At 55.0% G+C, this 41,442-nt stretch carries 42 protein-coding genes and 1 riboswitch; of the genes, 20 read left to right on the plus strand and 22 right to left on the minus strand.

Features of this window, described 5'->3' with window-relative positions; genetic code table 11:
* From galT to modE, 4 genes are all read right to left on the minus strand, one after another.
* Nucleotides 1–835, minus strand: an 835-nt coding sequence (gene galT, locus ABU190_RS25495) for a galactose-1-phosphate uridylyltransferase (protein ID WP_354692739.1), incomplete at its 3' end; no start/stop codon positions are given.
* Nucleotides 836–845: 10 nt separating this feature from the next.
* The gene (gene galE / locus ABU190_RS25500; protein WP_354692740.1) at nt 846–1,862 is read right to left on the minus strand and encodes a UDP-glucose 4-epimerase GalE; all 1,017 of its coding nucleotides are present in this window, start codon (nt 1,860–1,862) and stop codon (nt 846–848) included.
* Nucleotides 1,863–2,082: 220 nt separating this feature from the next.
* Nucleotides 2,083–3,546: a molybdate ABC transporter ATP-binding protein ModF gene (gene modF, locus ABU190_RS25505; RefSeq protein ID WP_354692741.1), complete on the minus strand. Its 1,464-nt coding sequence runs from the start codon at nt 3,544–3,546 to the stop codon at nt 2,083–2,085.
* A 66-nt stretch (nt 3,547–3,612) separates the two neighbouring features.
* Nucleotides 3,613–4,401, minus strand: coding sequence for a molybdenum-dependent transcriptional regulator (modE, locus tag ABU190_RS25510; RefSeq protein ID WP_354692742.1), 789 nt, complete (start codon nt 4,399–4,401; stop codon nt 3,613–3,615).
* Between the two features lie 141 nt (nt 4,402–4,542).
* Here modE and ABU190_RS25515 point away from each other — a divergent pair, with 141 nt between their 5' ends.
* The 5 genes from ABU190_RS25515 (at nt 4,543) to modC (ending at nt 8,065) form a co-directional block, all read left to right on the plus strand.
* On the plus strand, nt 4,543–5,139 hold the full coding sequence (locus ABU190_RS25515) for a hypothetical protein (protein WP_354692743.1): 597 nt from the start codon (nt 4,543–4,545) through the stop codon (nt 5,137–5,139).
* Nucleotides 5,140–5,224: 85 nt separating this feature from the next.
* Nucleotides 5,225–5,374, plus strand: a complete 150-nt coding sequence (locus tag ABU190_RS25520; RefSeq protein WP_039077255.1) for an AcrZ family multidrug efflux pump-associated protein — start codon at nt 5,225–5,227, stop codon at nt 5,372–5,374.
* A 167-nt stretch (nt 5,375–5,541) separates the two neighbouring features.
* Nucleotides 5,542–6,318, plus strand: coding sequence for a molybdate ABC transporter substrate-binding protein (gene modA / locus ABU190_RS25525; RefSeq protein WP_296420723.1), 777 nt, complete (start codon nt 5,542–5,544; stop codon nt 6,316–6,318).
* Nucleotides 6,315–7,004 carry a molybdate ABC transporter permease subunit gene (gene modB, locus ABU190_RS25530; protein WP_039077253.1) on the plus strand — a complete coding sequence of 230 codons (690 nt, stop codon included), beginning with the start codon at nt 6,315–6,317 and terminating at the stop codon, nt 7,002–7,004. Before modA ends, modB begins: the two co-directional genes overlap by 4 nt.
* A 2-nt stretch (nt 7,005–7,006) precedes the next feature.
* On the plus strand, nt 7,007–8,065 hold the full coding sequence (gene modC / locus ABU190_RS25535) for a molybdenum ABC transporter ATP-binding protein ModC (RefSeq protein ID WP_354692744.1): 1,059 nt from the start codon (nt 7,007–7,009) through the stop codon (nt 8,063–8,065).
* Here the strand turns inward: modC and ABU190_RS25540 are convergent, their stop codons facing one another.
* Nucleotides 8,066–8,884 carry a pyridoxal phosphatase gene (locus ABU190_RS25540; RefSeq protein ID WP_071195583.1) on the minus strand — a complete coding sequence of 273 codons (819 nt, stop codon included), beginning with the start codon at nt 8,882–8,884 and terminating at the stop codon, nt 8,066–8,068. It abuts the gene before it with no gap.
* A 149-nt stretch (nt 8,885–9,033) separates the two neighbouring features.
* Between ABU190_RS25540 and pgl the strand changes: the two genes are divergently transcribed.
* On the plus strand, nt 9,034–10,029 hold the full coding sequence (gene pgl, locus ABU190_RS25545) for a 6-phosphogluconolactonase (protein WP_125125087.1): 996 nt from the start codon (nt 9,034–9,036) through the stop codon (nt 10,027–10,029).
* Nucleotides 10,030–10,083: 54 nt separating this feature from the next.
* Here the strand turns inward: pgl and ABU190_RS25550 are convergent, their stop codons facing one another.
* The 4 genes from ABU190_RS25550 to bioA form a co-directional block, all read right to left on the minus strand.
* Nucleotides 10,084–11,367 (minus strand): putative acyl-CoA thioester hydrolase, encoded by a 1,284-nt coding sequence (locus ABU190_RS25550; RefSeq protein ID WP_354692745.1) that lies wholly within the window; start codon nt 11,365–11,367, stop codon nt 10,084–10,086.
* 114 nt (nt 11,368–11,481) lie between these two features.
* A complete protein-coding gene (locus tag ABU190_RS25555; RefSeq protein ID WP_354692746.1) occupies nt 11,482–11,958 on the minus strand; it encodes a kinase inhibitor in 477 nt (158 codons plus the stop codon).
* A gap of 11 nt (nt 11,959–11,969) precedes the next feature.
* Entirely contained in the window at nt 11,970–12,650 is a 681-nt protein-coding gene (locus ABU190_RS25560; protein ID WP_354692747.1) for a type 1 glutamine amidotransferase domain-containing protein, read from the minus strand.
* A gap of 69 nt (nt 12,651–12,719) precedes the next feature.
* Nucleotides 12,720–14,009: an adenosylmethionine--8-amino-7-oxononanoate transaminase gene (gene bioA, locus ABU190_RS25565; RefSeq protein WP_354692748.1), complete on the minus strand. Its 1,290-nt coding sequence runs from the start codon at nt 14,007–14,009 to the stop codon at nt 12,720–12,722.
* 86 nt (nt 14,010–14,095) lie between these two features.
* Between bioA and bioB the strand changes: the two genes are divergently transcribed.
* From bioB to bioD, 4 genes are read left to right on the plus strand one after another with little or no spacing between them, the layout of a single operon-like run.
* Complete coding sequence (gene bioB, locus ABU190_RS25570; RefSeq protein WP_107222944.1) at nt 14,096–15,136, plus strand: biotin synthase BioB; 1,041 nt, start codon at nt 14,096–14,098, stop codon at nt 15,134–15,136.
* Complete coding sequence (gene bioF / locus ABU190_RS25575; protein ID WP_354692749.1) at nt 15,133–16,287, plus strand: 8-amino-7-oxononanoate synthase; 1,155 nt, start codon at nt 15,133–15,135, stop codon at nt 16,285–16,287. Before bioB ends, bioF begins: the two co-directional genes overlap by 4 nt.
* Complete coding sequence (gene bioC, locus ABU190_RS25580; RefSeq protein WP_354692750.1) at nt 16,274–17,026, plus strand: malonyl-ACP O-methyltransferase BioC; 753 nt, start codon at nt 16,274–16,276, stop codon at nt 17,024–17,026. Before bioF ends, bioC begins: the two co-directional genes overlap by 14 nt.
* A complete protein-coding gene (gene bioD / locus ABU190_RS25585; RefSeq protein WP_354692751.1) occupies nt 17,019–17,741 on the plus strand; it encodes a dethiobiotin synthase in 723 nt (240 codons plus the stop codon). The genes bioC and bioD overlap by 8 nt, the downstream gene beginning before the upstream one ends.
* Here bioD and ABU190_RS25590 read toward each other — a convergent pair.
* Nucleotides 17,683–18,405: an ATP-binding cassette domain-containing protein gene (locus ABU190_RS25590; RefSeq protein ID WP_039077241.1), complete on the minus strand. Its 723-nt coding sequence runs from the start codon at nt 18,403–18,405 to the stop codon at nt 17,683–17,685. The two genes, bioD and ABU190_RS25590, sit on opposite strands and share 59 nt — an antisense overlap.
* A 764-nt stretch (nt 18,406–19,169) precedes the next feature.
* On the opposite strand from ABU190_RS25590, the gene uvrB reads away from it, so the two are divergent.
* The gene (uvrB, locus tag ABU190_RS25595) at nt 19,170–21,191 is read left to right on the plus strand and encodes an excinuclease ABC subunit UvrB (protein ID WP_039077239.1); all 2,022 of its coding nucleotides are present in this window, start codon (nt 19,170–19,172) and stop codon (nt 21,189–21,191) included.
* A 190-nt stretch (nt 21,192–21,381) separates the two neighbouring features.
* Here uvrB and pmrB read toward each other — a convergent pair whose 3' ends face one another.
* The 4 genes from pmrB to yvcK all read right to left on the minus strand — a co-directional run bounded on the left by pmrB (nt 21,382) and on the right by yvcK (nt 25,796).
* Nucleotides 21,382–22,461 carry a two-component system sensor histidine kinase PmrB gene (gene pmrB, locus ABU190_RS25600; RefSeq protein ID WP_354692752.1) on the minus strand — a complete coding sequence of 360 codons (1,080 nt, stop codon included), beginning with the start codon at nt 22,459–22,461 and terminating at the stop codon, nt 21,382–21,384.
* Between the two features lie 2 nt (nt 22,462–22,463).
* Nucleotides 22,464–23,135 (minus strand): two-component system response regulator PmrA, encoded by a 672-nt coding sequence (pmrA, locus tag ABU190_RS25605; protein WP_354692753.1) that lies wholly within the window; start codon nt 23,133–23,135, stop codon nt 22,464–22,466.
* Nucleotides 23,132–24,775, minus strand: coding sequence for a phosphoethanolamine transferase EptA (gene eptA, locus ABU190_RS25610; protein ID WP_354692754.1), 1,644 nt, complete (start codon nt 24,773–24,775; stop codon nt 23,132–23,134). Before eptA ends, pmrA begins: the two co-directional genes overlap by 4 nt.
* A 112-nt stretch (nt 24,776–24,887) precedes the next feature.
* On the minus strand, nt 24,888–25,796 hold the full coding sequence (gene yvcK, locus ABU190_RS25615) for a uridine diphosphate-N-acetylglucosamine-binding protein YvcK (RefSeq protein ID WP_271849859.1): 909 nt from the start codon (nt 25,794–25,796) through the stop codon (nt 24,888–24,890).
* Between the two features lie 226 nt (nt 25,797–26,022).
* Nucleotides 26,023–26,167: riboswitch (molybdenum cofactor riboswitch) on the plus strand.
* Here yvcK and moaA point away from each other — a divergent pair.
* The 7 genes from moaA (at nt 26,155) to ABU190_RS25650 (ending at nt 30,422) form a co-directional block, all read left to right on the plus strand.
* A complete protein-coding gene (moaA, locus tag ABU190_RS25620; RefSeq protein ID WP_155525415.1) occupies nt 26,155–27,144 on the plus strand; it encodes a GTP 3',8-cyclase MoaA in 990 nt (329 codons plus the stop codon). Its footprint overlaps the riboswitch before it by 13 nt.
* Nucleotides 27,145–27,165: 21 nt before the next feature.
* Complete coding sequence (moaB, locus tag ABU190_RS25625; RefSeq protein WP_354692755.1) at nt 27,166–27,678, plus strand: molybdenum cofactor biosynthesis protein B; 513 nt, start codon at nt 27,166–27,168, stop codon at nt 27,676–27,678.
* Between the two features lie 3 nt (nt 27,679–27,681).
* Entirely contained in the window at nt 27,682–28,167 is a 486-nt protein-coding gene (gene moaC, locus ABU190_RS25630; protein WP_107222938.1) for a cyclic pyranopterin monophosphate synthase MoaC, read from the plus strand.
* A complete protein-coding gene (gene moaD / locus ABU190_RS25635; RefSeq protein WP_354692756.1) occupies nt 28,160–28,405 on the plus strand; it encodes a molybdopterin synthase sulfur carrier subunit in 246 nt (81 codons plus the stop codon). The genes moaC and moaD overlap by 8 nt, the downstream gene beginning before the upstream one ends.
* Nucleotide 28,406: 1 nt before the next feature.
* Nucleotides 28,407–28,859, plus strand: coding sequence for a molybdopterin synthase catalytic subunit MoaE (gene moaE / locus ABU190_RS25640; protein WP_039077230.1), 453 nt, complete (start codon nt 28,407–28,409; stop codon nt 28,857–28,859).
* 58 nt (nt 28,860–28,917) lie between these two features.
* Nucleotides 28,918–29,625: a Bax inhibitor-1/YccA family protein gene (locus ABU190_RS25645; RefSeq protein WP_039077229.1), complete on the plus strand. Its 708-nt coding sequence runs from the start codon at nt 28,918–28,920 to the stop codon at nt 29,623–29,625.
* 95 nt (nt 29,626–29,720) lie between these two features.
* Complete coding sequence (locus tag ABU190_RS25650) at nt 29,721–30,422, plus strand: Bax inhibitor-1 family protein (protein WP_354692757.1); 702 nt, start codon at nt 29,721–29,723, stop codon at nt 30,420–30,422.
* Here ABU190_RS25650 and ABU190_RS25655 read toward each other — a convergent pair whose 3' ends face one another.
* From ABU190_RS25655 to ABU190_RS25665, 3 genes are read right to left on the minus strand one after another with little or no spacing between them, the layout of a single operon-like run.
* Nucleotides 30,423–31,388 carry a YbhN family protein gene (locus tag ABU190_RS25655; protein ID WP_335258027.1) on the minus strand — a complete coding sequence of 322 codons (966 nt, stop codon included), beginning with the start codon at nt 31,386–31,388 and terminating at the stop codon, nt 30,423–30,425.
* Nucleotides 31,388–32,632: a cardiolipin synthase ClsB gene (clsB, locus tag ABU190_RS25660; protein ID WP_039077226.1), complete on the minus strand. Its 1,245-nt coding sequence runs from the start codon at nt 32,630–32,632 to the stop codon at nt 31,388–31,390. Before clsB ends, ABU190_RS25655 begins: the two co-directional genes overlap by 1 nt.
* Entirely contained in the window at nt 32,629–33,390 is a 762-nt protein-coding gene (locus tag ABU190_RS25665) for an endonuclease/exonuclease/phosphatase family protein (protein WP_354692758.1), read from the minus strand. Before ABU190_RS25665 ends, clsB begins: the two co-directional genes overlap by 4 nt.
* A gap of 132 nt (nt 33,391–33,522) precedes the next feature.
* On the opposite strand from ABU190_RS25665, the gene ABU190_RS25670 reads away from it, so the two are divergent.
* A complete protein-coding gene (locus ABU190_RS25670; RefSeq protein WP_039077224.1) occupies nt 33,523–33,921 on the plus strand; it encodes a YbhQ family protein in 399 nt (132 codons plus the stop codon).
* Between the two features lie 18 nt (nt 33,922–33,939).
* On the opposite strand, the gene ABU190_RS25675 is transcribed toward ABU190_RS25670, so the two are convergent.
* Genes ABU190_RS25675 through cecR form a run of 5 tightly spaced genes read right to left on the minus strand, consistent with a single transcriptional unit; the run spans nt 33,940 to nt 39,574 of the window.
* Nucleotides 33,940–35,046 carry an ABC transporter permease gene (locus ABU190_RS25675; RefSeq protein WP_271849854.1) on the minus strand — a complete coding sequence of 369 codons (1,107 nt, stop codon included), beginning with the start codon at nt 35,044–35,046 and terminating at the stop codon, nt 33,940–33,942.
* A gap of 9 nt (nt 35,047–35,055) precedes the next feature.
* Nucleotides 35,056–36,186: an ABC transporter permease gene (locus tag ABU190_RS25680; protein ID WP_354692759.1), complete on the minus strand. Its 1,131-nt coding sequence runs from the start codon at nt 36,184–36,186 to the stop codon at nt 35,056–35,058.
* A complete protein-coding gene (locus ABU190_RS25685) occupies nt 36,179–37,915 on the minus strand; it encodes an ATP-binding cassette domain-containing protein (protein ID WP_354692760.1) in 1,737 nt (578 codons plus the stop codon). The genes ABU190_RS25680 and ABU190_RS25685 overlap by 8 nt, the downstream gene beginning before the upstream one ends.
* Complete coding sequence (gene hlyD / locus ABU190_RS25690) at nt 37,908–38,903, minus strand: secretion protein HlyD (protein WP_193795542.1); 996 nt, start codon at nt 38,901–38,903, stop codon at nt 37,908–37,910. The genes ABU190_RS25685 and hlyD overlap by 8 nt, the downstream gene beginning before the upstream one ends.
* Nucleotides 38,900–39,574, minus strand: a complete 675-nt coding sequence (gene cecR / locus ABU190_RS25695) for a transcriptional regulator CecR (protein ID WP_039077219.1) — start codon at nt 39,572–39,574, stop codon at nt 38,900–38,902. The genes hlyD and cecR overlap by 4 nt, the downstream gene beginning before the upstream one ends.
* Nucleotides 39,575–39,875: 301 nt before the next feature.
* Between cecR and rhlE the strand changes: the two genes are divergently transcribed.
* The gene (rhlE, locus tag ABU190_RS25700; protein WP_354692761.1) at nt 39,876–41,228 is read left to right on the plus strand and encodes an ATP-dependent RNA helicase RhlE; all 1,353 of its coding nucleotides are present in this window, start codon (nt 39,876–39,878) and stop codon (nt 41,226–41,228) included.
* Nucleotides 41,229–41,442 lie beyond the last annotated feature (214 nt).

Here is a 41,442-nt window from a genome sequence, read left to right on the forward strand (position 1 = left end):
TAGAGTAGGGGAAGGAGCACTGAAACAGGTTATCGTAGCGGCTGGTCAGTTGCTTAAGGGCCAGCGCCAGGTCGCCACGCTGTGCGTCGGTTAAGTCGGTGATCCGCAGGATATGCGCTTTGGGTAACAGCAGCGTTTCAAACGGCCAGGCCGCCCAGTAGGGCACCACCGCCAGCCAGTGTTCGGTTTCAACGACGGTGCGGCTGCCGTCCTGGCGCTCGCGTTCAGCGTAATCCACCAGCATGGGGGAGCCGTACTGGCGGAAATAGGCGTTCTGCAGACGGTCTTCGCGTTCGGCTTCATTGGGCAGAAAGCTGTTGGCCCACACCTGACCATGCGGGTGCGGGTTCGAGCAGCCCATTGCCGCGCCTTTGTTCTCAAAAACCTGAACCCACGGGTAAGTCCGGCCCAGATCGGCGGTCTGTTCCTGCCAGGTTTTCACCACCGCTTCCAGCGCGCTCAGGCTCAGCTCCGGCAGCGTTTTGCTGTGATCCGGCGAGAAGCAGATAACGCGGCTGGTGCCGCGTGCGCTCTGGCTGCGCATCAGCGGATCGCTGCTTTGCGGCGCGTCCGGCGTGTCGGTCATCAGTGCCGCAAAGTCATTGGTGAAGACATAGGTGCCGGGGTAATCGGGGTTTTTATCGCCGGTGACGCGCGTGTTCCCCGGACACAAAAAGCAGTCGGGATCGTGGGCCGGCAGGGTCTGTTTCGCCGGGGTTTCCTGCGCCCCCTGCCAGGGGCGTTTGGCGCGGTGTGGCGACACCAGAACCCATTGATCGGTCAGCGGGTTGTAACGGCGATGCGGATGATCGACCGGATTAAATTGCTGCGTCATGACCCTTCCTTTAATCGCTGTAACCCTGCGGGTGGCGGGACTGCCAGCGCCAGGTATCTTGTGCCATTTCATCGAGCGTACGGGTCACATGCCAGCCCAGTTCATTATCCGCTTTGCTTGCATCTGCCCAGTAGGCAGGCAGATCGCCATCGCGACGGGGAGCAAAGTGGTACGCCACCGGCTTACCGCACGCTTTACTGAATGCGTTAACCACGTCCAGCACACTGCTGCCAACGCCTGCGCCGAGGTTATAAATATGGACGCCTTGCTTGCCCGCCAGTTTTTCCATCGCTGCGACGTGCCCGTCGGCCAAATCCATCACATGGATGTAATCGCGAACGCCGGTGCCATCAGGCGTCGGATAGTCATTACCAAATACCGCCAGAGAGTCGCGACGGCCCACGGCCACCTGGGCAATGTAAGGCATCAGGTTGTTCGGGATACCCTGCGGGTCTTCACCCATATCTCCTGAAGGATGGGCGCCCACCGGGTTGAAATAACGCAGCAGCGCAATGCTCCAGTCCGGCTGGGCTTTTTGCAGGTCGGTCAGGATCTGCTCAACCATCAGCTTGCTTTTGCCGTAGGGGCTTTGCGGGGTGCCAGTCGGGAAACTTTCGACATAAGGGATTTGCGGCTGATCGCCATACACTGTTGCGGAGGAGCTAAAAATGAGGTTTTTGACGTTGGCCGCACGCATGGCATTCACCAGGCGAAGCGTGCCATTGACGTTGTTGTCGTAGTACTCCAGCGGTTTGGCTACTGACTCGCCAACGGCCTTTAGCCCTGCAAAGTGGATAACCGCTTCGATTGCATGATCGTGCAGGATTTCAGCCAGCAGTGCTTCATCACGAATGTCACCCTGGATAAACAGGGCGGATTTGCCTCCCAGGCGTTCAAGCACCGGCACGACACTGCGTTTGCTGTTACACAGGTTGTCGAGGATGATGACGTCGTGGCCATTTTGCAGCAGTTGCACACAGGTATGGCTTCCAATGTAACCGCTACCACCTGTAACCAAAACTTTCATATATCACTCCATCAAGCGTATGTTATGAATTAACTTTAGCATAACAGAGATGGCAAAACTGTGATATGTGATAAATTAGTGGAATCGTTTACACTGCAATATGCCACGCATTACCTGCCCACCTAACTGATTATAAATCAGATAAATAATGACGTAATGATGCATAAATTCTGAAAATGCTCTGAAAACAGAGGCGGGGGATGCCCCGCCTGTGAAAAACTCACTCAAACTGGTAGCGCCAGTTGTCGCCGTCCGGGACAAACTGTAAACGATGCGTGATACACGACGGGGCATCACTGGCATGGTGGGAGACAAACAATAATTGCGTTTCGCCTTCACCAATTAGCACATCAACAAAGCGGCGAATCAACTGACGGTTCAGCGGATCCAGCCCTTGCAGCGGCTCATCCAGGATCAGTAAGGTCGGATGTTTGACCAGCGCACGGACAATCAGCGCCAGACGCTGTTGACCCCATGACAGGCTATGGAACGGCGCATCGGCGGTTTTCGCATTAAACCCGGCGATGTCCAGCCACTGTTGCGCCAGTTTACGCTGTTTGTCCGAAACAGCCTGATAAATGCCAATGGAGTCAAAATAGCCGGAAAGAATGACATTGCGCACGGTCGTGCTGACGCGATAGTCCAGATGCAGGCTGCTGCTGACGTAACCGATGTGCTTCTTAATATCCCAGATGGTTTCGCCGCTGCCGCGACGGCGGCCAAAAAGGGTTAAATCGTTGCTGTAGCCTTGCGCATGATCGCCCGTTACCAGGCTGAGCAGCGTCGATTTTCCCGCGCCGTTCGGCCCGCTAATTTGCCAGTGTTCCCCTGGTCGAACGGTCCAGTTAAGATGATTGATAATCGGACGATCGTTATAGGAGACGACACCCTCTTTCAGCACAATCAGCGGCTCTCCGGCGGTCAGTTGATCGCGCGCTGGCGGCGCATCTGGCTCCGGCAGCGCCATTCCCGCCAGGTTCTCGCTATGCGCCAGTTGTGCGATGAGCGCCTGCTGTAACAATGCCGATTTTTCGCCGATTTCCGTTAGCGCGCAGTCAGCCAGCACGCCCGCATTCTGCACAAAATCCGGGATCTCATCGAAGCGGTTCAGAACCAGCACCAGGGTGTAACCTTCTGCATTAAGCTCGGCGAGGAGGAGAGCGAGATTTTGCCGTGAATGAACGTCCAGGCCGTCAAAAGGCTCGTCCAGGATCAGTAAATCAGGTTGCGACATCAGCGCCTGGCAGAGAAGTGTTTTGCGCGTCTCTCCTGTGGAAAGGTATTTAAAGCGGCGTGAGAGCAGGGAAGTGATACCAAAACGTTCGGCCAACTGCTGGCAGCGCGCGACGTCTTTGACCTCATCCTGGATGATTTCTGCGGTGGTGCGTCCGGTGTCATCTTCACCGGGGCTTAGCATATCGGTGTTATTACGTTGCCACTCTTCACTGACCAGTTTTTGCAACTGTTCGAATGACAGACGGGTAATGCGTGAAAAGTTACTCTGGCGATCCCCTTTAAGGAGCGTCAATTCGCCAGCCAGTGCTTTAGCCAGCGCCGATTTCCCGCTACCGTTTGCACCGACAAACGCCCAGCTTTCACCCGACTGCAGCGTTAAGTGATCAATTGACAGCGTCCGGGTGTCGCCAAGACGAAACGTGCCTTGCGAAATTTGCAATGATGACATTATGTATCCCATTTTTTGCAGCGATACAGACAGGGATACGTGCTGGCAGGCAACTTGTCAATCTACTTAGCACAACGTGGCGAGAATGACCTTGTCAGCATTAAAATATGCCGTGACCTCAGCCGCTTCCTTTAGATCTTGCGCCTGCTGCGCGGGTACTGTCGCACATAACTGTTGGCCGTCGGGTAGCGCCATCAGAACTTCGCACTGCAGTTCGCCACGCTCAATATGGCTGATTCGCCCACGGAGCTGATTATCGGCCTGCTGCGCAGTGACATGGTCGGTTGTAATGTCTACCCACGGTGCTTTCAGCAGCACCAGCACCTCTTTGCCTTGCGTCAAATCCAGGCGCTGCGCGCTTTGCGCAGTAATGGCGACTTTGAGTGATGTCGTACCATCCGCCAGAAGCACATCGACATGTTGCTGTACCTGCTGGTGGTCGAGGGCGGTAATGGTACCAAACCACTGGTTACGGGCGCTGGTTTGTAGTGAAAAACGGGAAATGGCCGCCAGCAGGCTGTTCAGCGGCATGGCATCGTCGTCGCTCAACACATCAAACGCTTTTTGCTGAATCTGACCCAGTAAATCATAGAGTTGAATAAGACGCTGACCGTAGCGGGTGATAACCGCGCCGCCGCCGCCTTTTCCCCCGGTCGCGCGTTCCACCAGCGTCTGTTCGCTGAGCTGATTCATTTCATTAATGGCATCCCAGGCACTTTTATAGCTGATGTTCGCATTCTTTGCCCCCTGGCTTATGGAACCCGTCTGTTCTATCTGTTTGAGTAAATTAATCCGGCGCGGGTCAGCGAACAGCCGTTCCTGGAGCTTAAGGGTAAGAAGAATTTCAGCCTGCATAGCGTAGTGTCCTGATGTAAAAAGAATAGTGTGAAGGAAAATCGGCCTGGAGCCTAGTCTTCACCTGCACGCATTGTTTTTCTAAAGATAATGTCACAATTGTCGATAGGGGAAAGAGACACTCCACTGAAGGAACAGAATATGGCAGTTAAAAAACGCCCGGCCTTGCAAGGCGAATTGGACGGAGCCTGTGGTTTTTACGCTATCGCGAACGGCATACATTTACTGGAACCTGAACTGGCGCTCCCGGAAATCTTCCCGATTATTTTGCAGCAATACGTTTTTGATGGCGATCCGATGGGATTTGTTAACGGCATTGCTCGCGGTTCGCTTAAAAATACCCTGAGTCGGACGATGGCGCTGTTGAACGCTGAGTATGAATTTTACGACCCGAAAACCCGCGAACAATGGCAGTTCACCTTCAGCATGCCCTACTGGCATAACGATAAACCTCGCCATCGCCGGGATATCCTCGATACATTAAGTCTGGCGAACCATAAAGAAGGGCGCGTGATTATTCAGGCTTACGATTATAATGATGGTGAGCAGGAATATAGCCACTGGACAGTCATTTCGAAAGTGACGGACGAGGGGCTGGCCACCTGGGATTCAAGCAAAGAAGTTAAATGCATTCCATTTGATAAAATACGAGTCGATAGCATTCAACATTCGAATATTGCCCGGCCATGGAATATTCGCAGCGCGGATACGTTTGTACTGAGTCGTCAACCCTTGTAAAGGGTGACCGACGATGGCACAAAAGGCGAGTGTTTTTCTGTCAGATGCGGTTAGAATGCCCCCTTAACACTAAATGGAGTTGACCATGTTTGAGTTATTGAAAAGCTTAGTTTTTGCCGTAATCATGGTCCCTGTGGTGATGGCTATCATCCTGGGGTTGATTTATGGCCTGGGTGAGGTATTCAACCTTTTTTCAAATGTTGGTCATCGCGACCGCCCCGCGCAACGCCGCTGAATTTAAAAAACGCCCGCAATCGCGGGCGTTTTGCTATTCAAGTTCGGCATAAGCTTGCCGATATCTCATAAATCTCAGTAATTCTTGATGAGTATGACCTCACCCGGTGAATCTCTGGTAGTATCGTTATATTTCCAGTTATATAACGATGCTCACAGGAGTTACAGATGACACGTACATGGTTACGCCTTTTTGCCGGGGCGACTTTATCGCTTTCCGTTGCCGGACATGCGCTGGCTGATGAAGGGAAAATTACCGTTTTTGCGGCAGCGTCGCTGACCAATGCAATGCAGGACATTGCCGCTGCGTATAAGAAAGAGAAAAACGTCGAGGTGGTCTCGTCGTTTGCTTCGTCTTCCACGCTGGCACGTCAAATCGAAGCGGGCGCGCCTGCGGACCTGTTCATTTCTGCTGACCAGAAATGGATGGATTACGCGGTTGATAAAAAGAGTATCGATACCGGCACGCGCGTAACCTTGCTGGGTAATAGCCTGGTTGTTGTGGCGCCGAAGAGCAGTGCGCAGGGCGACATTACCGTTGATGCGACCACTGACTGGGCAAGCTTGTTGAAAGGCGGCCGCCTGGCGGTTGGCGATCCGGAGCATGTCCCGGCAGGTATCTATGCGAAAGAAGCGCTGCAAAAGCTGGGGGCGTGGGATAAATTGTCCCCGAGCCTGGCGCCAGCAGAAGATGTACGTGGTGCTCTGGCACTGGTTGAACGTAGCGAAGCCCCGCTGGGTATCGTCTATGGTTCTGACGCTGTGGCCAGTAAGGGCGTGAAAGTGGTCGGGACTTTCCCGGAAAACTCTCACCAGAAGGTGGAATATCCGATGGCGATTACCGAAGGTCATAAAAACGCAACGGTTAGCGCGTTCTATGACTACCTGAAAACCCCGGAAGCTTCCGCCGTGTTTAAACGTTACGGATTTACGACACACGAATGATATTAACGGATCCCGAATGGCAGGCAGTGATACTTAGCCTGAAAGTTTCATCCCTCGCAGTTGTTATTAGCTTGCCCTTTGGGATTTTCTTTGCCTGGTTACTGGTGCGCTGTACCTTTCCAGGCAAAGCCCTGCTTGACAGTCTCCTGCATCTTCCCCTGGTTCTGCCTCCGGTTGTCGTGGGGTATTTACTACTTATTGCCATGGGAAGACGTGGATTTATCGGCCAGTGGCTCTTTGACTGGTTCGGGATAACCTTCGCTTTTAGCTGGCGAGGCGCGGTGCTTGCGGCGGCGGTGATGTCCTTTCCGCTGATGGTGCGTGCCATTCGCCTGGCGCTGGAAGGCGTTGACACCAAACTCGAACAGGCCGCCCGTACCTTAGGTGCCGGGCGCTGGCGCGTGTTTATGACGATTACACTGCCCTTAACATTGCCGGGAATTATTGTCGGCACCGTGCTGGCCTTTGCCCGTTCGCTGGGTGAATTTGGGGCGACCATCACCTTTGTCTCAAACATCCCTGGCGAAACGCGCACCATTCCTTCGGCGATGTACACCCTTATTCAGACACCCGGCGGCGAAATGGCGGCGGCGCGTTTGTGTGTGATCTCCATTATTCTGGCGCTTGTCTCGCTGCTCATTTCGGAATGGCTGGCGCGCGTTAGCCGTGAACGGACCGGGAGATAACGATGCTGGAGCTGAATTTTAGTCAGACGCTGGGAACGCACCGTCTGCAGGTTGCCGAAAGCCTGCCAGCCAGCGGTATCACGGCGGTATTTGGCGTATCGGGAGCGGGGAAAACCTCTCTTATCAATGCGATTAGCGGCTTAACGCGCCCGGAGCAGGGGCGTATCGTGCTCAATGATCGCGTGCTGTATGACGCTGAGAAAAAAATCTGCCTGCCGCCGGAAAAGCGCCGGGTTGGTTATGTCTTCCAGGATGCGCGCCTGTTCCCGCATTACAACGTGTTGGGCAACTTGCGCTACGGCATGGCGAAATCCATGGCCGGGCAGTTTGACAAGCTGGTGGCGCTTCTGGGGATCGAACAGCTTTTAGAGCGCCTGCCAGGCGGGCTGTCGGGTGGGGAAAAGCAACGCGTGGCGATTGGTCGCGCCCTGTTAACCGCGCCGGAATTGTTGTTGCTGGATGAGCCGCTGGCATCGCTGGATATTCCGCGTAAACGTGAGCTGTTGCCATATCTGCAACGCCTGGCGCGGGAAATCAATATTCCTGTGCTGTATGTCAGCCACTCGCTGGATGAGATCCTGCACCTTGCCGATAAAGTGATGGTGCTGGAAGCGGGGGCTGTTAAAGCCTTTGGTAACCTCGAAGATGTCTGGGGGAGCAGCGTGATGAATCCGTGGCTACCCCAGGAGCAGCAAAGCAGTATTCTGAAGGTCAGCGTGCTGGAGCAGCATCCGCATTACGCCATGACGGCGCTGGCGCTGGGCGACCAGCATATTTGGGTGAACAGACTGGATAAGCCGCTTCAGGCTGCTGTGCGCATTCGAATTCAGGCAACGGATGTGTCGCTGGTGCTGCAACCTTCCGGCAATACCAGTATTCGTAATACTTTGCGGGCGAAAGTGGTGCAAAACTACGATCTGGACGGGCAGGTGGAAGTTCAGTTGGATGTAAGCGGAAGGACGCTGTGGGCGCGAATTAGCCCGTGGGCCAGGGATGAGCTCAATATCAAACCTGGCCTGTGGCTCTATGCACAAATTAAGAGTGTATCGATCACCGCCTGATCAGAGCAGATGGCTATAGATAAAGCTGGCAATGCTGTCGGTGGTGTTATCGCCAATCACAACGTTGGCGCGGGCTTTGACCGCGTCATCGGCATTCCCCATTGCGACCCCAAGGCCCGCTGCCTCCAGCATGCTGATGTCGTTGTAGTTGTCACCGAACGCCACCACTTCTTTCATCGACAAGCCCTGTGAGGTGACCCACTCGGTCAGGCGTTTGCCTTTGCTATTGCCCGTGCGCGCGATATCAACCTGATCATGCCATGACCACTCGCACTCCAGTCCCAGTGTTTGCTCAACCGTATGGGCAAACTGCTTAAGTTTATTGGTGTCTTCGTCGGTCAGGGCGAATTTCCAGATAGCGTCAACGTCACTGGCGGCGGCGCGCAGCGAGTCCACCTGGGTGAAGACCGGGCGCTGTTCCGGCGGCAGAGTTTGTGCCCAGTTATTGGTGCGGATGACATGACCGGTTGGCTTTTCATAGAGCATGGCATTATCGACATACATCAGACCGTGGACATCGTGGGATTCGAGCATTTCAATCAGTTTAACGGCTTGCGAAACCGGGAGAGGATCGGCTGTTAACACTTTTTTTGCCTGATAATCATACAAATAAGTGCCATTACAGCAAATTGCAGGTGTATCAAGCGCCAGTGCCTGATAAAAAGGATGGATGGCAACGTGATGCCGCCCGGTAACAATAATTAACTGATAGCCGGCTGCTTTTGCCCGGGCAAGCGCCTCGATAGAAGAGGGGAGCAGCGTTTTTTTAGGAGTCAGTAAGGTACCGTCTAAATCCAGTGCTAATACACGCGAGGTCATGTCGTTTTCCGTGGTCAATGTTGAATTTGGCTTTTTCGGGATGGTACACCGAGTCGCGCCATGGGCAAAATTTGCGCGTGAAATTCAGCATTAACCACGAAAAAAGGCTATCCTGGTAAATTAACGCAGTATCAAGGAAAGGAGTATTCATGAAACAAACCGTTTATACCGCCAGCCCGGAAAGTCAGCAGATTCATGTCTGGCGTTTGAATCCCGAAGGCACCCTGACGCTTGTGCAGGTGGTGGATGTTCCCGGCCAGGTTCAGCCGATGGTCATAAGCCCTGATAAACGTTACCTCTACGTGGGCGTACGCCCGGAATTCCGCGTTATTGCTTACCGTATTGCGCCAGACGATGGTGCGTTGACCTATACCGCAGAAGCGTCGCTGCCAGGTAGCCCGACGCACATCTCAACCGATCACAGCGGTCGTTTCCTGTTTAGCGGTTCCTATAATGCGGGTTGTGTCAGCGTAACCCGTCTCGACGATGGCGTGCCGACCGAGACCCTGGACGTGGTGGAAGGGCTGGAAGGTTGTCATTCTGCCAATATTTCGCCTGACAATCGCACCCTGTGGGTTCCGGCGCTGAAACAAGATCGTATTTGTCTGTTTACGCTGTCCGAAGATGGCAACCTGCAACCGCAAGACCCGGCGGAAGTGACCACCGTTGAAGGGGCAGGCCCGCGCCATATCGCCTTCCATCCGAACAAACGTTTTGCCTACTGTGTAAATGAGCTGAACAGCTCTGTCGATGTATGGCAGCTTAATGATGCGCACGGCAAGATTGAATGCGTGCAGACGCTGGATATGATGCCGGCTGACTTCTCCGATACTCGCTGGGCGGCGGATATTCATATTACGCCGGATGGCCGTCACCTGTATGCCTGTGACCGTACCGCCAGCCTGATCACTGTGTTCAGCGTGTCAGAAGATGGCAGCGTACTGGCTATCGAGGGCTTCCAGCCGACAGAAACGCAGCCGCGTGGCTTTAATGTCGATCACAGCGGTAAATTCCTGATTGCGGCAGGGCAGAAATCCCACCATATCGCGTTGTATGAAATTAACGGCGAGCAGGGGCTGCTGACCGAGAAATCCCGTTATGCGGTGGGCCAGGGGCCGATGTGGGTTGTGGTTAACGCGTACTGATTTTCAGGCATAAAAAAAACCTCGCCGCGGCGAGGTTTTTTCGTTTCAAAATGCTTACTTTTTCGGTTCAGCAACAACCTGGCTGCCTACGCCACGGTTGTTAAATTCCCACATGCGGTTGAAGCGCGGATCGTTCAACTGACGCTGGATATTACCTTTATCATCCACCGCGCCCGTATTACCGGCAAACGCGCGACCAGAAGCCGCTGCGGCTGCCCACGGTTTCGCCACGTTGAAGCCTTCGTTGATGACGCTATCGCGAATCACAACCTGACCGTTGGTATTGGCATCCACGTCCAGCGAGCGGCCCAGTTGCGCCACGCCGTTACCGGTCGCGGTAAAGCGGCTGTTGGTCGCCAGGAAACCGAAATTAACGCTGGACAGGGTTGCCGGTGCGAACACGTAGCCTTCTTGTTGGGTACGGGAGTTCACAACGCGGAAATCGGTGTTATCAAACACAACCGCGCCGCGGCCTGCAACGATATCCACATCCCCTTCTACATAGCTGTTGGTGACCAGCGTACGGGTCTGGCGATCGTTACGCAGGGTGTTATCGACACCGCTATTGGTCACGAAGAAGGTGTTCTGGCGACCCAGGATATTGACGTTATTCAACTGGACTTTGTCGCCGTCGCTGCGGAACGCAACCGCCTGATGGTTACCGGCGTCAACGCTGTCGCCAAGGCTATTCTGGATGGTGAGGTTCTGCAGTTGTAGACCATTGTTCTGTGACCAGAAAACAGCGGAACACATCACGCCAACAGTGGCGTTACGGTTGCTCTGGCATTTATCAAACATATACCAGGCGGGTTTACCCGGCATGTATTTGCCTGATGGATTGACCAGTTTACGCCAGGTCGTGCTGTCCATTTCAGAGTCAATAGCCAGCCCGATTTTCACGTCCAGCGGTTTTTCGCCGGTACCGTAAATGGTCACGCTGCCAGACGCCGCAGGAACATACACCGTGCCTTCATAATCACCCGGCATCACGGCAATAAACTGACGATCGCTGGAGTGTTTGTTGATGGCTGCGTCAACCGCTGCCTGAATGGTGTTGTGCGTTACGCCAGGCGTACCCGCCGGGCCAACCACGAAGTTTGCCTGTGCCGGCAGACGGATAGCATAAGGCTTCCACGCGGCTGCGTTCGGCGTCAGGGAGGCGAAGTAGTTATCCGCAACGAAGTTTTTCGCTTCGCCCGCCGTCAGAACAGGGCGCGAAGCCGTACCCGGCGCAGTTTGTTGAGAAGGCTGTTGATCCGGCGGCGTTGAGCTACAGGCGGTCAGTGTCACGCCAAAAGCCAGTGCCAGCGTCAGACGAGAAACCGAGAATGTGTTCAAGGGGTACTCCAGGCTGTGCAAGTTTAAATGATTTCGTCAGAAGCCTGCTTTTTTATACTAAGTTGAGCGAAACGGGAAGCCGATTGTGCAAATCGGCCTCAAATGAATGGTTTTTTAGCTAAAAAGGGCGGTGATGGAGGCGCTGGCGAGAGAATGGAAATGCACATTAAAGCCGACCATCGCACCGCTGGCGTCGGCATCGACCTCTATAGCCGGAACATCCAACGCATAGACGGTGAAAATATAGCGGTGGGTTTCACCTTTCGGCGGCGCCGCGCCGCCATAACCGGTTTTGCCAAAATCGGTTCGTGTCTGGATAGCGCCATCCGGCAGCGCGCTTATCCCTGAACCCGCCCCTTGTTGCAATACGCGGGTATCGGCGGGCAAGTTCGCGACGACCCAGTGCCACCAGCCGGACCCCGTGGGGGCATCCGGGTCGTAGCAGGTAACCACAAAACTTTTGGTTGCGGCGGGAACATCATCCCAGGCCAGATGCGGCGAAATATTGTCGCCATCGTAGCCCATGCCATTGAAAACGTGGCGGTGGGGCAGTTTGCCCCCGTCCTGTAAATCATGACTGATCAGTTTCATTTCACCTCCTGTCAGCGATGCAACAACTTGACGATTTCCTGTGCGGCAGCGGCCGATGACGCCGGGTTTTGCCCGGTAACCAGGTGACCGTCGGTGATTGCATACACGCCCCAGTCTTCACCGCGCTCGTACAAGCCTCCGGCCTGTTTTAACGCATCTTCAACCAGGAATGGCACAACCTGTGTCAGGCCGACGGCTTCTTCTTCGCTATTGCTAAAACCCGTCACGCGTTTGCCCTGGACCAGTGGGCTGCCATCTGGCTTATGGGCATGGCGTAGCACGCCCGGCGCGTGGCAGACGGTTCCTACCGGCTTGCCTTCGGCCCAATATTTTTCGATAAGCGCGATAGATACAGGATGTTCTGCCAGATCCCACAGCGGACCGTGCCCGCCGGGGTAAAACACCGCTTCATAATCCCCTACGGCGATATCACTCAGTTTGTGGGTGTTTGCCAGGGCGAGCTGTGCGGCTTTGTCTTTGCGAAAGCGCTCGGTGTCCTGGGTTTGGGCATCGGGCGCATCGCTTTTCGGATCCAGTGGCGGCTGTCCGCCTTTGGGGGTGGCAAGCGCAACCTCCAGCCCTGCATCGCGAAAAACATAATACGGTGCGGCAAATTCTTCCAGCCAAAAACCGGTCTTTTGCCCGGTGTCGCCGAGGGTGTCATGCGAGGTCAGTATCATTAAAATCGCCATTATTCCTCCTGATTCCGGGATGAGTTAACCCTCCAGAGTGTAGCATCCCGTTATCCGGTGGGCGTTAAATCAGACAATGAACATCTCGTCCATGGCGACGGCGGCATTCACGGCCTGGGTTAAGCGCGTCAACTGTTCGCGGCTTATCGCATAAGGCGGCATCAGGTAAATGAGGCGGCCAAACGGGCGGATCCATACGCCTTGCCCGACAAAGAAACGTTGCAGCGCCGCCATGTTCACAGGTCGCCTGGTCTCCACCACGCCGATTGCGCCCAGTATGCGAACGTCAGCCACATTGGCGCTATCGCTCGCCGCTGCGAGCTCGTCGCGTAACTGGCATTCAATCGCGGCCACCTGGGATTGCCATTCACCGCTTTCCAGTAGGCCGAGACTGGCCGTTGCCGCCGCACAGGCCAGCGGATTGCCCATAAACGTCGGGCCGTGCATAAAGCAGCCCGCTTCGCCGTTGCTAATTGTCTCGGCCACATGGCGCGTCGTAAGCGTGGCGGAAAGCGTCATTGTGCCGCCGGTTAAGGCCTTGCCAAGACAGAGAATATCCGGGGCAACCCCGGCGTGTTCGCAGGCAAACAGCTTGCCAGTGCGACCAAAGCCGGTGGCAATCTCATCGGCAATCAGCAATATCCCTTCCCGGTCGCACATTTTACGGATCCGCTTAAGCCACTCAGGGTGGTACATGCGCATCCCCCCGGCGCCTTGCACGATGGGCTCAAGGATCACCGCGGCGATCTCATGGCGATGCGCCGCCATCAGGCGGGCAAAACCCACCATATCGCGCTCGTCCCATTCACCATCGAAACGGCTTTGCGGCGCGGGGGCGAAGAGGTTTTCCGGCAGGTAGCCCTGCCACAGGCTGTGCATGGAATTGTCCGGGTCGCACACCGACATCGCGCCAAAGGTGTCGCCGTGGTAGCCGTTACGGAAGGTGAGAAACCGCTGCCGGGGTTCGCCTTTCGCCTGCCAGTATTGCAGGGCCATTTTCATCGCCACTTCCACGGCCACCGAGCCAGAATCAGCGAGGAAAACACACTCCAGTTTGTCCGGGGTCATCGCCACCAGCTTACGGCACAGGGCGATGGCGGGTTGGTGGGTGATGCCGCCAAACATCACGTGCGACATGGCATCAATTTGCGCTTTCATCGCCGCGTTCAGTACCGGGTGATTGTAGCCGTGAATGGCGGCCCACCAGGAAGACATCCCGTCTACCAGCCGCTCGCCGCTGGCCAGTGTCAGTTCGCATCCTTGTGCGGATTGCACCGGATAAACCGGCAATGGAGAGGTCATGGAAGTGTACGGGTGCCAGATATGGCGCTGGTCAAAGGCAAGATCGTCCGTTGTCATAATCGACTTGTAAACCAAATTAAAAACATTTAGGTTTACAAGTATAACCCGAATCGAGATTTAACAACACCCTTTGGAGAAGCCCAATGGCTCACCAGACACGCTGGACAATGTCGCAAGTCACCTCCCTGTTTGAAAAACCGCTGCTGGAACTGCTGTTTGAAGCGCAACAGGTTCACCGCCAGCATTTTGATCCTCGTCAGGTGCAGGTCAGCACGCTACTTTCGATCAAGACCGGGGCCTGCCCGGAAGATTGCAAATACTGTCCGCAAAGCGCCCGTTATAAAACCGGGCTGGATGCAGAAAGATTGATGGAGGTGGAGCAGGTGCTGGACTCGGCCCGTAAGGCGAAAAACGCCGGTTCAACGCGCTTTTGTATGGGCGCGGCCTGGAAGAACCCGAATGATCGCGATATGCCGTATCTGGAACAGATGGTCGAAGGAGTTAAGGCAATGGGCCTGGAAGCCTGCATGACGCTCGGTACGCTCACTGACAGTCAGGCGCAGCGTCTGGCGCATGCCGGGCTGGATTACTACAACCACAACCTGGACACCTCACCGGAATTCTACGGCAACATCATCACCACCCGAACCTATCAGGAGCGCCTGGATACGCTTGATAAAGTGCGTGGCGCGGGAATCAAGGTCTGCTCTGGCGGCATTGTGGGGCTGGGCGAAACGGTCACCGATCGCGCCGGGTTACTGCTGCAACTGGCAAACTTGCCCACACCGCCGGAAAGCGTACCTATCAACATGCTGGTAAAAGTGAAAGGCACGCCGCTGGCGGAAAATGAGGATGTCGACGCCTTTGATTTTATCCGTACCATCGCCGTTGCCCGTATCATGATGCCCACCTCGTATGTGCGTCTGTCCGCAGGGCGCGAGCAGATGAACGAACAGACTCAGGCCATGTGCTTTATGGCCGGGGCAAACTCCATTTTCTACGGTTGTAAGTTGCTGACCACCCCCAACCCGGAAGAGGACAAAGACCTGCAACTGTTCCGTAAGCTGGGGCTGAATCCGCAGCAGACCGGGGTGCTCAACGGCGACAGAGCGCAGCAGGAACAACTGGAACAGCAGCTCGTGCATGCGGATACCGATCAGTATTACAACGCGGCTGCGCTATGAGCTGGCAAAAGCGCATCGATGAGGCGTTAGCGGACCGTCAACAGGTTGACGCCTTGCGCACACGCCAGTGCGTGGCGCAGGGGGTCGGGCGCTGGCTGGTTCGCGACGGGCAGCGCTATCGCAACTTTTCCAGTAACGATTATCTGGGTTTAAGCCAGCATCCGGCGGTTGTTCGCGCCTGGCAACAGGGGGCAGATAAATACGGGGTTGGCAGCGGCGGTTCTGGTCACGTGAGCGGCTACACCCTGGCACATCAACAGCTTGAGGCCGGGCTTGCCGACTGGCTGGGGTATCCGCGCGCACTGCTGTTTATCTCGGGATTCGCTGCTAATCAGGCGGTGATTGCCGCGCTGGGTAAGAAAGAGGACCGTATTGTTGCCGACAGGCTAAGCCACGCCTCGTTGCTGGAAGCGGCCAGCCTCAGCCCGGCAGAACTACGCCGCTTTGCCCATAACGACGCCACGCATCTTGCGGCTCTGCTGGCAAAACCGAACGGTGGCGAACAACTGGTTGTTACCGAAGGGGTGTTCAGTATGGACGGCGACAGCGCGCCGCTGGCTGACATCGCCCTGGCGACCCGACAGGCAAATGGCTGGCTGATGGTCGACGATGCGCACGGTATTGGCGTATGCGGTGACGAGGGGCGCGGTAGCTGCCACGCCCGCCAGGTCACGCCGGATATCCTGATTGTCACGTTCGGCAAAGGGGTTGGCGTGAGCGGTGCGGCGGTGCTGTGTAGCGAATCGCTGGCCGATTATCTGACACAGTTCGCCCGCCATCTGATTTACAGCACCAGTATGCCGCCCGCTCAGGCCGTGGCAATTAGCGCCTCGCTTGCTGTTATTCGATCCGAAGAAGGCGCACAACGCCGCCATAAACTGAATGCGCTGATTGCACAATTCCGTGCCGGTGCACAGGCGCAGAAACTCCAGGTGACAGCATCTGACAGTGCTATTCAGCCGCTGATTGTGGGTGAAAACAGCCGTGCGCTGCACCTGGCCGCGCAGTTACGGGCGAACGGTTTTTGGGTAACCGCGATTCGCCCGCCAACCGTCCCGCCAGGTACCGCCCGGTTGCGCTTAACGCTCACTGCCGCCCATGAGCCGCAAGACATTACGCAGTTGCTGGAGATTTTGCATGACGCGCGTTGATAAACAAGCCATCGCCGAGACCTTCGGTCGCGCCGCCCACCGCTACGACCAACACAACGGATTGCAGCAACAAAGCGCAGAATTACTGCTTTCCCGTCTCCCTTCAGCCCCTGTTGAACAGGTGCTGGATGCCGGCTGCGGGCCGGGATTGCTGAGTCGCTACTGGCGAGAGCAGGGGGCGCGGGTGACGGCACTGGATATCTCTGCGCCCATGCTGGACGAGGCCCGGCGCAGACAGGCGGCAGAACGCTATGTGCTGGCGGATATCGAAGCCATGCCTTTTGCCCGCGCTGAATTTTGTCTTGCCTGGAGTAACCTGGCGGTGCAGTGGTGTGACGATGTACGTCAGGCGCTGGCGGAGTTATACCGCGTGGTGCGCCCCGGTGGGAAAATTGCGTTTACCACCCTGGTGAGCGGTTCGTTACCTGAATTGAATGAGGCATGGCGCGCGATTGATGACCAGCCTCATGCCAATCGCTTTCTGGCCGCTACGCAACTCCACGATGCGCTATCCGGCTGGCGCTATCAGGCGGGCATTGAGCCCGTCACGCTCTATTTTGCGGGGGCCCTGGAGGCCATGCGATCGCTTAAAGGGGTTGGGGCGACCCATCTGCATGCCGGACGCAGGCAAGGGCTTACGCGAGGGGGGCTACAACGCTTGCAACTGGCCTGGCCGCAACAGCAGGGAGCATTCCCGCTGACCTATCAACTTTTCTGGGGAGTTATCACGCGTGACTGAACGCTATTTTGTCACCGGCACGGACACTGAGGTCGGAAAAACGGTGGCGAGCTGCGCGCTTTTGCAAGCGGCAAATCTTCGGGGGCTGCGAAGTGCAGGTTACAAACCGGTGGCCTCGGGCAGTGACATGACCGCACAGGGGCTGCGCAACAGTGACGCGCTGGCTTTGCAGCACAACAGCAGTGTGATGCTCGATTACGACCAGGTAAACCCCTGGACTTTTGCCGAGCCGACATCGCCGCACATTGTCAGCGCAGAGTCGGATACACCTGTTACGCTTGAGGGGATGTCTGCAGGGCTGCGGGCACTGGAAGCGAAGGCCGACTGGATACTGACAGAAGGGGCTGGTGGGTGGTTTACGCCGCTTTCAGAGACATTCACTTTTGCCGATTGGGTGGTGGCTGAGCAATTGCCGGTGATTCTGGTGGTGGGCGTTAAACTTGGGTGTATTAACCATGCAATGTTGACCGCACAGGCGATAGAGCAGGCGGGATTACGTTTTGCTGGCTGGATTGCCAATGATGTTCAGCCGCCAGGTAAACGGCATACCGAGTATCTTGCGACGCTACGGCGCGTGTTAAAGGCACCTCTGATGGGAGAAATTCCCTGGCTTGCCCACGCGCCGTTCGCTACACAAAACGGTCATTATCTCGATCTCAACGTGCTGAATCAGGCGACATCCAGTGCGACAGAAGCTGATCGTCAAGCTGTCTGACATCCCCTTCGGCGACGTTACGACCACGATGTAACAGGCAGAAACGGTCAGCAACCCGGCGTATAAACGACAGATGCTGTTCGGCCAGCAGGATAGTCATACCGAAATCCTGGTTGAGCCGGACAAGTAAATTGCCGAGTTTATGGATGAACGCCTGTCCAAGCCCGCGTGTGGGTTCGTCCAGAATCAACAGCCGCGGGCGATTCACGAGTGCGCGCGCCATCGCCAGTTGGTGCTGATTATCCTCAGACAACCCTGCGCCTTTCACCTGACGTAGCCCGTAGAGTTCGGGAAACAGGTCATAGATCTCACGATTGACGGTACTGCGCGGCTCACCAGAGGCCAGCATGGCGATATGCAGGTTCTCCTCAACGGTCATTTGTGAAAATATCCGCCTGTCCTGGGGAACATAGCCTATGCCCATTGCGCTGCGATGCTCCGCCTGCAAGTTGAGTAAATCCCTGGGCGGCGCCCCCGCTTCTTGCCAGACCATGCTACCGCTCTCCACGGGCAGATAACCGGTAATGCAATTGATAAGCGTCGTCTTGCCCATCCCAGGGAGGCCAATGACAGAGGTGCATACGCCGGGGGAGAGGTCGAGATCGACATTCCACAGCGTATGTTGATTGCCGTAATACTGATTGACTGCACGTAAGCTCAACACGGTTCGCTCCTTATCTCTGATCGGGTGACAGAGAAGATGTTGTAAAAGTCTGTGCAAAAGCCTTGCCAGAACCTAAAAGCGAGATTTTTTTCGGAACCTGCTGATGAATAAGAGAGTAAAAGTGCGTTTTGCGGGTGGCAGGCGAAAATATATGCTCTTTGACAGTGCCAGGGATGGCGGGAAATGGTGCAATCAATTGGTGAAATGTGAGCAGGATCGCATGATAATTCACCGATTCGTTAGCAGATATTCTGCGAAAATAAGCGAGAAAATTTTTTTATTGACCTCAAAGAGGCTACCGGGTGGTTTTTGGCGACAGGCGAGGCATATGGGCTGGAAGCAGTTATCCACTATTCCTGTGGATAACCTTGTGCATTAGAGTTAGAAAAAGTGCGAGAAGCGAGTAAATACGCGGCTTGCGCCTGAATTGCTGCGAAAGGCGTCTTTTAAGATATTCCTTTATTTTTTAATTGGTTAAATAAAAGCAATCCTTGTAAGAAATCTGTCACCCACTGCCACAAAACTTTCATTACCTGTCTTGACAAGTGTTAAAAAAGGAAATGTTCTGGGGATAACCCGCTTTTGCTGGTGTTTTGTACCGTCCCAGGTGATTTTCGAGGTGCGCTCATCGTGCCGGGCCAGTGAGTAGAAGAGATTCCTGATTATGCCACTGTTTTTACATCCAGTATTTTTTATTGGCAAATCTCGCTGTGGTGAGTAAAATTACTTTCCTGCCCGCTCATTCCTTCATCAGGTAGCCGTCCATGAGTAAACCATTCAAACTGAATTCCGCTTTTCGTCCCTCCGGCGATCAGCCAGAAGCTATTCGTCGCCTGGAAGAAGGGCTCGAAGACGGTCTGGCTCATCAGACTTTGCTGGGCGTGACCGGTTCAGGGAAAACGTTCACCGTGGCGAATGTGATTGCCGATTTACAGCGCCCGACGATGGTGCTGGCACCGAACAAGACCCTTGCGGCACAGTTGTATGGCGAGATGAAAGAGTTCTTCCCGGATAACGCCGTGGAATATTTCGTCTCTTACTACGACTACTATCAGCCGGAAGCCTATGTGCCGAGTTCGGACACGTTTATTGAGAAAGATGCCTCGGTGAACGAACACATTGAGCAGATGCGACTGTCGGCCACTAAAGCGCTGCTTGAACGTCGGGATGTCATTGTGGTGGCATCGGTCTCCGCGATTTACGGTCTGGGCGATCCGGACCTGTACCTGAAGATGATGCTGCACCTGACAAAAGGGATGATCATCGATCAGCGCTCCATACTGCGTCGGCTGGCGGAGTTGCAGTACACCCGCAATGATCAGGCGTTTCAGCGCGGCACCTTTCGCGTACGCGGCGAGGTGATCGATATCTTCCCGGCGGAATCGGACGATATTGCCCTGCGCGTTGAGCTGTTTGATGAAGAGGTTGAGCGCTTGTCGCTGTTTGATCCGCTGACCGGGCACGTTGAGTCGACCATCCAGCGTTTTACGGTCTATCCCAAAACTCACTACGTCACGCCGCGTGAGCGCATCGTTCAGGCGATGGAAGAGATCAAGGTCGAGTTGGCCGACCGGCGCAAAGTGCTGCTGGAGAATAATAAGCTGCTGGAAGAACAGCGGCTGACCCAGCGCACCCAGTTTGATCTGGAAATGATGAATGAGTTGGGCTATTGCTCCGGCATCGAAAACTATTCGCGCTACCTTTCCGGGCGCGGGCCGGGCGAGCCGCCGCCGACGCTGTTTGATTATCTTCCGGCGGATGGCCTGCTGGTGATTGATGAATCCCACGTCACCATTCCGCAAATTGGCGGTATGTTCCGCGGCGACCGCGCGCGTAAAGAGACGCTGGTGGAGTACGGTTTCCGTCTGCCGTCAGCGCTGGATAACCGCCCACTGAAATTCGAAGAGTTCGAAGCGCTGGCACCGCAAACCATTTATGTATCGGCGACGCCGGGCAACTATGAGCTGGAAAAATCAGGTGGCGATGTGATTGACCAGGTTGTGCGCCCGACCGGGTTGCTCGATCCGATTATCGAAGTGCGACCGGTGGCAACCCAGGTGGACGATCTGCTCTCCGAGATCCGCATACGCGCCGCCATTAACGAGCGTGTGCTGGTCACGACACTGACCAAACGCATGGCGGAAGATCTGACCGAATATCTGGAAGAACACGGTGAGCGGGTGCGTTACCTGCACTCCGACATCGATACGGTCGAACGTATGGAGATTATCCGCGATTTACGCCTTGGCGAGTTTGATGTGCTGGTGGGCATCAACTTGTTGCGTGAGGGGCTGGATATGCCGGAAGTGTCGCTGGTGGCAATTCTGGATGCGGATAAAGAAGGGTTCCTGCGTTCGGAGCGTTCGCTGATTCAGACCATAGGTCGTGCGGCGCGTAACGTCAACGGGAAGGCTATTCTCTATGGCGACAAGATTACCCCATCCATGGCGAAGGCGATGGGGGAAACCGAGCGTCGTCGCGAGAAACAGCAGCAGTACAACGAAGAACACGGCATCACCCCGCAAGGGTTGAACAAAAAAGTGGTGGATATTCTGAGCCTCGGCGAAAGCCTGGCGAAGACCAAAGGCAAAGGTCGCGGTAAATCGCGCACACCGGCTCAGGTGGAAGCTGCCGAACTGGCATTAACCCCGAAAGCGCTGCAGCAGAAAATTCACGAGCTGGAAGGGCAGATGATGCAGCATGCGCAGAATCTCGAATTCGAAGAGGCGGCGAAATGCCGCGATCAACTGCATCAATTGCGGGAATTGTTTATTGCCGCCTCGTAACACGATGCCGCTCACGAAATTCACCTGTGCATCTTAATGTTTACTTAATGAAAGCCGATTACTCTCCTGTGAAAAATCAGGAGAGTATCTATGCACAAAGAAAATCTGGCTCAATATCTGGCCGTTGCCCTGTCCCTCGCCATTATCATCGGTTTTACCCATATCTGGGTGCTGTCTTACTGAGTTCCCCTTAACGTGCAATGGGGTTGAGTTTCACCCATGCGCGAACGCCAGGGCCAGGCTGACGGTTGTGTAAGAAGAATTGCGCGTCATGAAGCTGTGCGATGCGTGAAACGATACTCAATCCAAGCCCTGATCCACCGTAGCGACTATCCATTCGCACAAAAGCTTTGCTTAACTCTCCGCTGCGGGATTCATCCACGCCTGAACCCTCATCTTCCACCGACAGAACCGGCGTCGGGCCAGCAATAAGGCTCACGGTAATGGTGGTGCCGGGCGGGCTGTACCGGTGGGCGTTTTCCACCAGATTTCGCAGCAGCACCTGCAAGAGTGTGGCATCGCCTGCCACGGCGATATCTTCTGTCATTTCCGGCAACTGTAAGTGCTGCTGACGGGTGTGCAGCATTCTCTCCAGCTCACTGTGGACCGGCATGACCACATCTTCCATCAGCATCACCTGCTGATAGCTGCCAGCGGAAAAAGATTGCCCGACGCGGGCGAGTTGTAGCAACTGGGCAATATTTTCGGTCATCTGGTCCAGACGCTGGAGCAGGGGGGCGACATCCAGAGCATGGCTTTTGGCCATCAATTCCAGGTGCAGGCGCAGACCTGCCAGCGGCGTACGCAACTCATGGGCTACGTCGGCGGTAAACAGACGTTCGCGATCCAGTGTGACGGTAAGGCGTGAAACCAGTTGATTGATGGCAGAGGCAACGGCCTCCACCTCACGGACCGGGTTTTCCAGAACGATGGGTTCAAGGTTGCCCGGCGCACGCGCATCCAGCTCGCGCTGTAATGCTGAAAGAGGGCGGGTTATGGTTTTCAACGCTTTAAAACAGAGCAGCAGGGCGAGACCAATGATCAGCAGGCTTGGCACCAGCAGACTGGCGACCGCTTCGTGCACTTCATGCTCCACCTGTTTATGGTTGTTATGGCTGTGAATCGCGCTTTCCACCAATAGCTGGACTTGCTCTTTGCTCTCATGCCATAGCCAGAACACGCTGACCAGTTGACACACCACCAGAATGGCCCCGACGGTGAGCAGCAAGCGGCTTCGCATTGACCAGTCCCTGAATTGAAAGATCGCCATGCTTATTCCTGTTTATCGGCGTGGATCAACATATACCCATAGCCGCGCACGGTACGGATACGCGATTTGCCGATTTTGTCACGCAGGTTATGGATATGCACTTCCAGCGTATTCGTCGCCGGTTCGTTGTCCCAGTTGTAAATGTCGTTATAGAGAATTTCACGGTGTACCGGCGTACCCACTTTCATCAGCAGGCGTGACAGCAACGCATACTCTTTTGGCGTAAGCTCCAGTAACTCTTCGCTGAGCCATACCTGACGGCGGGTCAAATTCAGCCGCAAATTACCGCTTGTTAATTCGCTGTCTGCCTGATTATTGTGACGCCGCAGCAGGGCACGAATACGTGCGTTAAGCTCTTCGAGTGCGAAGGGCTTAACCAGATAATCATCCGCACCGGTGTCCAGCCCGGAAATACGATCGGAGAGCGTGTCCCTGGCGGTCAAAATTAATACCGGCAGCGTGAATTTCTCGCGGCGAACACGCTCCAGAAAATGGAGGCCATCTTCGTCCGGAAGACCAAGGTCAAGCACCATCAGACTGTAGTGTCCGGTTGCCAGACTCAGGCCCGCTTCATGAGCGGTGGATACGCCATCGCAGGCGTATCCTTCACTTTGCATGGCCAGAATCAATCCCTGTAATAACAGTGCATCATCTTCGACGACCAGAATTTTCATTTCGGCTCTCCACGACAGGCAGTCAAAATATCATCTTGCGCACGGTATTCCTTCGTACTGACCCCTGTCATACCCAACATGGTCGAGAAGAGATTATCCTGCGAAAAGTTCTTTTGCTGTGCCTCTTTTTGCAGGCACTGATTATCTACGCCGTAACGCTTTTGATAATCCTCAGACAGCCAAATAAGCATCGGAATATGTTTTTGCGTTTCCGGGGCGATGGAATAAGGCAAACCGTGTAAATAGACACCGTCTTCACCCAGCGATTCACCATGGTCGGAAAGGTAAACCAGGCTGGTGGTGAATTTATCCTGTTTCGATTGCAGTAATTTAATGGCTTTGTCGACAATATAATCAATGTACAAAATGGTGTTGTCGTAAGTGTTCACCAGTTGTTCCTGCGTGCAGGTCTGAATCTGGCTGGTATCGCAGGTCGGGGTAAATTTACGAAATGCCGCCGGGTAGCGGTTATAGTAGGTTGGCCCGTGGCTACCAATGGTGTGCAATACAATGACGCCGTCATGTTGCAGATTATTGATATAGTCTTCGAGCTGATGAAATAACGCTTCATCCTGACATTCACCGTCAATACATAACCCCGGCAGATTCAGCGCAGTCACATCCTGATGAGGAACGCGATCGCAGGCGCCTTTGCAACCGCCGTCGTTTTCATTCCACAATACCTGAATACCCGCGCGCTGAATAATATCCAGCAATCCTTCCTGATGATGGGCCAGTTCTTCGTCGTAATTCTGGCGCGGCATATTAGAGAACATGCAGGGCACGGAAATGGCCGTTGCCGTCCCGCAGGAGGTGGTGTTCGGGAAATAGACCACATTATCCTGTTTTAAACGCGGGTTGGTCTCATGAGCATATCCACCCAGGGAAAAGTTGGCGGCACGCGAGGTTTCACCCACGATCAAGATGGTCAGATTCTTACGCGGGCCGTTTTGCATCTGCACACGTTGTTGTGCATCTTCACCGATACGCACCAGCGGCAAATTATCCATGCGATGATGGCTATACCAGGATAAACCTGCGGTGATGCTGTTTGACGGGCTGAGGGATTTAACCAGTTCTTTATTATTGCGAAACAGTGAGGCGTAATCTTTATAGAACAGCAGCGCGACGAAAACGATCAGTAATGCAGAAACCGCAATGCTCACGAGGCGGCTGATAATACTCCGCCAGGCCGGGACCGGCGCTTTGATTTTAATCCACCAGGCGATAAGCACCATTAACGCGCCTGAGAGCAGCAGCACCACAACCATACGTGGCGATAGCAGGGCGAAACTCTCTGCCGGGGTGGTATCGAGAATATTGGTCACCATTGAGCGGTCGATAATAATGCCAAAGCTCATGATGAAATATTGCGCCGCCGCGCTGACCAGGATAAAGAGGCTGATCGTCAGACGGTCCAGGCGTAAAAACGAGGTCAGAGTGAGCGCAATATTGATGACGCTAAAGGCCACGATGGGCATGGAGGCAAATACCAGCGCGTTATGCAATGAGTCTACCGGCAATAATCTAAATGCCTGGCGATAAAACGCGATGTTTAAAATCACTGCGATATAAAGCGCGAACAAAATCAGAAAGCTCAGGCGGCTTAAGCTAGGCCGGCGAAGACGAAAAGTAGGCATGACAACGATCCTGACAAAGACAGGATAACTATTCTGGACAAAGATCTTTAAGACAACCTTAAGAAATTAAGGAAACGTGATGGCGCGAGCACAAATCGTGCTCGCTGCGCGATTAACCCAGCGCCTGAACCGCTTTTTCCAGCGCTTCACGCAACAAATGCCTGTCATGACGATAAGGGATATCGCTGGCGTCCAGAACCCCCTGAATAACAACCCGGTCGGAAACCGCAGAGACATCCACTTTCGGACCAACGATAACGGCATCAATGATCGGTTTACCCACATACTGCTCCATGATCGTAAGCTTATCTTTAAGCGTCAGGTTGGCGGCGGCCACGCTCAATTCTCTGCCAAGATTTCCGATATAGACCACGGGCGCCGGGGTGCGGCGCAGCGCCTGAGAAAGGTCTTCCAGCAGTAGTAAAGGCAGCAGGCTGGTATAAAAACTCCCCGGACCAATTAAAATCAGATCCGCCTCGGCAATCGCCTGAACGGCTTCCCGCGTGGCGTGTACTTTGGGAAACAGCATCAGTTCCTGCACCGGGGATTCCAGCAGGTCGATATTCACTTCGCCATAGACCATATGGCCTTCGTTGTCTGTTGCCATTAAATCAACGGGTTGTTCAGACATCGGAATAAGAAACGCATCGACCTTGAGCAGGTTGCGAATGAGATTGATCGCCTCCAGAGGGCGCACGCTGAGGTGATCTAACGCCTTTAACATCAAGTTTCCGAGGTTATGGCCGGAAAGTTCGCCATTACCGCTAAAACGGTACTCAAACATCGCCGAAGCGACGCTGGGTTCGGTAATAAGCTGGTTTAAACAGTTGCGCATATCGCCCCAGGCGATCCCTCCCTCAGAGCGGCGAATCCGCCCGGTAGAACCGCCGTTATCGGTGGTCGTCACAATACCGGTGAGTCGTGAACCTAACGATGATAAAGCTGACATCACGCGGCCCAGACCGTGCCCACCGCCAAGCGCAACAACGCGATCCAGATCCGCAAGAGTGCGATTACGCATAAACCTTCCTTATAAATGATTACCGCGCTACGTTAACCTAAATACCACCTAATGACGATGCCGCGCAGGGTGGAAAATGACGTATATCAAAGCAAAAAACGGAGTTTCACGTACTCTGTTATGAAAATGCGCGATCATGTCGCTATATGCATGTTTATATAGCGATAATGATGTTGGCGAAACAAAACGCTTCGCGCTACTATCGCCATAACGAATTTATCTCGTTACGCACAACATACACTCTAGCCTCTGTACCTACGTCTGACGATATGGTGCTTTGGCCGTGGCGATACCACCGGTATCAGCCGCCAGGGTGCAGGAAGAAATGACTGCATCTCCCGTATTTGGAAAGGTGTACATGGCCACACAACTGACTGACACGTTCGCGCGTAAGTTCTTTTACTTGCGTTTGTCGATCACTGATGTATGCAACTTCCGTTGCACTTACTGCCTGCCCAACGGCTACAAGCCAGGTGGCGTCACCAATAAAGGTTTTCTCAGCCTCGAGGAGATTCGTCGCGTTACGCGTGCGTTTTCTGCTATGGGGACAGAGAAAGTCCGTCTGACCGGTGGCGAACCTTCGCTGCGTCGCGACTTTACCGACATTATTGCTGCCGTGCGGGAAAACCACGCCATCCGCCAGATTGCCGTCACCACGAACGGCTATCGGCTGGCGCGCGATGTGGCGCACTGGCGTGATGCCGGGCTGACGGCGATTAACGTCAGCGTCGACAGTCTCGACGCTCGCCAGTTTTTCGCGATTACCGGTCAGGATAAGTTTAAGCAGGTGATGGACGGCATTGATGCTGCTTTTGCGGCAGGCTTTGAGAAGGTCAAAGTCAATACCGTGCTGATGCGCGATGTCAACCACCACCAGCTCGATACCTTTCTTTCCTGGATCAAACCTCGCCCCATTCAACTGCGTTTTATTGAACTGATGGAAACCGGCGAAGGCAGCGATCTCTTTCGAAAACACCATATCTCCGGCGATGTGCTGCGCGTCGAGCTGCTTAAACGCGGCTGGATCCAGAAGCTGCGCAGCCGCAGTGACGGTCCGGCACAGGTTTTCTGCCACCCGGACTATGCCGGAGAGATTGGTCTCATCATGCCCTATGAAAAAGACTTTTGCGCCAGTTGTAACCGGCTGCGGGTCTCTTCCGTCGGCAAGCTGCATTTATGCCTGTTTGGCGACGGGGGCGTAGACCTGCGCGATCTGCTGCAGGATGACTATCAGCAGGCCGCGCTGGAAGCGCGCATTGCCGCGTCCCTTGCGCATAAAAAACAGACCCATTTTCTGCATCAGGGTAACACCGGCATTACGCAAAATCTGTCTTACATTGGCGGATAATGGCCGCAAGGAGAAAAAGCAATGAGTCAGGTTAGTACTGAATTTATCCCTACCCGTATCGCGATTCTTACGGTTTCCAGCCGTCGTGGCGAAGAGGATGACACCTCAGGCCATTTTCTGCGCGACTCAGCGCTGGAGGCGGGGCATAAAGTGGTGGCGAAAGCCATTGTCAAAGAGAATCGCTATGCCATTCGGGCGCAGGTTTCAGTGTGGATTGCCAGCGATGACGTCCAGGTGGTGCTGATTAACGGCGGCACCGGTTTTACCGAGGGCGACCAGGCGCCGGAGGCCTTATTGCCGCTGTTTGACCGTGAAGTAGAAGGGTTTGGTGAACTGTTCCGGATGCTCTCTTTCGAAGAGATAGGCACCTCTACGCTGCAATCACGTGCGCTGGCGGGTATCGCCAACAAAACGCTGATTTTCGCGATGCCGGGCTCCACCAAAGCCTGTCGCACCGCATGGGACAATATCATCGCGCCGCAACTCGATGCGAGCACGCGTCCGTGTAATTTTCACTCCCACATTAAGCCTTAATTTATGTCGCAACTGACCCATATTAACGCCGACGGCGAAGCGCATATGGTGGATGTCTCCGCCAAAGCAGAAACTGTGCGGGAAGCGCGCGCCGAAGCGTTTGTCACCATGCAACCACAAACGCTGGCGATGATTATTGACGGCAGCCATCACAAAGGTGATGTCTTTGCCACGGCGCGTATTGCGGGCATCCAGGCGGCAAAACGCACCTGGGATTTGATTCCGCTGTGTCACCCGCTGTTGCTTAGCAAAGTGGAAGTGCAATTACAGGCACAGCCGGAACATAACCGGGTTCGCATTGAGTCGCTATGCCGTCTGACGGGCAAAACGGGCGTGGAAATGGAAGCGCTGACGGCGGCGTCGGTAGCCGCATTGACGATTTACGATATGTGCAAAGCCGTGCAGAAGGATATGGTCATTGGCCCGGTACGTCTGCTGGCGAAAAGCGGCGGTAAGTCCGGTGATTTCAAGGTAGAAGCAAATGATTAATGTACTTTTTTTCGCGCAGGTGCGCGAACTGACCGGGTGTGACCGGTTGACGCTGGACGAGGTGTTTCCATCTGTCGAAGCGTTACGCCAACACCTTGCCGCGCGTAACGATCGTTGGGCGCTGGCGCTGGAAGAGGGCAAACTGCTGGCGGCGGTAAACCAGACGCTGGTGAGCCTGGACACTCCCCTTACCGATGGCGACGAAGTGGCGTTTTTTCCGCCGGTGACCGGAGGCTGAGATGGCGCAGACACGTATCGTGGTTGGCCACGCGCCGTTTAACGTCGGCGAAGAGTATCAATGGCTGAATGCGCGGGATGAAGACGGCGCGGTAGTGACCTTTACCGGCAAAGTGCGTAACCATAACCTTGGCGATAATGTCAGCGCTCTGACGCTTGAACACTATCCGGGGATGACTGAAAAGACGCTGGCCGGGATTGTTGATGATGCGCGTGAGCGCTGGCCACTTGGTAACGTCACGGTGATTCATCGCGTGGGCGAACTCTGGCCTGGCGACGACATCGTCTTCGTCGGCGTGACCAGCGCACACCGCAGCAGCGCCTTTGAGGCAGGGCAGTTCATTATGGATTACCTTAAGACGCGTGCGCCGTTCTGGAAGCGCGAAGCCACGGCGCAGGGTGAGCGCTGGGTAGAGGCGCGCGATAGCGATAAACAGGCGGCGCAACGCTGGTAACGCTTTGTCGGGATTGTGTTAATCTTGAAGATGGGTATCCACTTTTTGAGGCGTCATTATGGACAGATTCCCGCGTTCCGATTCTATCGTTTCACCCGCCCGTGCCGGTTTGCAAACCTATATGGCGCAGGTCTATGGTTGGATGACCTGTGGGCTACTGCTGACGGCTTTTATCGCCTGGTATACGGTATTTAATGAAGCCGTATTAATGGCTATCTACTCCAGCCGGGTGGTCTTCTTCGGGCTGATTATTGCGCAACTGGCGCTGGTTTTTGTGCTCTCCGGCCTGATCCACAAACTCAGCGCGGGCATGGCGACCACGCTGTTTATGCTCTATTCCGCCCTGACCGGGCTGACGCTTTCGGGCATCCTGTATGCCTACACCGCGGAGTCTATTGCGGCGACCTTTGTTGTTACCGCCGGGATGTTCGGCGCGATGAGCCTCTACGGCTATACCACCAAACGCGACCTGAGCGGTCTTGGCAGTATGCTGTTTATGGGGCTAATCGGTATCCTTCTGGCTTCCCTGGTTAACTTCTGGCTGAAAAGTGAAACGCTGATGTGGGCGGTGACCTATATCGGGGTGGTTATTTTTGTCGGGTTGACCGCGTATGACACTCAGAAACTCAAAGACATCGGCACACAGCTTGATGTGAATGATAAAGCGCATTTGCGGAAATATTCGATTTTAGGGGCGTTAACGCTCTATCTCGACTTTATCAACCTGTTCCTGATGCTGTTGCGTATCTTCGGCAACCGTCGTTAATGTTATCCTGGCCGGGGTACGTCAGATAGCCAGTGAAAAGCATAAGCCGCACCCGGACATAACCGGGTGCGGCTTGTTCACCTCAGGGAGAAGAGATGAAACCTTTTGGTTGGCTTTCGCCGCCGCACATTAAACCTACGGAACTTATCGTTAATATCTGCCTGTGGCTGGCTGCGGGCATGGTGCTGGGTATCGGTGTTGCCTGGCTGGCGCTGCATCTTCCCGTTATTCGGGCGTGGTTTATTCCCGGCCCTGCCATCCTTGTGATGATTGCCGTCTTATTTATCAGCGGCCTTCTCCTTTACTGCTTCTTTGAGCGCTTTAGTACGCCGCTGGCGCTGTTCTGGCTCATCTTGATGAACCTGCTGACCGGGCTACTTTTCGCCTGCATCTTCTCCTGGGCGGGAATCGTCTTAGCGCTGGGCGTAACCGGCGCGATGTTCGCCATCAGCGCGGTTATCGCCCATTATGCGGGCAGCAATATCAGCGGTGGTGGCTATTATTTGTTGATGTTGCTGGTGGGGCTTAGCCTGACGGCGCTGTTTAATATCGGGCTGCACAATGGCCCATTGGAATGGATTGGCTGCCTGGCGATGGTATTGCTGTTTGGATTAACAACGGCGGGCAGCAGTTCACGGATTCAGCTATCCGCCCGCGAACTCTATATGAAACAATTTACCACGGTACAGGCCTGCGCCATCCATGGCGCATTGCGGGTCTGGCTGAATATAGCCAGTCTCGTGTTTGAACTGCTACGTCTGGCAAGCTATGTGATTGATGGCATACGCTCCCGCTAATCAACCTTTTGCCATCGCCTTTTCATTTTTCGCCCGCAGTTTCTTCGCCCGACTTTCCAGTACAAGATAGGCAATCAGCGCCAGCAGTAGCGGGATAAAATAATAGAGTACGCGGTAGGCCAGCAGGGCCGCGATGATAACCCCTTGTGACATATGTTCCCCGGCCAGCAGTGCCAGAAAGACGGCTTCCAGCACGCCAATCCCCGCCGGGATATGGACAATCACGCCAGCGATACTGCTGACCAGCAACACGCCCAGCACAAAGAAGAAGTTGGCCTGGTGCCCCATCAGCAGCCAGATAATCACCCCCATAGCTATCCAGTTGGCGCTGGAAATGGCCATCTGGGCAAGGGCAAATTTCCACGAGGGAATCACTAACTTCTGTCCTCTAATTGTGAAATGGCGACGTTTCGCAAAGCCGCAGGCCCACAGATAGAAGGCGATAAAGAGCAGCAGCACCACGCCAATAATGCGCAGCGTAGTGTCAGAGATGTACCAGTGCGCCGGGATGTCCACCACACCGAAAGTGAAGATGATGCCGCCGAGTAAAATATAACCCAGCCAGTTGGTGGTGATGCTGAGCGAGAAAATCCGCGTGATGGTGCTGCTGGGTAATCCAAGGCGGGAATAGAGACGATAACGCATGCCGATCCCGCCCACCCAGGTGCTGAGCGTCAGGTTAAAGGCATAACAGATAAACGACACCAGCATTACCTGGCGTTTAGCCAGTTTATGTCCGCAATAGGCGCGACCCAGCAGGTCGTAGCAGCCATAAATCAAATAACTGACCACGACCAGCGCGGCGGCACCCAATAACACGATGCGGTTATAGTCGTGAATAACCTTCCAGACATCATCCCAGTTGACCTTCTGGGCATACAGCACTAACAGGACGGCAACGGCGATAAAAAAGAGCCAGGTGAGAACTTTTTTTGCCAGCCGCCAGCGTGGATGTGATTTCGCCATCAGGATTTCCCCCCGGAATTTTCAGAAGCGACGCGATCCTGAGTCTCTATTTCCGGCTGGATGGGGGGCTTCACCTGGGCCAGCCTTGGCGTATGTGCGGGCAGCCAGCCAACGAGTGCAGGAAAATGGCGCAGGAAGTGGAACACCACCACGCTCTTGGCGAGATTCCACCAGGTCCGCTTAGGTGCCATCGATTCGTCCACACGCAGGCAATCTTTGGCGATAATCGCGTTGAGGTTGTCGCGCAGCGTCTGGTTGAATTCCCGATCGTGAATGATCAGATTGGCTTCAAGATTTAGCGACAGACTTAACGGGTCAAGGTTGCTCGACCCGACGGTTGCCCAGTGATCGTCCATTAACGCCACTTTGCCATGCAGTGGGCGACGGCGATATTCGTAGACCTGAACGCCCCCTTTCAAAAGATAGTTATAGAGCAGCTCGGCGCCAACTTTGACGATTGGCATATCCGGCTCGCCTTGTACGATGAGCTTCACGCGTACGCCCCGGCGGGCCGCGTTTTTCATTGCATGCAGCAGGCGGTAGCCGGGAAAGAAGTAGGCATTGGCGATAATCACTTCTCGCTTAGCATTGGCGAGCATTTTCAGGTAGTGGCGTTCAATGTCATCACGGTGATCGTCATTGTCGCGCCAGACAAACAGCGCCTGAGCTTCACCGGGCGTGCGGTTATCCTCCGCCTGATGGCGACGTCGTTGCCACCAGCGTCTGACCGGCGCGTTTTCAGGCAAATTTTCCACTTCAAATTGCAAAATGTCGGCCACCACCGGGCCTTCAACCCGTACGGCATAGTCCTGCTTGGCTTCGGGGCCGTAGCTGGTGACATGTTCAGCGGAATAATTAATGCCGCCGACAAACGCCACCGTGTTATCGATCACCACGATTTTACGGTGCATGCGGCGAAAGACATTGGTCCGCAAACCGAACAGACGTGGTCGGGGATCGTAGTAGCGGAAGACGACACCCGCAGAGGTGAGCGTATTGACGAACTCATCGCTGAGATCGGGGGAGCCATAGCCGTCGAGCAACACTTCGATGTTCACGCCGCGACGGGCTGCTTTGAGTAAAACAGCATGCAACTCACGTCCTACTTCATCTTCAAACCAGATAAAGGTTTCGAGGATAACTTTTTGCTGTGCCTGCTCAATAGCGGCATACACCGCCGGGTAAAAGTTTTCGCCATTTTCGAGAAGCTCAATACGATTACCCTCTTTCCATGTGCATTTCATAGGTGGATCTCCGCACTCAGAGGGGCATGGTCGGATAAATGGCGCCAGTTGCGCAGCGGCAGTGCTGTGGGCGAGCTAACACCAGCATTTTTGACATAGATACGGTCCAGGCGTAACAGCGGCAGGCTGACCGGAAAGGTGCGGGCAGGGCGGCCATGGGCGCGGGTAAAGATCTCTTCCAGCCCGGCCTGGACTTTTAACGGATGGTTCGCCCGCTGCCGCCAGTCGTTAAAGTCGCCAGCCACCACCACCGGTTCATTTTCCGGCAGCGAATTTACCCATTCTGCCAGCATCGTGAGCTGTGCCTGGCGATGGACTTCACGTAAGCCCAGATGCACACAAATCACATGCACCGGCCGCGCAATATCAGGCAGCACGATACGACAATAGAGCAGGCCGCGTTTTTCACTGCCGCCCACGGACACGTCACGGTTCTCATAGTGCTCGATAGGAAAACGGGAAAGCACGGCGTTACCGTGGTGGCCTTCAGGGTAGACAGCATTACGCCCGTAGGCGTAATCGCTCCACATAGCATCAGCAAGAAATTCGTAGTGGGTGGTATCCGGCCAGTTCTCCACATGCAGCGGATGAACCTCATGCGCGCCCATCACTTCTTGCAGGCAAACAATATCGGCGCTGACGGTGCGCACCGCGTCGCGAAGTTCCGGCAAAATGAAACGCCGGTTGAAGGCGGTAAAGCCTTTATGGGTATTTATGGTGAGTACTTTCAATGAAAATTGACGAGTTTGTTGGGTCATAATTCTCCTGCCAGCCTCACTATCCTGATGAAAATAAATTGTAGTCTCTGTCACAAAAAGATGCGGGGTTACGGAATTTTCTGTAAATATCAGTACTCTTTGTTAAGAGAAAAATTCGTCAGGAGAGATGCCATGAAGTGGCAACAACGTGTTCGTGTCGCAACCGGTCTGAGTTGCTGGCAGATTATGTTGCATATGCTGGTTGTGGCGGTGTTAGTAACAGCCTGGATGAGCGGCGCGCTGGTGCGGGTCGGCCTGGGTCTGTGCGTCCTTTATAGCGTAACGGTGCTGTTGATGCTGTTTTTGCAGCGCCACCACGAAGAGCGCTGGCGCGGCATTGGTGATGTTCTGGAAGAGTTGACCACCACCTGGTATTTCGGTGTCGCCATGATCGTGCTGTGGCTGCTGTCACGCGTCATGCAAAACAACCTGCTGCTGGCCCTGGTCGGGCTGGTTATCCTCGCAGGCCCAGCGGTGGTCTCCCTGCTGGCAAAAGAGAAGCGTATCCCGTCCAAATCCTTCAAAGTTTAAGATGCGAGAGGCGTAAGGTTACATCACCTTACGCCGGAACATCGCATAGGCCGCTGAACCCGTGGTGGCCGTTATCACCAGTAGCGGCCACACGCTTTGCCAGACAATCGCGAAGCTCGCATCCTTCAAATAGATCTGCTTGGTAATGTCCGTAAAATGGCGGATAGGGTTAATCCATGTCAGATCCTGCAGCCAGACCGGCATATTCTCGACCGGCGACACATATCCCGAAAGCAGAATAGCGGGCATCATAAAGACAAATACCCCAATAAACGCCTGCTGCTGTGTTGAGCACAGGGACGAGATCAGCAGGCCAAACCCTACCAGCGACAAGCCGTAAATCAGCATCGTGAAATAGAACAGCAGTAGCGATCCGGCAAAGGGGATTTTATAGGCAAGGATCCCGGCGAGCAGCACGATGGTGGCCTGGAAAGTCGCCACCACCAGCGCAGGTACCGCTTTGCCGACAAAAATTTGCCAGGTCGCCAGCGGTGAGACCAGCAGTTGATCCAGCGTGCCCTGTTCCCGTTCGCGAGCAACCGAGAGTGAGGTGACGATCATCACGCCAATGGTGGTGATCATGGCGATAAGCGATGGCACCACGAACCATTTGTAATCGAGGTTTGGGTTGTACCAGTTGCGGATCACCAGTTCACTGTTGTTCGGCTTCGTTTTCCCCTCTATCAGCTCCTGTTGATATTCTTTGACGATCGCTTGCAGGTAATTGGCGGCAATCTGCGCGCTGTTAGAGTTTCGTCCGTCGAGAATAAGCTGTAGCGGTGCCTGGGTGAAGGTATCCAGCTTGCGGGAAAAGTCAGCCGGAAAACGCACCAGCAGCAGCGCTTTTTGCTCGTCGATTGTCGGGCGAATCTCCTGCGGGCTTTTCAGCATCAGCACATGGGTGAAGGCTTTTGCCCTGGCAAAGCGCTGGGTCAGCTCTACCGCATGTTTGCCGTTATCTTCGTTATAGACGGCAATGGTGGCGTTAGTGACCTCCAGCGTCGCGGCAAACGGGAACAGCAACACCTGGATAACAACCGGCAGAATCAAAATGGCGCGGGTCTGCGGTTCGCGCAGCAGCGACTGCAACTCTTTGCGAATCAGTGTCCATAAGCGATGAAACATGGTGCCTCCCTAATCCAGCCGCCGTTTAGTTTTCACCCACGTCAGGCCAATAAACATGATTGCCGAAGCCAACAGAAACAGCACGTTGATGACCAGTACCACCGGGATATTGCCTGCCAGAAACAGGCTTTGCAGGGTACTGACGAAGTAGCGCGCCGGAATAATGTAGGTCACCGCCCGGATCACCGCAGGCATACTGTCAATCTGGAAGATAAACCCGGACAACATGATCGACGGCAAAAAGGCGGCATTAAGCGCCACCTGTGCGGCATTGAACTGATTTCGCGTAATGGTCGAAATCAGTAACCCCATCCCCAATGTGCTGAGCAGAAACAGGCTGGTGATGAAAAACAGGATCACCAGCGAACCGCGATACGGCACCCCGAGAATAAATACCGACACCAGCATACACAGCAACATCGCCAGCATTCCGAGGAAGTAGTAGGGGATAAGCTTGCAGAGCAGGAGTTCGGTACGGGTAACTTCGGTAGAGAGCAGTGCCTCCATGGTGCCGCGCTCCCATTCGCGCGCCACCACCAGCGAGGTGAGGATCGCGCCGATCACTGTCATGATGATGGTGACCGCGCCGGGGATAATAAAATGCTGGCTGATGGCGGCGGGGTTAAACCAGTAGCGCATCTGTACGTCAATCAGCGGTTCGAAACTTTCGGCGCGATCGTCGGCCCGCTGCTGTTGCCAGACCTGCCAGATCCCCTGTACATAGCCCTGAACGAAGTTGGCGGTATTGGGTTCGCTGCCATCGGTGATCACTTGTAGCGGCGCATCTTCACCGGGGCGCGCCATCTGTTCGGCAAAATTCACCGGAATGACCACCAGCCCGCGAATGCGCCCGGCCTGCATCATCTGAATTAATTGCTGGCGATTATCGCTGACCGTCGCGTCAAACCACGGAGAGCCGGTCATCGTATGGGCGAAGTCCAGCGCCTCTTCGCTGTGCTGCTCCAGTAAAATGCCCACGCGCAGCTTGCTGGAGTCCAGGTTTATGCCGTAGCCGAAAATAAACAGCAGCATTAACGGGATCACCACTGCAATCAGCCAGCTACTGGGATCGCGCACAATCTGGCGCGTCTCTTTGATGCAGAGCGCGCGCACGCGACGCAGGGAGAGAGGGCTATGCATCGTGATGCTCCTTATCCCAGTTATGGATGAGCGTGATAAAGGCATGTTCCATCGTCGGGTCGGTGTGCTCTGCATCGGCCGTTTGCGCTTTCAGGGCATCCGGCGTGCCGCTGGCGATAAGTTTACCGCGATAGACCAGCCCGATGCGGTCGCAATATTCGGCTTCATCCATAAAGTGGGTGGTGACCATGACCGTTACCCCTTTCTCCACCATGCTGTTAATGTGCAGCCAGAACTCGCGGCGGGTCAGCGGGTCGACGCCAGATGTCGGCTCATCGAGGAACAGAATGTCCGGCTCATGCATCAGCGCGCAGGCCAGCGCCAGGCGTTGCTTAAAGCCCAGCGGCAGGGCGTCGGTTGCCTGATTGGCTATCGCCTTAAGGCCAAACGCGTCCACCATCCGTGTGATTTTATCCTGCTGCGCCCGTCCCCGAAGGCCGTAGACGCCGGAGAAAAAGCGCAGGTTTTGCGCCACCGTCAGGTTGCCGTAAAGGGAGAATTTTTGCGCCATATAGCCAAGATGCTGGCGTGCCTGGCCGGAGCTGGTTTTTAAATCCATATTCAGTACCAGCGCTTTGCCGGAGGTGGGGACCAGCAACCCGCACATCATCTTGAAGGTGGTGGATTTCCCCGCGCCATTTGGCCCGAGCAGGCCAAAAATCTCGCCGCGCTTCACGGCGAAATCGACATGATCGGTGGCGGCGAAATCGCCAAATTTTTTCGTCAGTTGCCGGGCTTCGATCACTGTCTCATCAGGGGTGCCTTCCACGGTATGCAGAATGGCCCCCAGCGGCGACTGGGTGAACGCGGCGCCGCCCAGCAGGTCGATAAACGCGTCTTCAAAGCGCGGCGCGGTCTCTTCGATGTCTAACCGGGTCAGTGACGATGCGCTGCGCAGGGCGTCCACCGTTGATTCTTTCGCCAGAATCACCCGCACCGAACGCCCCTGAATCATCCCGTCGCTGACCTGCGGCAGTTTCAGCAGGCGTTGCAATAACTGGCGGTTGTTTTCCTGCGGGCTGCTGGCGAGAAAACTGCGCCCGGCCATGGTTTGCGTCAGCGCACGCGGTTCGCCCTGATAAAGCAATTCTCCTTCGTTCATCAGCAGCACATCGCGGCACTGCTCGGCCTCGTCCAGATAAGAGGTGCTCCATAAAATCAGCATGCCGTCCCCGGCGAGGGTATGCACCATCTGCCACAGTTCACGGCGTGATATCGGGTCCACGCCGACACCGGGTTCGTCCAGCAACAGCACTTTCGGTTGCCCGACCAGGGTGCAGGCAAGCCCCAGTTTCTGTTTCATGCCGCCGGACAACTTGCCCGCCAGCCGTCCGGTAAAGGGAGCGAGGGCGGTGAATTCAAGCAGTCGGGCAAAGGTCTCCTGGCGCTGTTCCCCGGTCACGCTGCGCAGATCGGCGTACAGGTTGAGGTTTTCTATCACCGTGAGATCTTCATACAGGCCGAATTTTTGCGGCATGTAACCGAGCGAGGCATGCAGTTCGCTGTTGTTGGCGATGGGATCCAGGCCAATAACCTCCGCGCTGCCTTCATCGGGTTTCATCAGTCCGGCGAGCATGCGCATCAGCGTGGTTTTCCCCGCGCCATCCGGGCCAACCAGCCCCGTGACGTATCCGGCTTTCACGGTGCAGTCCAGACGGGCGACGGCGGGTTTCTCCATCCCGACGAAGCGCTTGACCAGGCCGTTCAGACGGATGGTTGCCTCACTCATTCCGTGCTCCATTGTCGAAGCTCACGGTAACCGGCATCCCCTGGCGCAGAGCGTCATCGGCGTCGGTGACGATAATGCGCAGCCGATAGACCAAATCGGTACGCAAGTCCGGCGTTTCCACGGTTTTCGGGGTGAATTCCGCCGTCGGGGAAACAAAGCCAATTTTGCCGTGGTAAGGCTTATTGGGGCGGCCATCAACGTACAACAATACCGTTTGACCGGGCTGGGCCTGATGCAAATTGACTTCACTGATGTAGGCGCGAACCCAAACCGGGCGGGTCAGGGAGAGCGTAAGAACGGTGCTCCCGGCATTTAACATGCTACCCGGCTCTACGGCGCGAGTGAGCAGAGTACCATTAGAGGGCGATACCAGTTGGGTATCCTGCAAATCCAGTTGTGATTGCGCCAGTTGCGCCTGTGCCTGCTCAAGGCTGGCTTTGGCCTGGGCTATCTCCTGCGGGCGATTACCGGTACGGTACTGGCTGAGTTTATCTTTCGCCGATTTCAGTGTGGCTTGCGCCTGGTCGCGGGAGGAACGCGCATTTTCCAGGTCGTTGGCGGAAATGGTCCGGCTTTTCCACAGCCCCTGCTGGCGCTGATAAAAGTTTTGCGCGTAATCGTAGGCCGCCTGCGCCTGATTGACCGCCGCCGCCGCCTGGGCAATCTCTTCATCGCGATAGCCCGCGGTGACCAGATCGTATTTTGCCTTCGCCGTCGAGACATTGGCTTGTGCCTGCATAAGGGCATTCTCGTAAGGGGCTTTGTCGATTTCGCCAAGCTTCTGCCCGGCGGTTATCGCATCCCCTTCATCCACCGCAAGTGAAGCGAGACGTCCGCCGACCCGGAAACTGAGGTTCACGGTGCGAATATCCACATTCCCGTAGAGCGTGAGGGTGGCTGCCTGTCGGCTTTGATACCACATCCAGCCCCCGCCAAGCGCGGCGAGTACGATAACGACAATCAACACGATGACGACAGGCTTTTTCATAACCCGGAACTCCTTGTTAATCCCTGAAGGATAAGATCGATATGGCACGTGATGACCTGGCAAATCAGGTCGGCTTTCTCATCGTCGAATTGCGCCCATCCGGTGCGCAGTAAAATGGTTTCCCGACCCAGGCGGAAGGCGAGGATCTCGCCGATCAGCGCATGGGTGTGCAAAATGGTTTGCGTATCATTGGCTTCTCTGCCGGTGTAAGCCGCAATCAGCCGGGTAAGATGGCTGTGCAACGGGGCGATCACCTGGTCATGGACTAGCTGATAGGCGCGGGTAGGGGAGAGCTGTTCGCGCGAGATAAATTTACTCAGATTCAGCGTGTCATCGTGGGTGAGCAGCATAATCATGTTCTTGCAGGCCCGATGAATCAGTTCACGTATCGCCTCTTTATCGGGTTCCGCCTGGGTAAACAGGATTTCGGCGGCTTCGGCGTGGGGGCGAAAATTTGCGCCAATAAAATCGGCGATCCACTGGGCGCAGGCGAGATACAGATCCTCTTTTGAACCGAAGTAGTAGGGGATTGCGGCAATATTCTGCCCGGCCAGCGCAGCGATATCGCGCGTGGTGGCATGCAACCCGTATTCGCCAAACTGTGCGAGGGCAGCGGCAATCAACTGGTTTCTGGCCTGCTCACCTTTACTGGTCGTCGAGTTCATATTCATCGGTGGAATAAAGTTAATCAATCGATTGATTAACTTTATGGCTATTTTTTCGCCGTGTCCAGTCGGGTGTTATCACACTCTTACCGCTAAAAATTGCGTGCCGTTCCCCAGGCCACGGGCCATCAGGGTTGGGAAAATCGGAGAAATATTTCTTCAATGATTAGCAGAGCGATATTTTATGCGCTGTGTCACAAAAGCTGTTACACTCCGCCCCTTCATGACATTGTGGTTTTTGTCATCTGTCATATTATTATCTCCTCGAAAACTACACCTGTTATGGTCGGGGCGGTGCGGAGTTGTTATGTCTTTTGATTCCCTTGGCCTGAACCCGGAAATTCTGCGTGCTGTTGACGAGCAGGGCTACCGTGAGCCAACCCCTATTCAGCAACAGGCGATCCCAGCGGTGCTGGAAGGCCGCGACCTGATGGCGAGCGCCCAGACGGGTACTGGCAAAACCGCGGGCTTTACGCTGCCGCTGCTGCAACGTCTGGTACAAAAAGAGCCGCACGCGAAAGGCCGTCGCCCGGTGCGTGCGCTGATCCTGACGCCAACGCGCGAACTTGCCGCGCAAATCGGCGAAAACGTACGTGATTACAGCAAATATCTGAACCTGCGTTCGCTGGTGGTTTTCGGCGGCGTGAGCATTAACCCTCAAATGATGAAGCTGCGTAGCGGTGTCGATATTCTCGTCGCCACGCCGGGTCGTCTGCTGGATCTGGAACACCAGAACGCCGTCAAACTGGACAGCGTAGAGATCCTGGTGCTGGACGAAGCTGACCGCATGCTGGACATGGGCTTTATCCACGATATTCGCCGCGTGCTGGCTAAACTGCCTGCGCGTCGTCAGAATCTGCTGTTTTCCGCGACCTTCTCGGATGACATCAAGGGCCTGGCCGAAAAGCTGCTGCGCAACCCGCTGGAAATCGAAGTGGCGCGCCGCAATACCGCCTCTGAGCAGGTAACGCAGCACGTTCACATGGTCGACAAAAAACGTAAGCGCGAGCTGCTCTCCCAGATGATTGGCGAAGGCAACTGGCAGCAGGTGCTGGTCTTCACCCGCACCAAACACGGTGCGAACCATCTGGCTGAACAACTGAATAAAGACGGTATTCGCAGCGCAGCTATCCACGGTAACAAAAGTCAGGGCGCGCGTACCCGTGCGCTGGCAGACTTTAAATCGGGTGATATCCGAGTACTGGTCGCAACCGACATTGCGGCCCGTGGTCTGGATATCGAAGAGCTGCCGCACGTAGTGAACTACGAGCTGCCGAACGTGCCGGAAGATTATGTACACCGTATTGGCCGTACCGGTCGTGCTGCGGCAACCGGTGAAGCGCTGTCGCTGGTCTGCGTCGATGAACATAAACTGCTGCGTGACATCGAGCGCCTGTTGAAAAAAGAGATCCCACGTATCGCTCTGCCGGGTTACGAGCCCGATCCGTCTATCAAGGCCGAGCCGATTGTGAATGGTCGTCAGAGCCAGGGCCGTGGTGGTCGTGGTCAGGGCGGTGGCGGTGGTCGCGGACAACAGCAGCCACGCCGTAACGACGGTGGCGCGTCGAAAGCGAAAGCGCCACGTACCCAGGAAGGAAGTAAACCGGCGGGTGAGAAACCGCGCCGTCGTCGCCCGCGTAAACCCGCAGCAAGCGCCTGACGCCTGATGTGATTAAGAAGCCCTGCCCGCGTGCAGGGCTTTTTGTTTTTGGTTTTGAGTAAGGGGCTGTATGTTCCCCTCACCCCAGCCCTCTCCCTTGTACGGTCCGGAGACATAGTGAACGCTTGTTCGGGGACATGGTAGACACTTACAACTGAGGCATAAGAACCCGTTTATGGAGTCACTTATGCCCTGGGATGCGAGAGATACCATG

The sequence above is a fragment of the Phytobacter sp. RSE-02 genome, from assembly GCF_040578655.1.
In the GTDB taxonomy this organism is placed as follows: domain Bacteria; phylum Pseudomonadota; class Gammaproteobacteria; order Enterobacterales; family Enterobacteriaceae; genus Phytobacter; species Phytobacter diazotrophicus.

Excerpts from the sequence above, each read along its gene's own strand:
- galE (WP_354692740.1), bottom strand. The coding sequence starts at position 1,862 with ATGAAAGTTTTGGTTACAGGTGGTAGCGGTTACATTGGAAGCCATACC.
- modF (WP_354692741.1), bottom strand. The coding sequence starts at position 3,546 with ATGTCATCATTGCAAATTTCGCAAGGCACGTTTCGTCTTGGCGACACC.
- modE (WP_354692742.1), bottom strand. The coding sequence starts at position 4,401 with ATGCAGGCTGAAATTCTTCTTACCCTTAAGCTCCAGGAACGGCTGTTC.
- ABU190_RS25515 (WP_354692743.1), top strand. The coding sequence starts at position 4,543 with ATGGCAGTTAAAAAACGCCCGGCCTTGCAAGGCGAATTGGACGGAGCC.
- ABU190_RS25520 (WP_039077255.1), top strand. The coding sequence starts at position 5,225 with ATGTTTGAGTTATTGAAAAGCTTAGTTTTTGCCGTAATCATGGTCCCT.
- modA (WP_296420723.1), top strand. The coding sequence starts at position 5,542 with ATGACACGTACATGGTTACGCCTTTTTGCCGGGGCGACTTTATCGCTT.
- modB (WP_039077253.1), top strand. The coding sequence starts at position 6,315 with ATGATATTAACGGATCCCGAATGGCAGGCAGTGATACTTAGCCTGAAA.
- modC (WP_354692744.1), top strand. The coding sequence starts at position 7,007 with ATGCTGGAGCTGAATTTTAGTCAGACGCTGGGAACGCACCGTCTGCAG.
- ABU190_RS25540 (WP_071195583.1), bottom strand. The coding sequence starts at position 8,884 with ATGACCTCGCGTGTATTAGCACTGGATTTAGACGGTACCTTACTGACT.
- pgl (WP_125125087.1), top strand. The coding sequence starts at position 9,034 with ATGAAACAAACCGTTTATACCGCCAGCCCGGAAAGTCAGCAGATTCAT.
- ABU190_RS25555 (WP_354692746.1), bottom strand. The coding sequence starts at position 11,958 with ATGAAACTGATCAGTCATGATTTACAGGACGGGGGCAAACTGCCCCAC.
- ABU190_RS25560 (WP_354692747.1), bottom strand. The coding sequence starts at position 12,650 with ATGGCGATTTTAATGATACTGACCTCGCATGACACCCTCGGCGACACC.
- bioA (WP_354692748.1), bottom strand. The coding sequence starts at position 14,009 with ATGACAACGGACGATCTTGCCTTTGACCAGCGCCATATCTGGCACCCG.
- bioB (WP_107222944.1), top strand. The coding sequence starts at position 14,096 with ATGGCTCACCAGACACGCTGGACAATGTCGCAAGTCACCTCCCTGTTT.
- bioF (WP_354692749.1), top strand. The coding sequence starts at position 15,133 with ATGAGCTGGCAAAAGCGCATCGATGAGGCGTTAGCGGACCGTCAACAG.
- bioC (WP_354692750.1), top strand. The coding sequence starts at position 16,274 with ATGACGCGCGTTGATAAACAAGCCATCGCCGAGACCTTCGGTCGCGCC.
- uvrB (WP_039077239.1), top strand. The coding sequence starts at position 19,170 with ATGAGTAAACCATTCAAACTGAATTCCGCTTTTCGTCCCTCCGGCGAT.
- pmrB (WP_354692752.1), bottom strand. The coding sequence starts at position 22,461 with ATGGCGATCTTTCAATTCAGGGACTGGTCAATGCGAAGCCGCTTGCTG.
- pmrA (WP_354692753.1), bottom strand. The coding sequence starts at position 23,135 with ATGAAAATTCTGGTCGTCGAAGATGATGCACTGTTATTACAGGGATTG.
- eptA (WP_354692754.1), bottom strand. The coding sequence starts at position 24,775 with ATGCCTACTTTTCGTCTTCGCCGGCCTAGCTTAAGCCGCCTGAGCTTT.
- yvcK (WP_271849859.1), bottom strand. The coding sequence starts at position 25,796 with ATGCGTAATCGCACTCTTGCGGATCTGGATCGCGTTGTTGCGCTTGGC.
- moaA (WP_155525415.1), top strand. The coding sequence starts at position 26,155 with ATGGCCACACAACTGACTGACACGTTCGCGCGTAAGTTCTTTTACTTG.
- moaB (WP_354692755.1), top strand. The coding sequence starts at position 27,166 with ATGAGTCAGGTTAGTACTGAATTTATCCCTACCCGTATCGCGATTCTT.
- moaC (WP_107222938.1), top strand. The coding sequence starts at position 27,682 with ATGTCGCAACTGACCCATATTAACGCCGACGGCGAAGCGCATATGGTG.
- moaD (WP_354692756.1), top strand. The coding sequence starts at position 28,160 with ATGATTAATGTACTTTTTTTCGCGCAGGTGCGCGAACTGACCGGGTGT.
- moaE (WP_039077230.1), top strand. The coding sequence starts at position 28,407 with ATGGCGCAGACACGTATCGTGGTTGGCCACGCGCCGTTTAACGTCGGC.
- ABU190_RS25645 (WP_039077229.1), top strand. The coding sequence starts at position 28,918 with ATGGACAGATTCCCGCGTTCCGATTCTATCGTTTCACCCGCCCGTGCC.
- ABU190_RS25650 (WP_354692757.1), top strand. The coding sequence starts at position 29,721 with ATGAAACCTTTTGGTTGGCTTTCGCCGCCGCACATTAAACCTACGGAA.
- ABU190_RS25655 (WP_335258027.1), bottom strand. The coding sequence starts at position 31,388 with ATGGCGAAATCACATCCACGCTGGCGGCTGGCAAAAAAAGTTCTCACC.
- clsB (WP_039077226.1), bottom strand. The coding sequence starts at position 32,632 with ATGAAATGCACATGGAAAGAGGGTAATCGTATTGAGCTTCTCGAAAAT.
- ABU190_RS25665 (WP_354692758.1), bottom strand. The coding sequence starts at position 33,390 with ATGACCCAACAAACTCGTCAATTTTCATTGAAAGTACTCACCATAAAT.
- ABU190_RS25670 (WP_039077224.1), top strand. The coding sequence starts at position 33,523 with ATGAAGTGGCAACAACGTGTTCGTGTCGCAACCGGTCTGAGTTGCTGG.
- ABU190_RS25675 (WP_271849854.1), bottom strand. The coding sequence starts at position 35,046 with ATGTTTCATCGCTTATGGACACTGATTCGCAAAGAGTTGCAGTCGCTG.
- ABU190_RS25680 (WP_354692759.1), bottom strand. The coding sequence starts at position 36,186 with ATGCATAGCCCTCTCTCCCTGCGTCGCGTGCGCGCGCTCTGCATCAAA.
- ABU190_RS25685 (WP_354692760.1), bottom strand. The coding sequence starts at position 37,915 with ATGAGTGAGGCAACCATCCGTCTGAACGGCCTGGTCAAGCGCTTCGTC.
- hlyD (WP_193795542.1), bottom strand. The coding sequence starts at position 38,903 with ATGAAAAAGCCTGTCGTCATCGTGTTGATTGTCGTTATCGTACTCGCC.
- cecR (WP_039077219.1), bottom strand. The coding sequence starts at position 39,574 with ATGAATATGAACTCGACGACCAGTAAAGGTGAGCAGGCCAGAAACCAG.
- rhlE (WP_354692761.1), top strand. The coding sequence starts at position 39,876 with ATGTCTTTTGATTCCCTTGGCCTGAACCCGGAAATTCTGCGTGCTGTT.